The sequence below is a fragment of the Sphaerisporangium album genome, assembly GCF_003323745.1.
Taxonomy (GTDB): domain Bacteria; phylum Actinomycetota; class Actinomycetes; order Streptosporangiales; family Streptosporangiaceae; genus Sphaerisporangium; species Sphaerisporangium album.
Genome location: NZ_QOIL01000003.1, coordinates 510,461 through 567,132 on the forward strand (window position 1 = coordinate 510,461; position 56,672 = coordinate 567,132).

Here is a 56,672-nt window from a genome sequence, read left to right on the forward strand (position 1 = left end):
TCGCGCGACCAGCCATGTCATGAAATATCCCGATCTGAAGGCTTCTGACGTGAGCCGGCCACCATGGCTCGCGCCAGAGGGCCATGCCGCGCGCCCCTGTCGGCGCGGTCGTCCCCCGCGAGCGGCCGTACGCGAACTAGAACAGATTCCAATCTGTGCCCGGGGCCGGTTTCGGGAATGCTTCCAGATCCCGGTCCTCCACCCGAACAACATGGAAGACCGGCATACCCGGGAACCGGGCGGTAACAAAGCCCGCTTGCGTCTTATCCGGTAACGTGTTCTCATGCGATCCCCGCATGCCGCCCCCGCCGTCCCCGCCGCCGACGGCGGCGAGCACCCGGCGCCTCCTCCGGCGTCCTCCGGCGTCCGTACGCGCAGCCAGCACCAGCGGCGCAAGCGCATCGTCCAGGCCGCCGCCGCGCTCGCGTCCCGGGGCGGCGTCGAGGCCATGCAGATGAGGACGGTAGCCGAGCGCGCCGGGGTCGCCCTCGGCACCCTCTACCGCTACTTCCCCTCCAAGATGGACCTGGTGGTCGCGGTCGTCGGCGAAGAGATCGACCTGCTGGAGGCCAGCATCGAGCGCAGGCCGCCGAACGCCGCGACGCCGGCGGGCCGCGCGGTCGACGTGCTCATGCGGGCCACGCGCGGCCTCATGCGCGAGCCCGAGCTGGCCGACGCGCTGATCCGCTCCCTGATCATGGCCGAGGTCGACACCCCGTTCGGCGACCGCATGGCCGGGCTGCTTCTGCGCGTGTCGGCCGACGGCCTCAGCGTGGAGTCCGCCGACGAAGAGCAGTACGCGCTGGCCGGGTCACTGGCCGCCGTGTGGGTGCACGAACTGCTGGAGATGCTGCGCGGCCGGCGCACGTACGAGCAGGTCCAGCGGCGCCTCGAGATCGCGGCGGGCCGTCTGTTCGCCGGCCTCGGCTCCTGATGTGGGCACCGTGCGGGGGCGCCCGGCGGAGGCACCGTCCTGGAACACCGATGACACATGGGCCACACCCGAGGCTGACGGTGCGCGGTACTGTTCACGGATGCGTCATACTGACCGCTTACACTCATAGACATCGGATGTCTCGGCCGCATCAGCGTTGTTGCGCGCGAATATAGGGTGGTGACTTCGTGGCGGTCACTGACGCTGCGATCGACAAGATCAAAGGAATGATCGTCTCCGGCGAGCTCGCCCCCGGCGCGCGGCTGCCCAAGGAGGCCGACCTGGCGGAACGGCTCGGCCTGTCCCGCAACTCGCTGCGCGAGGCCGTCCGCGCGCTCGCCCTGATCAACGTGCTCGACGTGCGCCAGGGCGACGGCACGTACGTCACCAGCCTGGAACCCCGGCTGCTCCTCGACGCGCTGTCCTTCGTGGTCGACTTCCACCGCGACGACACCGTGCTGGAGTTCTTCCAGGTCCGGCGCATCCTGGAGCCGTCGGCCACGGGGATGGCGGCCACCAACATGGACGACGCGGACATCGTCGAGCTGAAGGCCATCCTCGACGCCCTGCCCGAGGACCCGAGCATCGAAGAGCTCGTGGCCAACGACCTGCGGTTCCACCAGTTCATCGCCAAGGGTTCCGGCAACACCGTGCTGTCTTCACTGATCGAGAGCCTGTCCGGCCCCACGACCCGGGCCCGCATCTGGCGCGGCCTCACCCAGGAAGGCGCGACGGCGAAGACCCGCGAACAGCACACCGCGATCTACGAGGCCATCGCCGCCCGCCAGCCTGACATCGCCCGCGCCTGGGCCACCGTCCACGTCGCGGGCGTCGAAGAATGGCTCCGCCGCGCCCTCTGACCCTGTTCGGCCCGCACCGAGCTCCTCCGTGCCCGGCCGCGCGGTCCGGCGGCCGTGGCGTTCGCCGCCGCGCTCACGTCCAGGGCATCCTGGCCAGGGCGAACACGCCGAAAGCCCGGTAAAGAAAAATCTCCCCTGATTTCATCGCACGACCTGTCGATCCGGGGGTGTCTCGCGCGTCGGACTCCATACCGAGCCCGGACAGGGCATCGCGACACACCCGGAAGGGATCGACCATGGCGAAATATCTCATCCTGATCTACGAGGACGAGGCGGCCTGGGCCAACGCGGGCCCCGCCGACTACGAGCGCGCGATGAAGGAGCACAACGAGTTCGCCGCGAACAACGGCGCCGTGCTGCGCGGCGGCGAGGCCCTGCACCCGGGCGCGATGGGCACCAGCATCCGCAAGGACGGCTCCGGCGACTTCGTGGTCACCGACGGCGCCTTCTTCGAGACCAAGGAGGGCCTGGGCGGCTACTACCTCGTCGAGGTGGACGACCTCGACCAGGCCATCGCCGTCGCCAAGCAGGTCCCCGCCCCGTTCGGCGGTGTCGAGGTCCGTCCGGTCATGGTCTTCGACTGAGAAGCGTGACGTGTCCCGGGCGAATCGCTTCGCGCATCGGCTTCACGGGTCCGGCGGGTCCGGATCCCCGGCCATGACGCCCGGGCGCGGGACATGAACCCCGCCGTCGCCGACGCGGTCGCGGACGCGCACCGTCGCGAGTGGGCCTTCGTGCTCGCCGCGACGGTGCGCGTCACCCGCGACCTCGACCTCGCCGAGGAGTGCGTCCAGGACGCGTACGCCAAGGCCCTGGCGACCTGGGACGAACGCGGCATCCCGGCCAGCCCGGGGGCCTGGCTGACCACGGTGGCGAAGAACCGCGCCCTGGACCTGCTGCGCCGGGACGCGACGATGCGCCGCTCGCTGCCCCTCCTGCTCGACGAGCGGACCACCTCCGAGCGGCCCGAACCGGACGGCTCGCCGGTGGAGGACGACCGGCTGCGGCTGATCTTCACCTGCTGCCATCCCGCGCTGTCCGAGCAGGCGCAGGTCGCCCTGACCCTGCGTCTGCTGTGCGGGCTCACCACCGCCGAGGTCGCCCACGCGTTCCTCGTCAGCGAGGCGACCATGGCCGCCCGCATCACCAGGGCCAAGAAGAAGATCGCCACCGCCCGCATCCCGTACCGCGTCCCGCCCGCCGAGGACCTGCCCGCGCGCATCGACGCCGTCCTCACCGTCGTCCACCTGCTGTTCACCACCGGTCACACCGCCCCGGCGGGCGACACGCTCGTCCGCCACGACCTGCTGGACCGCTCGCTCGACCTGGCCCGCATGCTGCGCGGCCTGCTGCCGGGCAACGGCGACGTCACCGGCCTGCTGGCGCTGATCGTGCTGACCCACGCGCGCAGCGCCGCCCGCGTGACCGGCGACGGCCGCATGCTCCTGCTCGCCGACCAGGACCGCACGCTCTGGGACCGCGCCGCCATCGAGGAGGGCGTCGCGCTCGTCCGCGAGTCCCTTCACGCCCGGCCCGTCGGCCGCTACGCGATCATGGCGGCGATCGCCGCCCTGCACGCGGAGGCCCCCTCCTGGGAGGAGACCGACTGGCACGAGGTGGTCTGCCTGTACGACCTGCTGCTGCGCGTCTGGCCGTCCCCGGTCGTCGCCCTCAACCGCGCCGTCGCCGTGGGCTTCGCCGACGGATTCGCCTACGGCCTCAAGGAGCTCGACGACCTCGCCTCCGACCCCCACCTCGCCGGCTACCCCTACCTCCCCGCCGCCCGCGCCGACTTCCTCCACCGCCTCGGCCACACCGCCGAATCCCGCACCGCCTACGAACAGGCCCTGGCCCTCAGCGGCAACACGCTCGAAAAGACCTTCCTCACCACCCGCCTGAACCGACTGTCCGACCAAGAACCCTTCAGACACATTAGGTAGCCGCTTATACTCGAAGCGTGTTTGTCTACATTTGGTCCATGGACGAGAACGCCGAGATGGCTGCCGAGGCTCCTCTGGACTACGAGGCCATCCCCCAGCGCTTCCCCTGGGTCGGGCTCGGCCCCGAGGAAGAACACGACTTCTCGCAGTCCTATCGCGACGCGATGGCCGCCGCATAGAGGAGAGGTTGTCCAGGCCAGCCATCGTCGAAGGCCCGGATCGGGCGTCTCAGTAGAATCGCAAGTCGCCGATATGGGATGTCTCCGCCGGGAGTGAGCGTGGATCTGAACTACTACCGGACGTTGATCGCGGTGGCCGAGGACTGTCCGGTGCGGAGTGCGGTCGTGCCGGAGGGACGGGGCGGGCGGCGGACCGTCGCGGTGGTGCAGTACGAGATGCTGGCCGGGCGGCCGTATGTGTACACGCAGGAGGACGTGTTGTTCGAGTCCTGGGTGCGGCGGCAGGATATGCCGGATATCTCGGAGGAGCGTCGGGCGGCGCTGCGGGACGAGTTCTTCTCCAGGTCGCAGGCCTGTCTGCGGGCTTCGCCGCTGCCGAAGCAGTACGGCTGGGGGCTGGCGTTCGACGCGGAGGGCCGGGTGGCGTTGTGCCCGATGGAGTCCGGGGAGTACGCAGCGCTGCTGGAGGACGAGGGGACGACCGTCCTCAAGGCCATGCGTTCCCGCCGCACGTGAAGGGGCCGGAAGGGGTCTCGGGTGCCGCGGGGGCGGGTGCGGGCGTGGTAGGGATGGGTACATGTCACCGCCGAGTCCCCTCTTGGACGCCGACCCGCGGGAGCTCGGCCGGTATGTCCTCATCGGGCGGATCGGCAGGGGTGGGCAGGGAATCGTCTACCTCGGCGCCTCTCCCGAGGGCGTCGGGGTAGCCGTCAAGCTCATGCACTCGCGCCTCGACGACGAGCGCGCGCGCCGCAGGTTCATCGTCGAGGTAGAGGCGGTACGCCGCGTGGCGCCCTTCTGCACCGCCCAGGTGCTGGACGCGGACCTGGACGGCGACCGTCCGTACATCGTCAGCGAGTACGTCGAGGGCGTGTCGCTCCAGGAGCTCGTCACGACCGAGGGGCCGCGCACCGGGGGCGCGCTCGACCGCATCGCCGTCGCGACGGCGACCGCGATGGCCGCGATCCACGGCGCGGGGGTCGTGCACCGCGATTTCAAGCCGGGCAACGTGCTGATGGGGCTCGACGGGCCGCGCGTCATCGACTTCGGCATCTCGCGCATGATGGACACGACGGCGACCACGGGACGGGTGCCGGTGGGCACGCCCGCGTACCTGTCGCCCGAGCAGCTCAAGGGAGAGCGCGCAGGACCGCCGGCGGACGTGTTCGCCTGGGCCCTCACCGTGGCGTTCACCGCGGGAGGCCGGCACGCGTACGCGGCCGACTCCTTCGAGGCGATCCTCGGCCGCATCCTCTTCGGCCGGCCCGATCTGGACCCGCTCGCCGGGCCGCTGCGGGAGCTCGTCGCCGACTGCCTCGCCGAGGACCCCGCGCGGCGTCCGACCGCCGAAGAGGTGCTGCGCCGGCTCATCGCCCGCGACGCGGTCAGGGTCGCCTCGTCCGGCGAGGCGCTGAAGGCGGGCGCGGGTCTGGCGTCGGAGGGCGCCGGGGAGGGCGAGGGGCCGGCGACGCTGACTCTTCCGCCGCGGTCTTCCCGCGCGCCCGGGGACGATGACCGGCCCACGCTGACCGCCCTGTCTCCGCATCAGGAAGACGAGGACGACGACCAGGCGCACACCCCGGTCGTGCCGCTGACGGCCGTGCCCGCACGTGACGACGCGCGTCATGGCGGCCCCGGAACGCCGGCCTCCCCGCCGCCCGTGGGGCGGCGACGGTTATGGTGGCCCGTCGTCATCATGGCGGGCGCCGCGCTGGTGACCGGGGTGGCGGCGGTCGTGGTGGCGTGGCGGCATTCCGGCGCGACACCGGACGGCGCGCAGGCGTACGCGGGGCGGTGGACGGGGAGCGCCGAGCATCCGACGGCGGGGCGGGTGTTCCCCGTGGAGGTACGGCTGGGCGACGCCGCGCCGCGGTCCTCCGGATCAGCGGGTTCGGCGGGGTCGACGGAAGCGGCGGGGACGAGGGAAGCGGCGGGCCGAATGCGGTGGGGAGCGGACCTGCACTGCGCCGGGCGGCTGGTTCACACCCGTCAGGACGGTGCGACGGCGACCTATCGCCTCGACCAGGTGCGTGGGAACGATTGCTACCCGGGCACAGTGACGCTCAGGCCCTCGGCCGCCGACCGGGCGACCTTCCGGGTCACCCGGGAGGGCGAGACGACGCCGCGCTACTCGGGAACGGTCACCCGCACGCCCTGAGCCGACGTGCGCGCGTCCCCGGCCCCTCGCGGACGCGGGACGGATCGTCCGCGCGCCGCGCCCTTCGTCCGCGGGCGGCCGCTGCGGAGGTCAGAATTCGGCGTTCACGCAGGCGAGCCGAGGGCCCGCCGTGCCGGCGTGGCCCGCGTCGGTGTGGGTGTGCTCGGCGTGGATGACCACGGAGCGCGGGTGGCGGTCGGTGAACTTCCAGTCCAGGGCGGAGCGCGCGGAGGCGTCGCCGCGGGCGTCGGTCGTGAAGTCCAGCCAGACCTCGTTGCGCGCGTTGGCGTACTTCGGGTTGGTGGACGGGGTCACCGGGTCCTGGTTGTGCTGGTAGTGCGGGCCCGCGTCCTCGCCCTTGGCCCCGCACGGCTTCGTGTGCACGTGGGCGCCGTAGGAGTGGTTGGGCAGCAGCCCGCTGACGCGGAGCTGGACGATCGAGTGTCCGTCGCTGCCAGGAACGTACGCGACCGCCGCCGCGGCGCCCGCCGGGACGAGCTTCTGGTCGTAGGCGATGGCCTGCTGCCCGGAGGTGTACGGCCCGAACCGGCCGAGCGCGACGATCGGGTCCTGGCCGTTCGCGGAACGCACCGGGTCGCGGCCGCTCTGTGCGCCGGAGTAGGCGGCCCCCGTGCTGAGCAACGTCACCGGCAAGAGCAATGCCACCATTCCAGCACGGACCGCCCTCATGAGATCTCCCTTTCCTCGCCGAGGCCGACGCCTAGTCGTCGCCCTTTTCCGATATACCCGGACATCGCGGCGGGTTGGGCCAATATCGCGTTAAAAGTCCACAATGCATAACCCTGAGCAGCGCGAACACCGCACCCGTCGCTCCCGGGCAGAGACAGGAAATCACCACTCGGCGGCATGGTCCATCGGTTCGACGGCGCAGGGAATGCCGTCCTCCCGGCCCCCCGCCCACCTAAGGCGCAATTCACGCCAATTCAGCACATTTCCCGGGCCCTGGAGAGAACACCACTACTACATATGGCGTGAACCGGATAAATCCCGAAAAGTCCGCCATTGAGCCGACCCCGAGCTCAGACGTGCAACGCGTACGCCGCCCGCGCCGTCCCCGCGAAGACCAGATCACGCTCCGACGCGCTCAGCCCCGCCGTGAGCCCCGCGGCGAGCTCCACGACCCGCCCGTACGAGGCGGCCAGCTCGCACACCGGCCAGTCCGACCCGAACATCACCCGTTCGGCCCCGAAGCAGGACAGGATGTGGTCCGCGTACGGCGCGAGGGTGGGGGCGTCCCAGGTCCGCCAGTCCGCCTCGGTGACCAGCCCGGATAGCTTGCACATCACGTTCGGCGCCTCGGCCAGGGCCTTGATCTCGCTCGCCCACGGCTCGAAGGCCCCGGACGCGATGGGCGGCTTGGCGGCGTGGTCCAGGACGAATCGGACACCGGACAGCTCGCGCACCAGCTCCCGCGCCGACGCGAGCTGCGGAACGAGGACGAGCAGGTCGTAGGCGAGCCCCGCCTGCCCGACCGCGCGGATGCCCTGGCGGACGTCCGGCCGGTCCAGCCACGCGAGGTCCTCGTCCTGGACCTGGTGACGGATCCCGGCCAGCAGCTCGCCGCCGGGCCCGGACCGCAGGCGCAGCAGCTCGTCCGCGACGGCGGGACCGGTGAGGTCCACCCACCCGACCACCCCGGCCACGAGCCCGTCCGAGGCGGCCGCGGTCGCCAGGAACTCCTCGGTCTCCGCCACCGACCCGACCGCCTGCACCAGCACCGTGTGGTCCACGCCCGCCGCGGCCGTCTCGCGCCGCAGGTCGTCCAGGTCGTACGGCCTGCGGATCGGGGCCAGTACCTCCCCCGCCATCCAGGGGTACTCCCGCCGGCGCGGATCCCACAGGTGGTGATGGGCGTCGATCATGGATGGCTCTCCAACGCTGGAAGGGACGGACGGGGCGGCGCGGGGTCACGCCAGGGTGATCAGCTCCTCGGAGGCCAGAGCCTCCCACAACTCGTCCGGGACGGGGGACGCACCGAGGGCGGCGTTGCGCTCGACCTCCTCGGGCGAGCGGACGCCGATGACCACCGAGCGCACGGCGGGGTGCCGCAGCGGGAAGGCCATCGCCGCCTGCGGCAGCAGCACGCCGTACTGTTCGCAGATGACGGCCATGCGCCGGGCCCGCCGGACGAGCTCCTCCGGGGCGGGCCCGTAGTCGTACGTGCCGGTGGCGTCGTGCGTGGCGAGGAGCCCGCTGTTGAACACCGCGGCCGCGAACACCGCGACCCCCCGCTCCAGGCACAGGGGCAGCAGTTCGGCGCCGCCCGACTGGTCGAGCAGGGTGTAGCGCCCGGCGAGCATGACGACGTCGAGGTCCGTCTCCCGGACGAGATCGGCGAGCATCCGCCACTGGTTCATCCCGGCGCCGATGGCCTTGACGACGCCCTGGTCGCGCAGCTCGGCGAGCGCGGGATAGGCCTCCTCGACCGCTTCCTTCCAGTGGTCGTCGGGGTCGTGCAGGAGGACGATGTCCACCGCGTCGTGCCCGAGGCGTTCCAGGCTCTCCTCCAGCGAGCGCCGCACGCCGTCCCGGGAGAAGTCCCAGACCCGGCGGTGGTCGGCGGGCACGTCGAAGCCCTGGTCGTCGCGCCCGCCGCCCTCGGCGGGGACCAGCAGCCTGCCGACCTTGGTGGACAACGTGTACGACTCGCGGGGGTAGGCGCGCAGCGCGGCGCCGAGGCGGCGCTCGGAGAGGCCGAGGCCGTAGTGCGGGGCGGTGTCGAAGTAGCGGATCCCGGCCGTCCAGGCGGCCTCCACCGTCCGTGCCGCCTGCTCGCCGGTGATGGCCGAGAACAGGTTGCTGATCGGGGCGGCGCCGAACCCGTACGGGGTCACCGTCGCGCCACGGCCCACGGTCCGCTCTAACACAGATCCCTCCTCATGCCGAAGCACCGAATGGTCGAACAACCGAACACCGACGAGCCACGGACGTACCAGTGATCGTCACGCACGCCTCTAAACCAGGCCGTCCGGGGCGTCCATCGTCCAGATCACGCGCAGCCCCGTGTTCCGGGGGTCGAAGTCCCCCTCCAGCAGGCGGTTGATCCGGGCCTGCCACGCCTGGTTGGCGGCGCTGTCCTTGAGCCTCTCCTGCATGGCGGCGTAGTCGTCGACCTCGACGTAGTGGAACAGGTCGCGGCCGTCGCGCCAGATCGTCCACGACCGCACGCCCGCCGACCGCATGTCGGCGTCCAGCTCGGCCGGGATGACCGAGTGCACCTCGTCGTAGATCTCTTCGGCGCCGGCCCTGAGCCGGGTGCGCAGGGCGATCCGCTGCATGGTGCCTCGCAACTCCTTCGCTGGCCGGGAGTGGCTCCCTGGGTTTCCCGCCGTGTCCCCGGCCGGCGGGGCCGGGGACACTCACGGGCTAGTCTTGTGCCTTTCCGCTGGTGACGCGGGCGAGCATGAGCGCGATGAGGATGATCCCCCCGTAGATGGCCTGGATCCACTGCGCCGACACCCCGGCCAGCGTGAGGATGTTGTTGATCAGGCCGAGCACGAGGACGCCGCACAGCGCGCCGAACAGCGTGCCCTTGCCGCCGTCCAGGCTCACCCCGCCGATGACCGCCGCGGCGAACACCGTGAAGATCATGCCGTCGCCCTGGGCCGCCGCGACCGAGCCGAGCCGGCCGGTCATGAGCAGGCCCGCGAGGGCCGCGAGCAGGCCGCCGATGATGAACACTGCCCAGACCACCCGGTCGGTGCGCACGCCGGCGGCGCGGGCGGCGTCGACGTTGCCGCCGATCGCGTAGATCGCCCGGCCGTGCCGGAAGTATCCGAGCACGACGATGCCCACGATGTAGGCGGCGATGCAGATCCAGACGGACGCGGGCAGGCCGATCCAGCGGGCGTTGCCCAGGTAGAGGAACGACTCGGGCAGCGCGAAGAGGTTCTGTCCGCCGGTGAACCCGATCTGCAGGCCGCGCAGCACGATCAGCATGCCGAGCGTCACGATGAACGCCGACAGCTTGAACCGCAGGATCAGCAGGCCGTTGAACGCGCCGACCAGCGCGCCGATCAGCAGGCAGAGCGGGATGCCGAGGGCGGTCGGCCACTCGGTGCCGAGCCCGTTGGCCGCCGCCGGGATGACCAGGCCGACGCCCAGGGCGGGGGCGAGGCCGACGGTCGACTCCAGCGACAGGTCGAACTTCCCGGCGATCAGGATCATCGCCTCGGCGAGCACGAGCAGCGACAGCTCGGTCTGCTGTTGCAGCACGTTGGTGAGGTTGTCCCCGCTGAGGAACGCGGGGTCGATCAGCGCGCCCACGACGATCAGCACCACGATCGCCGGCACCAGGGCCAGGTCGCGGAACCGGGCCAGCCTCGGCACGCCGGCCCGCGCGGGCGACTTCCCGGGCGAGCCGGGAGGAGCCACGGTCGTCTCAGTCATCGGACACCCCTTCCATGACCGCCACGAGGTCGGCGTCCGTCCACCCGCGCGGCACCTCCTTCACGACCCGGCCGTGGAACATGACCAGCACGCGGTCGCATATGCGCAGGTCGTCCAGTTCGTCGGAGACCAGTACGGCCCCGGCCCCGCGATCGGCGGCGTCCTCGACGGCGCCGAGCAGCGCCTGTTTCGCCCGCACGTCGACTCCCGCGGTCGGGTTGATGACCACGAGCGCCTTCGGGTCGTCGGCCAGCGCGCGCGCCATGACGACCTTCTGCGCGTTCCCGCCGGAGAGGTCGCCGACCGGCTGGGACGGTCCCGTGGTCTTGATGGTCAGGGACTCGATCATCCGCTCCGCCTTGGCACGCCGCAAGGCCGGGGACACCGCCCCGAACCGCCCCAGTTTGTGGGCGATGGGCAGCGTGGCGTTCTCGGCGATCGAGAGTAGCGGCACGAACCCTTCCTTGTGCCGGTCCTGCGGCACGAAGCCGAGACCGGCGCGCAGCGCCGCGGTGACGTCCCCGGGCTTGGGGCGGCCGCCGTTGACGGTGACCGTCCCGCTGTCGGCGGCGTACAGGCCGACCAGCGTCTCGGCGAGCCCGACCTTGCCGCTGCTGCCGGAGCCGGCCAGCCCGACGATCTCCCCGGCGTGGACGGTGAGGTCCACGTCGTGGTACCGCTCGCCGAGCGTCAGCTTCTCGGCGCTGAGCACGACCGCCGCGTCCGGGCGTACGGCACGCGACCGCGCCTGGTACCGGGCGGCGGCCTCGCCGGTCATGGCGGCGACCAGCTCGTCGTGCGGAAGGTCGGCCACCGGACGGGTGAGGATGTGCCGGGCGTCACGGAACACCGTGACGGACTGGCAGATCTGGTACACCTCCTCCAGGTGGTGCGAGATGAACATCATCGTGACGCCGCGCGCGCGCAGGTCCCGCATGCGTTCGAAGAGGCGCTCGATGGCCGGGCCGTCGAGCTGCGCGGTGGGCTCGTCCAGGATGATGAACCGCGCGCCGAACGACAGCGCCCGCGCGATCTCCAGGAGCTGGCGCTGCTCGACGTTCAGGTCGCCCGCCAGGCGGCCGGCGTCGACGTCGACGCCGTACTGGTCGAGCAGGTCGCGGGCCCGGGCGCGCATGGACCGCCAGTTGATCGGGCCGCGGCCCGCCTGGCGGTTGAGGTACAGGTTCTCGGCGACCGTGAGGGTCGGGATGATCGTGGACTTCTGGTAGACGCACGCGACGTTGCGCCGCCAGCCGTCCCGGTCCGCGAATGCGGGCGCGGGACGGCCGGCGAACAGGATTTTCCCCTCGTCGGGGCGCTGGAGGCCGGTGAGGATCGACACGAGCGTCGACTTCCCGGCCCCGTTGCGCCCGACCAGGGCGTGCGTCTCCCCCTCCGCGATCGCGATCCCCGCGTCGTCGAGCGCCGTCGTCGGCCCGAAGCGCTTGGTCACGCCGCGGGCCTCGACGGCCGGGATGGTGGAGTCGGGCATCACTTGACCTGGTTGCCCCAGAGCTGCGGGTCGTCCACGTTCTCCTTGGTGACCAGCGGCGCGGGCAGCTGGTCCTCCAGGCGGCCGCCGCCGACGTCGACGATCGTGCTGTCGTGGTCCGTCGGGCCGGGCTGGAACGTCTTGCCCTCCAGCGCGGCCTTGGCGTACGAGACCGCCCACTTGGCGTACAGGTCGGCGGGCTGCGACACGGTCGCGTCGATCTGCCCGTCGCGGATCGCCTGGAACTCCTGCGGGATGCCGTCGTTGGAGATGATGAAGATGTGCTTGGGGTCGGTCGGCGGGACCAGCAGGTTCTTGGACTTCAGCACCTGCAGGGTCGGGGCGAGGAAGACGCCGCCGGCCTGCATGTAGATGCCGTTGATGTCCGGGTGCTGGGTGAGGCGGGTCTGCAGCGCGGCGGCCGCCTTGGTGCCCTCCCACTCGGTCGGCTCGGCGAAGACCGTGATGCCCGGGTAGTTGCTCTTCATGCACTCGGCGAAGGCCTCGGAGCGGTCGCGGCCGTTGACCGACGACAGCGCGCCCTGGAACTCGATGACCTTGCCCTTGCCCTTGAGCTGGTCGCCCAGGAACTTGCACGCCTTCTCGCCGTAGGCCCGGTTGTCGGCGCGGACCACCATGTACGTCTTGCCCTTGTCCGGGCGGGTGTCCACGGTGACGACCGGGATGTTCTTGCTCGCGAGCTGGTCGAGGGTGGTGGCGATCGCGCCGGTGTCCTGCGGCGCCATGATGATCGCCTTGGCGCCCTGGCTCACCATCGCCTGGGTGTTGGCGACCAGCTTGGACACATCGTTCTGCGAGTTGGTCGGCGGCATCAGCTCGACGCCGAGCTCGGTCGCGAGCTGGGGCACGTACTTGTTGTAGGAGTTCCAGAAGTCGGAGTCGGCGCGGGGGAAGTCGACGCCGACCTTGCCGCCGCCGGCCGCGGGCGCGGACGCGCCGCCTCCGGACGACGCCGTGGGCGCCGACGTGGACGTCGAGTCGTCGCCGCACGCGCTCAGGGCCAGCACGCTCACGGCTGTGAGGACCACGCCGATGGCTGAAGAACGTATTTTCATGGTCGCCTCGTTTTAGACGGGATTGCGGGGGGTGTATGGCCGCTCTCACGAGCGTCCGTAAGCGCCGCGCCTGTCCTCTCGTACGAGCCTCCGGCTGTGGCTCGTCCGGGAGACGCAGGGTGTGGCGTCTTCTCGTGTGGTCGGGGTCGGGGGCCCGAGGTTCCGTGGGTCTCGGGCCGGGGAGCGGATATTTCGTCGGGGGTCGCCTCTGGGCCCGTCACGGGTTCGTAGGGCCCGTGACGGGGTGGTTCATGCTGCTTCGGGTCGGGGGCCGTCAGGACTTCGGGCGGGGTCTCAGTCCGTGCATGCCTCCGTCGACGGCGAGGACGGTGCCCGTCGTGCTGCTCGCCGAAGGGCTCGCGAGGTAGGCGATCGCGGTGGCGACCTCCTCCGCGCTGACGAGCCGTCCCATGGGCTGGCGCTGTTCGAGCGCGTGGCGTTCGGCCGCTGGGTCGGGCGCGGCGGCCAGCAGGCGCTGCACCCAGGGGGTGTCGGCGGTTCCGGGCGTCACGCAGTTCACGCGGATGCCGTCCGCGAGGTGGTCGGTGGCCATGGCCAGCGTCAGCGACAGGATCGCGCCCTTGGACGCGCTGTACAGCGCGCGGTTGGGCAGGCCGGCGGTGGCCGCGATCGAGCAGGTGTTGACGATGGCCGCGTGCCCGGACGCCCGCAGGTACGGCAGCGCGGCGCGGGTGACCCGGGCCATGCCGACGACGTTGACGTCCAGGACGCGGAACCACTCCTCGTCCGGGTTCTGCTCCACCGTACCCGCCGCGCCGATGCCGGCGTTGTTGACCAGGATGTCCAGGCCACCCAGGTGCTCGGCGGCGGCGGTGACGGCCGTGCGCACGGCGGCGTCGTCGGTGACGTCGGCCTTGACGCCGAAGAAGGGGTCTCCCGGAGGGCTCACGTCCAGGCACGCCACCCGGGCGCCCCGCTCGGCCAGCAGCGTGGCCGTCGCCAGGCCGATGCCCGAGCCGCCGCCGGTGACCAGCGCGGCCAGCCCGTCGAACTCGCCCATCACCAATCCCCCTCGCCGGCGCGCCCGCGCGTGTCCTCGTGCGATCCCATCACGCCGCTCCTTCCCGGCCCGGCAGTTCCGTCACCGTGGCCACGCTCGCGCCCGCCACCTCGTCCCTCCAGACCGGGCCGTCCGGGTAGAGGTGGTCGGCGATCGACTCCGGGAGCATGGCGGCGCTGAACCCGGGCGCGAGGGGCGCCTGGTAGCGGCCGTTGACGATCACCACGGGGTCGGCGAAGTGCTCGTGCAGGTGGTCGACGTACTCGATCACCCGGTCGCGCATGGTGCCGCTGACGGCCACGTAGTCGAACATCGCCAGGTGCTGCACCAGCTCGCACAGCCCGACGCCGCCCGCGTGCGGGCAGACGGGCACGCCGAACTTGGCCGCGAGCAGCAGGATCGCGATGTTCTCGTTGACGCCGCCCACGCGCGCCGCGTCGAGCTGCACGACCGACATCGACCCGGCCTGCAGCATCTGCTTGAAGATCATGCGGTTCTGGACGTGCTCGCCCGTCGCGACCTTGACCGGCGCGAGCGCCCGCGCGATGGTGGCGTGCCCCAGCACGTCGTCCGGGCTGGTCGGCTCCTCGACCCAGTAGGGGTCAAACTCCCGCAGTTCGTTCACCCAGCGGATCGCCGAGCCGACGTCCCAGCGCTGGTTGGCGTCCACGGCGATGCGGAACCCGGGGCCGCAGACCTCGCGGGCGATGCGCATGCGCCGCCGGTCGTCCTCCAGGTCGGCGCCGACCTTCAGTTTGATCTGGGTGAACCCGGCCTCGATGGCCTCCTTGCACAGACGGCGCAGCTTGTCGTCGTCGTAGCCCAGCCAGCCCGGGGAGGTGGTGTACGCGGGGTAGCCGTCGACCTTGAGGGCCGCGATGCGCGCGGCGCGGCCCGGTTCGGCCTCCTGCAGTATGCGCAGGGCCTCGTCGGGGGTGAGCGCGTCGGTGAGGTAGCGGAAGTCGACCAGCGAGACGATCTCCTCGGGGGACATCTCACCGAGCAGCAGCCACAGGGGCTTGCCCTCGAGCTTGGCCTTGAGGTCCCACAGGGCGTTGACCACGGCGGAGATCGCCATGTGCATGACGCCCTTCTCCGGGCCCAGCCATCGGAGCTGGGAGTCGTTCACCATGTCCTTGTACAGCACGCCCAGGTCGTCTAGCCCCCTGCCGACGACGTAGGGTGCGAGCGCCCTGATGGCGGTCGTCTGCACCTCGTTGCCCCGGCCGATGGTGAAGGCGAACCCGTGCCCGTCCACCGTGCCGGTCGTCCTGAGGACGACGTACGCGGCGGAGTAGTCCGGGTCGGGGTTCATCGCGTCGGACCCGTCGAGCTCCCGCGAGGTCGGGAAGCGGACGTCGTGGGTCTCCAGCGCGGTGATGACGGGTCCGCTCATGCCTGTCCCACGATCTGGCGCTGACGCCCCAGGCCGTCGATCTCCAGCTCCACCACGTCGCCTTTCCTGAGGTACGGGTGATCGGGCATTCCGAGGGCGACGCCGGCGGGGGTCCCGGTGTTGATCACGTCACCGGGCTCCAGGACCATGAACTGACTCACGTAGCGGACGACCTCGGCGACACCGAAGATCATGTTCTTGGTGTCGCCGTCCTGCCGGACCTCTCCGTTGACCCAGAGGCGCAGGCCGAGGCTCTGCGGGTCCGGCACCTCGTCGGCGGTCACGAGCCACGGGCCGAGGGGGTTGAAGGTCTCGCACGACTTGCCCTTGTCCCACTGGCCGCCGCGTTCGAGCTGGAACTCCCGCTCGGAGACGTCGTTGGAGACGGCGTACCCGGCGACGCAGGCGAGGGCCTCCTGGTGGGAGCCCAGGTAGCGGGCGGTCGCGCCGATGACGACGGCGAGCTCGACCTCCCAGTCGGTCTTCACGCTGCCGCGCGGGATCAGCACCTCGTCGCCGGGGCCCACCACGGTGTTGGGGGCCTTCATGAAGATGATCGGCTCCGTGGGGAGGGCCGCGCCCGTCTCTTCGGCGTGGTCACGATAGTTGAGGCCGATACATACGATCTTTCCCGGCCTGGCGATGGGCGGACCGATGCGCGATTCCGGGGTGCCGGTGATTCCGTCCCCGCCGAGGAGCGGCAACTCGTCCGACAGCAGGGCGTTCGCGATCCGTGCGGTCTGCCCCGAAGCGAAGAAGGCCCCGTCGAAGTCTGCTTCGTGGCCGAGCAGTCCTCGCAGGTCACGAGCTCGTCCGGCCTCGTCGAGGACGGCGGGGCGCTCTTCCCCGGGCGGTCCGACTCGCAGTAGCTTCACACGTCTCCCTCGTAATCATCCGATGTCTTGAGAGGAAAGACTACGCGGAGATAGGCCAGCGTCAAGAGTGCAGGTGGGGGCTGGGATCATTCGTCCGATGCCTATTTCATAACGAACGCCGCCCCCGGGATTCGCAAGGTGACGATCCGGATACGGTCCGCCATGCGCCGTGGTCGCGGCACCGGCATCGCGACGGCGGGTTGTACGCCCGTGTCCCCGCCATAGAACACGTTCTAGAATTCTCCGAGCAGCTGCCGATCGAGCCTCTGGGTGGTCATATGGAAATCAACCTCGTCGACCAGGACCATTACGCCCGCGACGGCGCGCCGCACGAGCAGCTCAAGTGGCTGCGCGACAACGACCCGGTCTTCTGGCACGAGGGTGACGAGCAGCGCGGCTGGCCGGGGTTCTGGGCGATCACCAAGCACGAGGACGTCGTCCACGTCTCCCGCAACTCGGACCTCTTCTCCTCCGCCAAGAAGCTGGCGCTGTTCAACGAGGTCCCCGAGGAGCAGCTGGAGCTCCAGCGCCTGATGATGCTCAACCAGGACCCGCCGGAGCACACCCGCAGGCGGTCCCTGGTCAACCGCGGCTTCACGCCCCGGCAGATCAACGCCCTCGAAAGCCACATCCGCGACATCTGCCACGGCCTCATCGACGAGGTCGCCGGGAAGGGCGCCATCGACTTCGTCACCGACGTCGCCGCGCCCCTCCCCCTGTACGTCATCTGCGAGCTGCTCGGCGCGCCCGTCGAGGACCGCGACAAGCTCTTCCAGTGGTCCAACCGCATGATCGGCGCCGAGGACCCGGACTACGCCGGCGCGCCCACCGACGGCGCCGACGCCGCGATGGAGGTCTACGCCTACGCCAACAAGCTCGCCGCCGAGCGCCGCGAGCAGCCGCGCCCCGACATCGTCACCAAGCTGCTCCAGCCCGACGAGAACGGCGAGACGCTCAGCGAGAGCGAGTTCGACCTGTTCGTCCTGCTCCTGGTCGTCGCGGGCAACGAGACGACGCGCAACGCGGCGTCCGGCGGCATGCTCACGCTCTTCGAGCACCCGGACCAGTGGGAGCGCCTCGTCCGCGACCACTCCCTCACCCGCACCGCCGCCGACGAGATCGTCCGCTGGGTCTCCCCCGTGAACCTGTTCCGCCGCACGGCCACCCGGGACACCGTCCTGCGCGGCAAGCACATCAAGGAAGGGGACAAGGTGGTCGTCTTCTACTCGTCGGCCAACCGCGACGAGGACGTCTTCGCGGCCCCCGCGTCCTTCGACATCGCCCGCGACCCCAACCCGCACATCGGCTTCGGCGGCGGCGGCGCCCACTTCTGCCTGGGCAACCACCTCGCCAAGCTCGAACTGCGCGTGCTGTTCGAGGTCGTCACCGAGCGCCTGCCCAACCTGCGCCAGACCGGCGAGGCGAAGCGGCTGCGCTCCAACTTCATCAACGGCATCAAGACGCTTCCCGTGGAGGTGTGACGGCCGTCACCGCCGTCGCCGGGCCCCTTGCGGAAGTCCGGCCGTACCGGGGTCCGGCAGGTTAGGGGCCCCGGCTACGGCCCGCGCGTCTGCCCGCGGGCGGGCGCCGCACCTTACGATGAGCGCGCCCGATCATCCGTACCCACGGAGGCGCAGATGTCCCCCACGCTCACGGCCGGCGGCCCGCGCGGCGCGCGGATCGCCCACGGGCTCGCCGCGTCGTACGAAGAGCTGGCCTCCCTTCTGGAGGACCTCACCGGCGGCCAGTGGCGCGAGCCGACCCGCTGCGCGGGCTGGGAGGTGCGCGACGTCGCCGGGCACGTCACCGGACTCGCGTCCGACGTCGCAAGCGGCGCCGTCGGCAGCCGCACCGGCGACCAGCAGGCCGCCGACCTGCGCGAACTGTCCCCGCCCGCGATGGCGCAGAGCCTCAGGGGCTCGGCCGCCGCGATCGGGCGCTTCCTGGACGGGTTCGGCGAGGACACCTGGCGCGCGCCGAGCGGGATCGGCGCCGACACCTTCGAGCAGAGCTACCGGCGCCTGTGGAACGACCTGTACGTCCACACCGACGACATCCGGACGGCCCTCGGCCTGCCGTCCGGCCGCGGTCCCGCGCTGGCCGCCAGCGTCGCGCACATGGAGGACCGGCTGAAGCGGGCCGGCTTCGGCCCCGCCCGCGTCCTCCTCCGCGCCCCCGACCCGACCACGGACGGCACCGCGGACGGGGCTGCGGACGGGGCTGCGGACGCCGTGCTGGAGCTCGTGTTCGGAGAGGCGGACGACGCGCCGGCGACGCCCCTCACCGACCCGCTGCGCTTCGTCCTCGTCGCCACCGGTCGCGTGGACCCGTCCGAGCTGGGCCTTCCGCCGGAGGTCAACATCTACCGGACGTACTCCGGACGCCCCTGACGCCGCCGACGCGGCGGGGCTACGCGACGAGATGTCCGGCCTTCGCCGAACGCCTCCGCCTCGCGGGCGCCTAGGGCGGTGACCACGAAGGCTCACCGGCTCGCCAGTGCGGTGACCGCACAGGTTCACCGGCTCGTCCGATTCCTTCGCCGGTGTGGGTCTTCGTATCCGGCGCCGGTCGGCGAGAAGGGACGACGGTGATGTCGGCGCCTTCGTGCGGCGAGAACCCGGTGAACGTTCGTGCTCACAGCACCAGCTGTACCGGCGCCGTATCGACCCGTTCAGGGACCCTGTAGCGACCCTGTATCGACCGGGACCGGCCGCGGACTACTCCCGGGGACGTACAGGAGGGGCGGGCCCGCGGTCCCGGTGGCGTAGGCGGTCGGCCTCTGCGAGGGGGACGCCCCGGGACGGCGATTGGGACACCATCCACGGTGACCACCTAATGAAGCCTAGAAAAAGGGGGAACCGTGCGCAGGGTCTACGCCGTCCTCGCCGGCCTGCTGTTGCTCGCCGTGATCGCGCAGTTCTACTTCGCGGCCGTCGGCGCGTTCGACAAGCCGCAGGAGGACGGCTCGTTCAGCCTCCACAGCCTCACCGGGATGATGGTGATCCCCGTGCTGTCACTGCTGGCCACCATCGCCGCCGCCGTCGCGAAGGCCCCCGGCCGCCTGATCGGGATGACCATCCTGCCGCTCGGCCTGGTCATCGTGCAGGTGCTGATCATCGTGCTCGGCGACGCGCTCAACGACAGCGCCGACAACACCACCACAGGAAGCCTGGTCATCCTGGGACTCCACGCCCTCAACGGCCTCGCCATCATGGGCGTGAGCGGCATGGTGTTCCGCCAGGCACGCCTGCTCGCGGCGAGCACGACGCCCGCCCCGGGCACCGCCGCACGCGTCGCATGACGGTCGAGACGCTCCTCGTCCTCGACCTGCTCGCGGGGGTCGTGGCCACGGCGGGCTGGCTGGGCGCGGGCGCGACGGCGGCGGCACACCGCTCGCTCGTCGCCCTCCCCCTCGCCGCCCTGGCCCTGGCCGCGACCCTCGCCCGCTGCGCGCTGACGATCCCCCTCGCCGGTGCCGGCTGGTGGTTCGTCCAGGAGAAACTCAGCCTCACCCTGCCCCTGGCGCTCATCGGTGCCCTGACTGGGGCCGTCCTCGCGGTCCCCCGCCTGCTCGCGGCCACCCGCCGCCGCACGGCAGCATCCGCCGACGCGTCCGGCGGTTCCGGCGCTCCGGGTGGTCCCGGCGACGCCGCCGAAGCACCCGGCCTCACCGACTCACGCGCCCCCGCGCGGGTCGTCGTGCCGCTCTTCGGCGCGGGGTACGCCGCGGCGGCGGGCCCTGTGGTCTCGCTCCTGATCGGTTATCCCATGACGCCGGGCGCGGCCCTGATCACGGTGGCCCTCACGGCGGCGGCGATCCTGGCGACCTGGCGCATGGTGGCCGGACGCCTGCCCTTGGCGCGCGTGACCGTGGCCACGGCCGTCGCCGTGGGCCTGGCCGGCACCGGGCTGGCGTTCGTCCCGGCCGACGCGATCGACACCGGCGGCGGCCCCGCGAGCGCCCACTCCTCAGGCGCCACCATGCCGGAAATGTCGCCCAGCGCGATTTCCGGCGCACCATCTCATGCGATGCCCGGCATGCCCTCCGGCACCGTGACGAGCGCGTCGTCCCACACGGCCCCCGACCAGCCCGTGACCGCGTTCCGTGGCCCCTCCACGCCCGAGCCGGGAGGGACGATTCGCCGGTACGCCCTGACCGCGCGCACGGCGACCGTCCGGCTCGCCTCGGGGCGTCAGGTCGAAGCGTGGACCTTCAACGGCACCGTGCCCGGCCCTCCGATCACCGCCACCCAGGGCGACCTCGTCGAGGTGAAGCTGCACAACGCCGACATCGCCTCGGGCGTGACCCTCCACTGGCACGGCTACGACGTCCCCGCCGGCGAGGACGGCGTGCCCGGCCTCACCCAGGAGGCCGTCATGCCCGGCCAGGAGTTCACGTACCGCTTCCGCGCCCTACAGGCCGGCACGTACTGGTACCACACGCACGAGGTCTCCGACCTGGGCGTCCGCATGGGCCTGTACGGAACGCTGGTGGTGTCTCCGCGCCCCGCGTCCGGCGGCACCCCCGCCGAGACGACCGGCACCGGCACCGGCGAGACGTCCGGTACGCGCGCACGGAACGCCGTGGATCTCACCCTCCCGGCGCACACCTTCGCCGGTACGACCGCGCTCGGCGACCAGGACCGCCCGTTCACCCGGCAGGTCGCGCCCGGCAGCCCCGTACGCCTGCGGCTGGTCAACACCGACAACACGCCGCGCGGGTTCGCCCTCAGCGGCGCGGCGTTCCGGGTCGCGAGCATCGACGGCCGCGACCTGAACCGGCCGGGCGAGCTGAACCGGACGCGCCTGCGCCTCCCCGCCGGGGGACGCTACGACCTCGTCTTCCCCATGCCGCCCGGCCAAGCCGTCCTTCTCGTGGACGACCGCCCGGCCCTCACGCTCACGCCCGGTGGCCCGGCGCCGGCCGCTCCCGCCGAGAAGACCGCCGCCTGGCCGGAGTTCGACCCTCTGTCCTACGGCGGCCCGGCCCCGACGCCGTTCGGCGCGGATGACCGCTTCGACCGCCGGTTCACGATGGTCCTGGACCGGGGCCTCGCCTTCTCGAACGGCAGCCCGATGTACGCGCACACGGTCAACGGCCGCGCGTTCCCGTCCATCCCGACGCAGCTCGTCCGCAAGGGCGACCTCGTCCACATGACCGTGGTCAACAGGGGCCGCGACACGCACCCCTGGCACCTGCACGGCCACACGGTCCTGGTCCTGTCGCGCGACGGGCGCGAACCGTCCGGCTCTCCCCTGTGGATGGACACGTTCGACGTCCAGCCCGGCCAGGTCTGGGAGGTCGCCTTCCGCGCCGACAATCCGGGCATCTGGATGAACCACTGCCACAACCTCAGCCACGCGGACATGGGCATGGCCCTCCACCTCGACTACGACGGCGTGACGACCCCCTTCCACGGCGCACACGGCGGCTGACCAGAGGCCAAGCGCCCGCGGACGGCCCGGGGCGGCCGCCCATCGCCGACCACGTGGCAGGCCGGCGACGGGCGGACGGCCGCGAAACTCATGGCCGGGGCGGCGATTCGCGGGAGCGGTCAGGAGAAGCCGAGGCGGGCCAGGGGTTCGACCAGTTCGCGTTCCTCGTAGGAGAGGTGGGACAGCAGGGCGTCGGTGAGGAGGTCCACGGCGGCCTGGAGGGACTTCAGGCCATCGGGCTCGGTCACCAGCGCGACCAGCGCCCGGTCGACGCCTTCGAGGACGTCGTGGATCACGTGGTGTTCCCGCTCAAGCCGGTCGACCACCGGCGCGAGCTCGGGCATGGCATGGCGAAGGTGGGGGAAGACGCCGACGTCCTCCATGGTGTGGTGGGTGGTGACCACCCGGCAGTACTGCTGGCAGTAGACGCCGAGCGTCCAGTTGTTCTGCCGCATGGTCATCTCGTTGATCTGGGAGCGGGCCGTCCCGGGGTCCATCGTTCCGGCCGCCACCTGCTCGACGAGCCCGCGCAGCGTGCGCAGCTCCTCTCGGAGGTGGTCGTGCACGTCGATGAGGTGGCGGCCCGCGGCCTGCTCGTGCGCGGTGTAGCGGCGGTTCGGGTCGGGCGCGGGGCCGGTCGGGCGGGTCGTCTCGTCCCAGACCCGCACGTCGCTGAGCCGGGTGCCGTCGTCCGGGGTCGGCACGACCGCGAGCGCCGAGGTGGGGACGGCGGGCCGGACGCGGATGGCCGAGCTGGAGGAGGTGGACGAGGCGGTGGCCGGTGAGGCAGTGGCCGCCGAGGTCGCCTTCGGTGACGACGCGTCCGGCGAGGTCGCGGATACCACGGCCTGCTCCCGGTCATCGGCCGCGCTGCCCGGCCGTGGGTCGTCCGACGGCGGCGGGTCGGTCCGCCCGGCCCGCTCGGTCGCGACCAGCTCCTGGACGGCGGGGGCTACCTCGGCCGCGAAGCGGCGGATCACGTCCGGGTCGTCGCCTATCAGGATGTAGCCGCTCATGCCCTGCGTGAGGGTGAGTTCGGCGAGCTGCTCGGCCCACACGTGCGCGGGCCCGTCGAGGAAGCCGGTCCCGCGGCCGTCGAACGTGCCGCTGACGTTGTACAGCCGCCGCACGTCGGAGGGCTGGCGCCCGGCCTCCAGCGCGGCCTCGTCGATCATCGCGTTCATCGCGGGCAGCTCGCCAGGCCCCGCGTACGGGCTGCTGGGCAGCCATCCGTCGGCGAGCCGTCCGGTCAGCGCGAGCATGCGCTTCTTGTACGAGCCCACCCAGATGCCCACGTCGTGGGCCGGTGCGGGGCCGGGGTGGGCGCCCCATACGCGGTAGTGCGCGCCGTCCACGCGGACCGTCCCGCCGTCGGGCGACCATATCGCCCGGATGATCTCGATGGCCTCTTCCAAGGCATCGACGGCCTGGGCCGAGGTGAGCCGCCGTCCGCCCATCGCGGCCACGCCATCCCAGAACGCCCCGGCGCCGAGGCCGAGCTCCACCCGCCCTCCGCTGAGGATGTCGAGGGTGGCGACGCTGCGGGCGAGCACGGCCGGGGGCCGCAGGGGCAGGTTGGCCACGTTCGGGGAGACGCGCACGGTCGACGTAGCGGCGGCGATGACCGACAGCAGCGTCCAGGTGTCCAGGAACCGCGCCTGGTAGGGATGGTCCTGGACGGTCACCAGATCCAGGCCCACCTGCTCGGTCAGCCGAGCGAGCGCGACGACGCGATCGGCCTGGCCCGCGTCTGGGGTGATGAACGTTCCGAACAGCAGCTCGTGCCCGTAGTCGGCCATGTCGCTTCCCGTCGTCTCCGTCAAAGTAGTCGATGCACCGCAGATGTTATGCCAAACAGAAGAGTTGTCAAACAGAAGGTTTACCATCTCACCAATCCCCCGACCGAACCCCGCGCAAGGCGAAGGTCCATAGTGGCCGGGGCTTCGCGTCGATACGCTTGGAGCCCGCGGTCGACGTGCATGGAGGAGCTCATGGCGCCTGGCCCCCTGCAGCCGGGGGATCCCCCCGCGCTGGGCGCGTTCCGGCTCGTCGGGCGCCTCGGTGAGGGCGGGCAGGGGATCGTCTACGAGGGGCTGACCCCGGGCGGCGAGCGCGTGGCCGTCAAGGTCCTCAAGGGCGGCGCGGATCCGGACACCCGCCGCAGGCTGGCCAGGGAGTTGCAGTCGGCGCGCAGGGTGGCGCCCTTCTGCACGGCCCGCGTGCTGGCGGCCGACCTCGACCGGGCCGATCCGTACGTGGTCAGCGAGTTCGTCTCGGGCCCGTCCTTACAGGAGCGGGTGCGGGACGGCGGTCCGCTGCGGGACGGCGACCTCGACCGGCTGGCGATCGGCACGGCCTCCGCCCTCGCCGCCATCCACGGCGCCGGGGTCGTCCACCGCGACTTCAAGCCGGCCAACGTGCTGCTCGGCCCGGACGGCCCGCGTGTGGTCGACTTCGGCATCGCCCAGCCGCTGGACGCGAGCACGGCCCCTTCGGCGCTGTCGGGCACCCCGCCGTACATGGCGCCCGAGCAGCTCAAGGGCGTGCACGGGTCCCCTGCGGCCGATGTGTTCGCCTGGGCCGCCACCATAGTCTTCGCCGCGACCGGCCGCGCGCCGTTCGGCAGCGACACGATCGCCGCCGTCTTCAACCGCATCCTCACCCAGGACCCCGACCTGGGCGGCGTCCCCGAGAGCCTGCGCGCGACGCTGGCCACCTGCCTCGCCAAGGATCCGCAGGCACGCCCGTCGGCGCGGTCGCTCCTGGTCCGCCTGGTCGACCCGGGAGCCGCCACCGTCACCGTGCCCGAGGTCGGCCCGGTCCCGACCGCATACGTCCCCGCGGGCTGGGACGGCGCCGTTCCGGCCGGGCAGGTGACGGGTCCGCACGGCACCGGCCAGGCCGCGCATCACGTCCCGGGTCCGCCCGGTCCCGGCGTGGCCGGTCCGCACGGGCCCGGCGCGACCAGGGTGCTCCCGGCCGACCCCGGAGGCGCGACCACCGTCCGTGGCACCACAGTTCCCCAAGGAGCTGTCGGGACATATCCGGCGACGCCGTACCGCGAGCAGAGCACGCGAAGGGCCGGACGCGCCGTACCGCTGACCGTCGCCGCCGTGGCCCTCGCGGCGGTCGCCACGGCGGGTGTGCTGTATGCGAACGGGACGATCGGCGGCTCGCCCGGAGGAAGCCAGGGGACCGATCAGGCGGCATCCGGCGGGGCCACAGGCCAGGAAACGACGACGGCGTCGTCCTCGGCACCGGGCGCGACAGGGGAAGGGCAGGCGCCCGCTCAGGCGTCCGATCCGGCCAGCGCCTCGGAACCGGCGTCCGGGCCGACGTCGGCCGCGCCTCCCGTCCAGGGCGACGGCATTCCGGCGGCCTTCGCGGGGACCTGGGCGGGATGGATCGAGTCCCAGGACAACCGTAAGAACAAGATCAACCTGACCGTCACCCTGCAGGACGGACAGCGCACCGCCCAGTGGACGCACGACGCCTGCCGGCAGCAGGCCACGCTGACCCACACCACGAGCGCCACGGTGCTTCTGTTCACGGTGGAGCAGCAGGACCAGTGCTTCGGAGGGGACGTGACCCTCACACTCAAGGATCCCGGGACCTTGGACTATGTGGGTCAGGAGGGCTTAGGAGGGGTGGAGTACCACGGAAGCCTCCGCCGCCCCTGACCTTCAGCCGGTCCGCACCGCCCTGGGCGTTCCAGACCCGTCCGCGCCGCCCCGAGTGTTGGAGACCGGTCCGCGCGGTCAGGACCGGTCCCGCGTTCGGAACCGGTCCGTCATTTTCGCCGTTCAAGCCCCCGTCCGTGCCGTCCCTGATCGTTCAAGCGGCACGGAGTCGGCTTCTCAACCTGCGCGTACGATCTGGAACGAGTACGTCCCGGCCTTGGCCGCCGGTGACCTGACGACCAGCGCGTAGCGACCCGTGCCGCTCGCCAGGGGGATTTCGAACTCGTTGCCGCACAGCGGGTAAGGCTGACGGGCCTCGGCGACGCTCTTCTGGGCCGCGTCGAAGAGTTCCATCGCGATGTCGCCGCACTGTCCGCCGATGATCTTGATGGCGGTGGCGCCGTCCGCATCGAACTCGAAGCGGTCGATCCGCCCGGGCGGGTCCAGCCGTCCCGCTCCGGCCGGGCTGCCCTCACCGATCTTCAGGCCGATCGCCGCGGGGAACGTGCGCACCTTCACGGTCGCGATCCGGAAGCTGTACGGCCCGACGACGTTCGTGCCGCCCCAGACCTCCAGCCGGTGCCCGCCCACCTTGGTCAGCTTGAACAGCGAGGTGCCGTAGCTGAGGCTGGCGGGCGCCGGCCCCAGCGGCTCGCCGTCCACCTCCGAGAACACCTGGAACTGGATGTCGGCGCCCTCCATATCGGTGACCCAGAACTCCCGGGCGTCGCCCAGGTCCAGGGTGAACTTGTCCTTCTGCCCGGCACGGGTGAGCTCGGACGAGACCGTGCTGCCGTCGACCAGGGTGCCGCCGGGCGCGACAGGGGCCGCGGCCTTGTCGGCGGTTCCACTTTCGACGGGTGTGCTCTCGGGCTGGACCGGCGTGCTTTCCGTCTGCGCGGGGGTGCTCTCGACAGGCGTGCTCTCGCTCGGGACGGGAGTGCTCTCGACGGGGGCGGTCGTGGCGCCTCCGTTCACCTGCGCGGAAGGGGTGGCGTCACCACCCGAGCCTCCGACACCGGCGAGGCCGCACCCGGCGAGGGCGGCGAGCGCGAGGACGACGGCACCGTGCCGGACCGGTGCGAGAAGGCGCGATGCGGAGAAGTTCGTCATGCCCGTCATTCTTCGAGAACCCGCTTACAACGCGGTTGCCGCGCACTTTCCATTTCCGGCACAAATCCGCATCTTCCGGCGCAACTACGCAATATCGAGCTCCGGGTCACCTCGTCGGCATCCGTCCTCACGCGGACGGCGACGGTTCAGGCCCGCGAGCCGAGGAACACGCCGTCGCCGAACGGAACTCTGGGTTCTGACGATCCCCTGACCAGGACTCTCCGGGAGAACCTGGCCCACGCCCGGGAAGAGGGTTCCGCGGGTAGATAGTGGATGTCCCGCGGCTACTTGCCATGATTTTCCGGGGTATATGAGTATTTGCCCGTGACCGAGCGCATGCCACCGGGCGCCGCCGAGGTCGTCACCGGCCAGGCGGCGACGGACGGGAGCCGGGCCGAGACCATCGCGCCGCAGAACGGGTCCGGCGACCTGGACCGCACGCCCGGCGTTCCGGACGGCACTCCCGACGAAACTCCGCACGACGCGGACGTACGCCGCCGGGTGCCGAGGTTCGTCACCGATTTCGGCGACCGGCGGGCGCTGCTCATCTGGTTCGTGTCGCACGTCGGGTTCCTGATCTACACCTACCTGGCGGGGCCGGGGCGGACGACGGATCCGTTCCTCGACCGGCTGACACGATGGGACGCCGGGAACTTCATCGCCATCGCCGACTACGGCTACGACGGGCCGCCGGGCATGCAGGACAGCGGCAAGCTGCCCGCGTTCTTCCCCGGCATGGCGCTGCTGATCAGGATCCTACGGCCGGTCGTCCACGACGGGCGGCTGGCCACCGTCCTGATCTCCCTGGTGGCGAGCGCGGTCCTGGCGGTGGCGCTGTCGCGGCTGGCGGAGTCGTACCGGGAGGGCAGCGGCGGGTACGCCGTGGCCGCGCTGTTCCTCAGCCCGTTCGCCGCCTTCCTCTACACGGGGTACTCGGAGGCATTGTTCCTGGCGCTTGCGATCCCGGCGTGGGCGCTGGCCCGCAGGGGGCGGTGGGAGGACGCCGCGCTCTGCGCCGCCCTGGCCGCCGGCGTCCGCATCTCCGGGCTGTTCCTGGCCTTCGGCATCCTGGTCATGTTCCTGGTGGCCGAGAACGGCGGCAGGGCGCCCGGCGCCCTGCGCAAGCTGCCCTGGCTGGCCCTCCCCGGCGTGCCGGTGCTGGCCTACGCGTTCTACCAGTGGACCCGCACCGGCGACTGGCTGGCGTACAACTCGGTGCAGGACCAGTACTGGGGACGGCACACCGTCTGGCCGTGGGAGGCGTTCCTCAACACCCTCGACATGTCCGACGACGTTCCCTCGCTGACCACGTCCTACTACGAGGAGATCATCGCCGCCGCCGTGCTGCTGGTCGTCACCATCTGCGTGGCGGTCCGCCGCCGCTGGCCCGAGCTGGCGTACATGACGCCGCAGGCGCTGTCGTTCCTGACCATGTCCAGCTTCTACATGTCGGTGGGACGCGCGTCGCTCACCTGGTTCCCGCTGTGGATCGCGCTCGGCGTCGCGGGCGTGCGGAGGCCATGGGTCTGGTACGTCAGCATGGCCGTGATGCTCCCGGTCATGGCGATCAACGTCGGAAATTTCACCACAGGCGCCTGGATAGGCTGAGCGAAGCCGCCGCCGGGAACTACCAGGAGGAGTCCTGCTCCGGGTCGCTGCCCTCCGACAGGAGGCGGACGTCGGACTCGACCATCATCGCGACGAGCTGCTCGAAGGACACCGACGGTTCCCAGCCGAGCTGGACGCGGGCCTTCTTCGGGTCGGCGCACAGCAGGTCCACCTCGGCGGGCCGGTGGAGGGCCTGGTCGACGACGACGTACCGCTCCCAGTCGAGGCCGGCCGCCTCGAAGGCGGCGACGACGAGCTCGCGGACCGACCGCGTCTCGCCGGTGCCGATCACGTAGTCCTCGGGCGCGGCGGCCTGGAGCATCAGGCGCATGGCCTGGACGTAGTCGCCGGCGTAGCCCCAGTCGCGGCGGGCCTCCAGGTTGCCGAGGCGCAGGTCGGAGGCGAGGCCGAGCTTGATGCGGGCGGCCCCGAGCGTGACCTTGCGGGTGACGAACTCGGCGCCGCGCCGGGGCGACTCGTGGTTGAAGAGGATGCCGGAGACGGCGAACATGCCGTACGACTCGCGGTAGTTCTGGGTGAGGAAGTGCCCGTACGCCTTGGCCACACCGTACGGCGAGCGCGGGTGGAAGGGCGTGCGCTCGTTCTGCGGGGTCTCGCGGACCTGGCCGAACATCTCGGAGGACGACGCCTGGTAGAAGCGGATCTGCCCCGACCCGGGGCTGCGCGAGGAGGTGATGCCGGAGCAGACCCGGATGGCCTCCAGCATGCGCAGCACGCCCATGCCGGTGACCTCGGCGGTCAGCTCGGCCTGTTCCCAGGACATGGGGACGAAGGAGATGGCGCCCAGGTTGTAGACCTCGTCGGGCTGGACGCGTTCGACCGCGGAGATGAGCGAGCCCTGGTCGAGCAGGTCGCCGCGGACGAGCTCGACCTTCTGGAGCAGCCTGCGGACGCGGGCGACGCGCGGGTTGGCCTGGCCGCGGACGAGCCCCCAGACGTCGTACCCCCGGTCGAGCAGGTGCTCGGCGAGGTAGGAGCCGTCCTGCCCGGTGATGCCGGTGATCAGCGCACGCCTGGCCAACGGGTCCTCCTTGGTCTCCGGGCTAGGCGGCTTGGGTGGCTTCGCCCGAACTATGAGCTGTAAGACGCGAATGTACCTCCCTGGCTCCCGGCAAGCGCCATGGGCCGTTCACGATCACGCGGCCGACCACCCTAGAACCGGTTCTACCGAGCGGCGCTCGGTCGGGGTGACCGCCCAGTTCGCAGTACATAGGGGCGGTTTGAGGCACAATTCCATGTTAAGGGTGCGTCAGTTACCAGATGGTAGGGTCGCGACTAAGATCGGCCTTCGCGGTACACGTTCCACACGGGTACCGAGCACCGCTCTCGAAAGGGGTGTCCGTGCAGGTTCCAGACGACGGGCGAGAGCACGAGGCGTCCGGTGAGGGCAGGCTGCGCGTCGCCCTGCTGTCGTACCGGAGCAAGCCCACCTGCGGCGGGCAGGGCGTCTACCTGCGCCACCTCAGCCGTGAGCTCGTCGCGCTCGGGCACCACGTCGAGGTCATCTCCGGCCCGCCCTACCCGGAGCTGGACGAGGGCGTCGTGCTGAACAAGCTGGAGAGCCTCGACCTCTACCGCGACGAGGACCCCTTCCGCACCCCCGCACTCGCCGAGTACCGCGACTGGATCGACGTCCTGGAAGTCGCCACGATGTGGACGGCCGGGTTCCCCGAGCCGCTGACGTTCAGCCTGCGCGCGCTGCGCGAGCTGAAGAAGCGCCAGGGCGACTTCGACGTGGTCCAGGACAACCAGACGCTGGGCTACGGCCTGCTCGGCATCCAGAAACTGCTCCCCGTCGTCGGGACGATCCACCACCCGATCAGCGTGGACCGCCGCATCGAGCTGAAGGCCGCGCCGTGGCGCAAGCAACTCTCGCTGCGCCGCTGGTACGGGTTCGTCCGCATGCAGAGCATCGTCGCGCCGCGGCTGAAGCCGATCCTCACGGTCAGCGAGTCCAGCCTCGCCGACATCCACCGCGACTTCAACGTGCCGCAGAGCAGCATGCGGCTGATCCCGCTCGGCGTCGACACGCGGTACTTCCACCCGCGCCCGCACCTGCCCAAGCGCCCGGGGTCGATCGTGGCCGTCGCCAGCGCCGACTCGCCGATGAAGGGCGTCGCCACCCTGCTGCGCGCCGTGGCCAAGCTCGCCACCGAGCGCGACGTGAACCTGACCGTCGTCAGCAAGCCAACGGCCGGCGGCCCCACCGAGAAGCTGGTCCAGGAGCTCGCGCTCGGGGACCGCGTCCGGTTCGTCCACGGCATCTCGGACGACGAGCTGGGCGAGCTGATCGCCACCTCGGAGATCTCGGTCGTGCCGTCGCTGTACGAGGGCTTCTCGCTGCCCGCCGTCGAGCACATGGCGTGCGGGACGCCGCTGGTCGCCAGCCGTACGGGCGCGTTGCCCGAGGTCGTCGGGGACGCGGCCGTCCAGGTGCCGCCGGGCGACCCCGAGGAACTGGCCGCGGCGCTGCTGCGGCTGCTCGACTCGCCCGCGGAGCGCGAGCGGGTGGGCAGGGCCGGCTACGACCGGGTGATGGAGCGCTACACCTGGCACGTCGTGGCCAAGCGCACCGTCGAGGCCTACCGCGAGGCGATCGCGGCCCGCGAGATCGCGAAGGCGACGCGGTGAACCCCCGCGCGGCGAACGTGCGGGGCGAAACGGTGACGAGACGGTGAAAGGGGAGCGGTAGGTGCTGACCGTCGACTTCCGGCGGCTCCCGGTGGGGCCGGGCGTCCGCGTACTGGATCTCGGGTGCGGCGGTGGCCGTCACGCCTTCGAGGTCCTGCGGCGCGGCGCGGACGTGGTCGCCTTCGACCAGGACGCGGACGAGCTGAAGAGCGTGGCGAGCATGTTCGCGGCCATGGAGACGGCCGGGGAGGCGCCGCCGGAGGCCACCGCCGAGACCGTGACCGGTGACGCGCTGGCCATGCCCTTCCCCGACGCGTCGTTCGACCGGGTGATCGCGGCCGAGGTGCTGGAGCACATCCCGGACGACATGGCGGCGATGCGCGAGATCCACCGGGTGCTGAAGCCGGGAGGGCTCGCGGCCGTCACCGTGCCGAGCTTCCTGCCCGAACGCATCTGCTGGGCGCTGTCGGAGGCATACCACACCGCTCCCGGTGGGCATGTGCGCATCTACACGCTCGCCGAGCTGACCGCCAAGCTGAAGGCGACGGGCCTGGTGGTCGGCCCGCACCACCACGCGCACGGGCTGCACTCCCCTTATTGGTGGATCAAGTGCGCGGTGGGCGTGAACGACGACGACCACCCGCTGGCCAAGGCGTACCACGAGCTGCTCGTCTGGGACATCATGAAACGTCCCGCCCTGACCCGGATCGCGGAGTCCGTGCTCAACCCTCTGATCGGGAAGAGCGTGGTCCTCTACGTCCGGAAGCCCGCTTGACCGCGGGCCGGGACCGGGGCGCGGTGCCGGCCGTCCCCGGAGTCTTCACGGCGGAGCAGGTCGTCGCCACCGCGCGCAGCATCGCGGCCGTCCAGGAGCCCGACGGCGGCGTCCCGTGGCCGGAGGGGCACGTCGACGCGTGGAACCACGTCGAGTGCCTGATGGCGATGACGGTGGCGGGCCTCAACGCCGAGGCCAGGAAGGGGTACGACTGGCTGGCGCGCACCCAGCGGCCCGACGGCTCGTGGCCGGCGAAGATGGTGCGCGGCGAGGCCGCCGAGGCGAACGGCGAGAGCAACCACGCCGCGTACGTCGCGGTGGGCGTGTGGCACGACCTGCTGGTCACGGGGGACGAGGACTTCACCCGCGCCATGTGGCCGGTGGTCAGGAGGGCGCTGGACTTCGTCGTCGACCTGCAGACCGCGCGCGGCGAGATCATCTGGGAACGCTCGCCCTCGGGCTTGCCGGCGGCGTACGCGCTGCTGACGGGGTGCTCGTCCATCTACCAGGGGCTGCGGTGCGGCGTGCTGCTCGGCGAGCACCTGGGCGACCCGCACCCGGACTGGGAGCTGGCCGCCGACCGGCTCGGGCACGTGCTGGCCGCGCACCCGGAGGCGTTCGCCGACAAGAGCCGGTTCTCGATGGACTGGTACTACCCGATCCTGGGCGGCGCGGTGCGCGGCGCGGCGGCGCGGGAGCGGCTCGACCGGCAGTGGGAGACGTTCGTCGAGCCGGGCCTCGGCGTGCGCTGTGTGTCGGACCAGCCGTGGGTGACGGGCGCGGAGTCCTGCGAGCTTGCCATGGCGCTGGACGCCACCGGCGACCGGGAGCGCGCGCTGACCGTCTTCGCCGACATGCAGCACATGCGCCACGAGAACGGGTCGTACTGGACCGGCTGGCAGTTCGTGAACAAGGCGTGGTTCCCCAACGAGCAGTCGGCGTACACGGCGGCGGCCGTGATCCTGGCCGCCGACGCGCTGTCGGACACGACGCCGGGCTCGGACCTGTTCCGCCAGGCGGGGCGGTACGCGATCCCCGTCGTGGACCCCGGCTCCTGCGGCTGTTCGCGGGCGTCGAGCCGCACCTGAGCGCCACGGCTTGGGAATATACGTTTTGACTTATATAAGCGGGAAGCTGTAGAAAACAAGGGTGCATGCGTTCGATGTGCTCGGCGACCCGGTGCGGCGCAGGATTCTCGAAGTGCTCGCCGACGGCGAGAAGACCTCCGGCGCCGTCTGCGCGGTCATCCAGGAGGAGTTCAGGATCTCGCAGCCGGCCGTCTCGCAGCATCTCAAGGTGCTGCGGGACAACGGCTTCGCGACCGTACGCCCGGACGGGGTCCGCCGCCTCTACGCGGTGAACTCCGAGCCGCTGCGCGACATCGACGCCTGGCTTGACCGTTTCCGGCGCTTCTGGGCCCCGAAGCTCGACGCGCTGGGAACGGAACTGGCCCGCGGCAAGCGCGAACGCCGGCTGCGCGGTCACGGCGAAGACCCCGAACCAGAGGAATGAACGATGGAAGTCAGCGAGCAGATCAACGCCGTCCAGCGCCACGTCGGCACCCGCACGCTCGAAGCGGGTGAGGCGCGCGTCATGACCGTCAGCCAGGTCTACGCCACCACGGTGGAAGACCTGTGGGACGCCTGCACGAGCGCCGAGCGCATCCCGCGCTGGTTCCTGCCCGTCTCCGGCGACCTGCGCCTCGGCGGGCGCTACCAGCTCGAGGGCAACGCGGGCGGCACCATCGAGCGGTGCGACCCGCCGAAGAGCTTCGCCGCCACCTGGGAGTACGGCGGCGGGATGAGCTGGATCGAGGTGACCGTCTCCCCCGAGGGCGACGGCACGCGGTTCGAGCTCCAGCACATCGTGCCCGCGGCCGACGTGGACGAGCACTGGGACACGTTCGGGCCGGGCGCGGTCGGCATCGGCTGGGACATGGGGCTCCTGGGCCTGGCCTCCCACCTCGGCTCCGGCGAGGGCGTCACGCCCGAGGGCGCCGCCGCGTGGATGGCCTCCGACGAGGGCAGACTGTTCGTGACGCTGAGCAGCGCAGGCTGGCGCGACGCCGACATCGCCGGCGGCCAGGACGAGGCGACGGCCACCGCCGCCGCCGAGCGCGTCGCGGCCGCGTACACCGCTCCCCCTGAGGCGGCGCCCGAAGCCTGAGGGCTCCCGCTTCCCCGGCGCACGCGGCGCGGATCAGCGCCTGGGCGGGCCCGGCGGTCGATCAGGTGACGTCGGCGTCGTGCACGAGCAGCGCGATCTGAACCCGGTTGTTCAGCGCGAGCTTGGTCAGCACCCGCGAGACATGCGCCATGACGGTCGGCACGGTCATGCGCAGCTCGGCCCCGATCTCGGCGTTCGAGCACCCCCGGCCGAGGGCCATCGCCACCTCCCGCTCCCGGCCGGTGAGCAGGCCCAGCCGAGACCGCGCATGGTCGCGCCGGGAGGCGGCCGCGGGATCGGCGACGTGCTGGATCAACTGCCGGGTGACCGACGGCGAGAGCATGGCCTCGCCGGCCGCCACCGTGCGTATCGCCCGCATGATGTCGCGCGGCGGAGTGTCCTTGAGGAGGAAGCCGCTGGCCCCGGCCCGCAGGGCGCGCAGCACATGGTCGTCGGCGTCGAACGTCGTCAGGACGATCACATGCGGCGGCCTCGCCCGGGACCGCAACCGCTCGGTCGCGACCAGCCCGTCCACCCGCGGCATCCGGATGTCCATGAGGACGACGTCCGGCCAGTGGGCGTCGGCCAGCGCGTCCGCCTCGGCGCCGTCCCCGGCCTCGGCGACCACCTCGATGTCGGGCGCGGCGGCCAGCAGCATCACCAGGCCCGCCCGGACCAGCGGGTCGTCGTCCACGATGGCCAGCCGGATCGGCGCCGGGCCTTCACCCTCGCCGGTCAGCACGGCGGCTCCGTCCGCCTGATCGGCATGGCCGTACGGAAACAAGACCGGGGCCGGCGGGCGCGGACACGGGAGCGACGCTGGGCGCGGCTCAGGCGGGCCACGGCATCCACGCCTCGAGCCGGAAGCCGCGGCCGTCAGGTTCGGCCCCGTGGTGCAGGCGGCCGCCCGCGAGCGTAACGCGCTCGCGCAGGCCGACGAGCCCCATGCCCGCGCCGGGCACCCCCTCCGGCGGGGGCGTGATCGGGAGCGGGTTGGTGACGCGCACGCGCAGCCCCTCGCCGCGGGCGCCGTCCACGAGCACGTCGACCGCCGCGCCGGGCGCGTGCTTGCGCGCGTTCGTGAGCCCCTCCTGCACGAGCCGGTACGCCGTACGGCCGACGGCGGACGGCAGCCCGTCCGCAGCGCCGGCCGGGCACGCGTACGCGACCCGGGTGCCGGCCGCGCGGGCGCTTTCCACCAGTTCCGGCACGTCGGGCAGGCCGGGTTGCGGGCGCTCGGGCGGCCCGGAGACGCCCACGCGCAGAACCCCGATCACCGCGCGCAGTTCCTGCAGCGCGTCGTGCGCGTTGGCGCGGATCACCCCCGCCGCGGTCGCCACCTCCTCCCGCCGCGCGTCCATGCGCACCTCCAGTGCCCCCGCGTGCAGACTGACCAGGGACAGGCGGTGGGCGAGGACATCGTGCATCTCCCGCGCGATGCGCGTCCGCTCCGTCAGCCGCGCCTGCTCGACACGCAGGTGCTGCTCGGCCTCCAGGCGGGCCGCGCGCTCGCGCAGGGAGGCGACCAGCTGACGCTGCGCCCGGGCGAACATCCCCCACCCCACCGCGGCCGCCAAGATCCCCCCACGCACCGCGAAGTCCACCCAGACCGGGAACTTCGGGTCATCCTGGAGCATGAAGTAGACGGTGACCATGGCGACGTTCGTGACGGCGAGCACCAGCGCGACCAGGGCGCGGCGGTGCACGGCGACCGTGAACACCGCGACGGCGAGCGCCGCCGTCGTCATCGCCGAGACCGCACCGACGAGCGTGAGCGCCACGGCCAGCCCCAGCGGCCACCGGTGGCGCCACCACAGGCTCAGGCAGCACAGCGTGCCCATCGCGGCGTCGACCTGCCATGTCGGGGTCGGCGAGGGATCCGCGGACGCGTCCCCGACCCGCAGCAACAGCGTCCCGAAGGCAAAGGACAGCACGACGCATGTCACGTCGCCCGCTCGCGCCGCGCATCCGTCCCGGCCGAGCGTCGGCACAGACTCGGGGGGCGGATCGATCCGGGCGTCCGGTAGGGCGGGACCGGCCTGGCTGGACATGATCTCAGGGTACGTGCCGCGCCCTGTGACGGGCAGCGCCCGAAGTCACGCCCGGTGCCGACCAAAGTCGGGGGTGGCCGGGCGCCCGGCCTCTCCCTTCGGCCCGGAACCGGCTGACCGGGGAACGATGCCCCGGGGACGGTCCAGCGCGCAGCCTGGTCGCATGATCGAGGTCAACCATCTGTCCAAGCGGTACGGCGACCAGATCGCCGTGGACGCCGTGTCGTTCCGATGCGAGCCGGGGACGATCACCGGATTCCTCGGGCCCAACGGCGCCGGCAAATCCACTACTTTGCGCATGATCTGCGGGCTGACCCCGCCGACGTCCGGCGAGGCCCTCGTCTGCGGTGTGCCCTACCGGTCCCTGCCCGTACCCGGCCGCCGGGTCGGTGTCCTGCTCGACGCCTCCGCCCAGCACGCCGGGCGGACCGGCCGCGAGGTGCTCGCCCTGTCGGCCCAGGTGCTGGGCGTCGCCGGCGCCCGTGTCGAGGAGCTGCTCGACCTCGTCGGGCTGGCCGGCCCGGCCGCGCGCAAGCGGGTCCGCGGGTTCTCGCTCGGTATGCGCCAGCGTCTCGGCATCGCGCACGCGCTGCTCGGCGAGCCCGAGGTGCTGATCCTCGACGAGCCGGCCAACGGCCTGGACCCGGAGGGCATCCGGTGGATGCGCCACCTGCTGCGCGAGCACGCCGCCCGAGGCGGGACCGTCCTGCTGTCCTCCCACCTGCTGCACGAGATCGAGCGGACCGCGGACCGGCTCGTCGTGATCGCCGGCGGGCGTGTCGTGGGCCGGGGCGGCCGGGACGAGATCCTGGCGGGCGGCGGCGACCTGGAGGAGGAGTTCCTGCGCCTCACCGGGCGGCGGCACGTCATCGAGGAGGTCGAGCAGTGAGCGGCACCGCGTCAATTGGAGCCGATCGCCCCGCGCGCCGGCCCGCCACCGGGCCTTCGCCGATGCGCCTGACCCTCGTCGAACTCCGCAAGGCGGCCGACACGCGGGCCGGATTCCGGCTGATCGTCGCGGTCGCCGTCCTCACGCTCGCCGTCGTCGCGGCGCGGCTCGCCTTCGGAGAGGCCAGGACGCTGGGGTCGCTGGCCGGGGACGCGCAGTTGCCGGCCTCGGTGCTGCTGCCCGTGCTCGGCGTGCTGTCGGTGACGAGCGAGTGGTCGCAGCGAACGGCGCTGAGCACGTTCATCCTCGTCCCCGCCCGAGGCCGGGTCGTCGCGGCGAAGATCCTCGCCGCGTGCCTGCTCGCCACGGGCGCGACGGCGGTCGGCCTGGCGACGGGGGTCGCGGGGTTCGCGGTCGGCGGGATCCTGGACCGGACGACCGGCGGATGGGACCTGTCCGGCGCCGTCGTCGCCCAACTCTTGCTGGTCGACTGCGTGACCATGCTGTGCGGCACGGCGTTCGGCCTGCTGCTCCTGAACTCGGCCCCGGCGATCGTGACCTTCTACGCGCTTCCCATCGCGTGGACCCTCGCCGCTGGGCTCCTGCCCGGGCTTGACACGGCGGCCCAGTGGCTCGATATCGGACGGGCACGCGTCCCTCTGGCCGAGCCGGGCGTCACCGGGCAGGAGTGGGCGAGGTTCGTCACCTCGTGCCTGCTCTGGGTGGCCCTGCCGGCCGCCCTGGGGTTGCTGCGCATACACCGTACGGAGATCAGCTGAGCATCGAGGACTCGTCGGGTCGGTGGTCGGGTCAGGGGGTGGCGATGCGTTCGAGGACTCTCAGGGAGCCTTCGGTTCTCGTCTCCTTGTACTGGCCGGTGGCGAGGGCGCGCTGGAAGACGCGGTACGGGGCCTGGCCGCCGGTCTTGGGATCGGGGTAGACGTCGTGGAAGACGAGGGCGCCGCCCGGGATGACGTGGTGGGCCCAGCCCTCGTAGTCCTTGGTGACGGGGTCCTCGGAGTGGCCGCCGTCGATGAACAGCATCGCGAGCGGCGTGTGCCAGTAGCGGGCGACGGTCTCCGAGCTGCCGACGATGGCGATCACCTGGTCTTCCAGCCCGGCCGACGCGATGGCGGTGCGGAAGAACGGCAAGGAGTCCATCTTGCCGAAGCGCGGGTCCATGAGAGAGGGGTCGTGGTGGGCCCAGCCGGGCTGGATCTCCTCCGAGCCACGGTGGTGGTCGACGGTGAAGAGGACCGTGCCGGTCTCGCGGGCGGCGGCCCCGAGGTAGATCGCGGACTTCCCGCAGTAGGTGCCGATCTCGCAGATCGGACCGAGCGGGCCGTACACGCACGCGGTCTGGAAGAGCGCCAGCCCTTCGTTCCCGGGCATGAAGCCCTTGGCACGCTCGGCCGCGTGACGCAGGTCCGCCGGGAAGGACATGTCAGTCATGATTTTTCCCTTGTGTACGGCAACGCTGCTGCACCCTATCTACAACGCGCGAACGCCCCGATGCGTGCCCCCACCCTTGATCCAAAGGGTCTGGAACAATATTCCAAACCTTCTTGCCGCCCCTGGTGGAACATGTTCTACTTTGCTGCGTGAACCAGCGCGCGCGCATCGCGATGTCGGAGGACGAGGTGACGGCCTTCCTCGCCGAGTCTCGCAAGCTCCAGCTGGGCACGATCAACCCCGACGGAACCCCCCACCTGGTGACGATGTTCTACGGCCTCCTCGACGGCCGCATCGCCTTCTGGACGTACGCCAAGGCCCAGAAACGGCTCAACATCGAACGCGACCCCCGCGTGAGCTGCCTGGTCGAGGTCGGCGACGACTACTTCGGCCTGCGCGGCGTGCTGGTGTACGGCACCGCGCGGCTGATGGACGAGCGTGAGGCCGTCCTGTCGGTGGGGATGACCGTCACCCGGCGCATGACCGGCCTGGCCGAGGACGAGGTCACGGAGGACATCCGCGCGTACGTCGAGCACACGGGCCGCAAGCGCGTCGCCTACGTCGTCGAGCCCGGGCGCGTGGTCTCCTGGGATCATCGTAAGCTCGCCACCGGCGCGACGGCCTAGACCCGCGCCGACAGCGCAGAACCACCGCGAGGAGGGCTCCGATGAAGATCAAGGTGAACTACGACGTCTGCGAGGCCAACGCCGTCTGCATGGGCCTGGCCCCGGACGTCTTCGAGGTGGACGACGAGGACAACCTGCACGTCCTGCTCCCCGAGCCGCCGCCCGAGGCGCTCGACCGCGTCCGCCACGCCATCCGTTCCTGCCCCAAGGCCGCGCTCTCCCTGCAAGGAGAGTGAGCCGCTTTCAATAGCCCCGAGGACCGCACCAAAGGACCGCACCCAAGGACAAGGAGGTCTGCCCGATGCGAGCCGCCCTGCTGCACGCCGTCGGCGACGACAAGCTCGACATCCGCGACGACGTCACCCTCACCCCCGTGGGCCCGTCGGACGTCCGCGTGAAGATCAAGGCGACCGGCGTCTGCCACTCCGACCTGTCGGTGATGTCGGGCGTGCTGCCCATGCCGTTGCCGGTGGTGCCGGGGCACGAGGGCGCGGGCGAGGTGGTGGAGGTCGGCGACCACGTCACCACGGTGAAGCCGGGCGACCACGTGATCGTGAACTGGACGCCCGCGTGCGACGCGTGCCCGAGCTGCTCCGCCGGCCAGCCGTACCTGTGCACGACCTACCTGGTGCAGAGCTTCTCGCTGGCCCGGTTCCGGTTCGGCGGCGACACCCCGGCGTTCGGCATGACCGGCTGCGGCACCTGGGCCGAGGAGATCGTGGTGCCCTGGCAGGGGGCGATCAAGGTCGACTCCGACGTGCCGTTCGAGGTCGCGGCGCTGATCGGCTGCGGCATCACGACCGGCGTCGGGGCGGTGATCAACACGGCGAAGGTCAGGCCCGGCACCACCGTGGCGGTGATCGGCTGCGGCGGGGTGGGGCTGTCGGTGATCCAGGGCGCGCGGGTGTCGGGGGCCACGAAGATCCTCGCGGTCGACCCGCTGACGTCCAAGCAGGAGCTGGCCAGGAAGGTCGGCGCCACCGACGCCTGCGCTCCGGACCAGCTCACGGAGGCGATCGGCGCGCTGACGGGCGGCCGGGGGTTCGACTACGGGTTCGAGGTCGTCGGCAGGTCCGCGACCATCATGTCCGCCTGGCAGGCGACCCGGCGCGGCGGCGACGTGATCGTGGTGGGCGCCGGGGCGATGGACGACATGGTGCCGCTGTCGGCGTTCAACCTGCTCTTCGAGGGCAAGAACCTGCTCAGCTCGCTGTACGGCGGCAGCGACGTCCGGCGTGACTTCCCGTTCCTGGCGAACCTGTGGAAGGCGGGGAAGCTCGACCTGGAGAGCATGATCAGCTCGCGCATCCGGCTCGCCGACCTCAACGACGCCGTCGCGGCCCTGCGGGGCGGCGAGGTGCTGCGGCAGGTCGTCCTCTTCGACTGAGCCTTCCATGAGCCCGCACAGGCGTGCGGCTCCCCGGGCCGGTGGTGCGGCCCGGGGAGCCCGCGGTCACGCTGGGGAGGACCCCCGGGGAGTCACTCCGAGGAGAACGCGGCGTCGAACGCGGCGGTCGGCGGCGTGATCTTGTTGAGGCCCCTGACGAAGCTCAGGGCCTCGGGCGCGCCGTCGAGCCGGTCCATGCCGGCGTCCTCCCACTCGATCGAGATGGGGCCCTCGTAGCCGATGGAGTTGAGGGCACGGAAGCAGTCCTCCCAGGGCACGTCGCCCCGGCCGGTGGAGACGAAGTCCCAGCCGCGGCGCAGGTCGGCCCAGGCCAGGTGCGACGACAGCCGGCCCTTGCGGCCGTCGCCGGTGCGGACCTTGGCGTCCTTGCAGTCCACGTGGTAGATGCGGTCGGCGAAGTCGAGGATGAACCCGACCGGGTCGAGCTCCTGCCACACCATGTGGGACGGGTCCCAGTTCAGGCCGAACGCGGGACGGTGGCCGATGGCCTCCAGCGTGCGCACCGTGGTGTGGTAGTCGTAGGCGATCTCGCTCGGGTGCACCTCGTGGGCGAAGCGCACGCCGACCTCGTCGTACACGTCGAGGATCGGGTTCCACCGGTCGGCGAAGTCCTGGTAGCCGGCGTCGATCATCGCCGGGGAGACCGGCGGGAACATCGCGACGGTCTTCCAGATGGACGACCCGGTGAAGCCGACCACCGTGTCGACGCCGAGCTTGGCGGCCGCGCGGGCGGTGTCCTTCATCTCCTCGGCGGCGGCCCGGCGGACCTCCTCGGGGTCGCCCGAGCCCCAGATGCGGGCCGGCAGGATGCCCTTGTGCCGCTCGTCGATGGGGCTGTCGCAGACCGCCTGCCCGACGAGGTGGTTGGAGATCGTCCAGACCTTCAGCCCGTGCTTCTCCAGGACCTCCAGCTTGCGCGGGATGTAGGAGTCGTCCGCCAGGGCCTTGTCGACCTCGAAGTGGTCACCCCAGCAGGCGATCTCCAGGCCGTCGTAGCCCCACTCGCCGGCCAGGCGGCACACCTCTTCGAACGGCAGGTCGGCCCACTGGCCGGTGAACAGCGTGATCGGTCGCGTCATGACCCCTCTCCTTCTCTGCTCTCTACTTCTCTGCGTGTCGTCTGCATGGCCACATCCGCGTGGCCAAGTCTGCGTGGCCGGGCTCACATGGGAGATCCGGGCGGGCGGCCCGCGCCGTGGGCCGCCCGCCCGGATCGGTCGGTGCGGGTCACTGGGGGACGGGCGTCCAGCGGCTCTCGTTCGCCGCGCTCTGCTCGACCGCGCTGAGGACCTGCTGCACGCGCAGCCCGTCGGCGAACGACGGCTCGGGGTCGGTGCCGTTGCCGATCGCCTCCAGGAAGTCCTTCACCTCGTGGCTGAAGGTGTGCTCGTACCCGAGCCCGTGCCCCGGCGGCCACCACGCCCCCGCGTACGGGTGCCCCGACTCGGTGACGTAGATGCGCCGGAACCCGGCCTCCTCGGCGGGCAGGGTGTGGTCGTGGAACCACAGCTCGTTCATGGCCTCGAAGTCGAACGACAGGCTGCCGAGCGAGCCGTTGACCTCGATGCGCATGGCGTTCTTGCGGCCGGTGGCGAAGCGGGTCGCCTCGAAGGACGCGAGGCCGCCGCCGGAGAGCCGGCCGATGAACACCGCCGCGTCGTCCACGGTGACGGTGCCCGTGTCGCCCGCCTCGCCGGCGCCGGCGGCCAGCCCCGCGGACTCCTCGGCCAGGGGCCGCTCGCCGATGAACGTCGCGGTGAGGGCGGACACGCCGGTCAGCTTCTGGCCGGTGACGAACTGGGCGGTGTCGACGATGTGCGAGCCGATGTCGCCGAGCGCGCCGGAGCCGGCCTTGTCGCGCTGGAGCCGCCAGACCAGGGGGAACTCGGGGTCGACGATCCAGTCCTGCAGGTACTGCGCGCGCACGTGCCGGATCTCGCCCAGGCGGCCCTCGGCCACGAACCGCCGCGCGAGCGCGACCGCGGGGACGCGCCGGTAGTTGAACGCGACCATGCTGCGCACGCCGCGCTCGGCGGCGCGCTCGGCCGCCGCCGCCATGGCCTCGGCCTCGGCGACGGTGTTGGCCAGCGGCTTCTCGCACAGGACGTGCTTGCCCGCCTCCAGGGCGGCGATGGCGATCTCGGCGTGAGAGTCACCGGGCGTGCACACGTCGACGATGTCGACGTCGTCCCGCTTGATCAGTTCCTTCCAGTCGTTCTCGACCGCGGCCCAGCCGAGCTGGGCCGCGGCGGCGGCGGTGCGGTCCTCGGACCTGCCGGACAGCACCGCCATGACCGGCGCGACCGGCAGGTCGAAGAACGCGCCGACGCTGCGCCACGCCTGGGAGTGCACGCGCCCCATGAACGCGTACCCGACCATGCCGACCCCGAGCGCCGGCCTGTTGTCACTCACGTAAAACCCCCGAGACTAGGATTCGAAGCCGAGCGGCAGGTACTTGGCCGCGTTCTCCTTGGTGATGGTCTCCGACGCCAGCGTGATCGACTGCGGCACCTGCTGCTCGACCAGGTCGCTGAGACCCTTGCCCTGGGCGATGAGCCGGGCGAGCTTGATCGCCGAGCCGGCCATCGTCGGGCTGTAGGTCACGGTGGCCTTCAGCACGCCGCTGTCGGCCTGGATGTCGCGCATCGCGTTCGCCGAGCCGGCGCCGCCGACCATGAAGAACTCGCTGCGGTTGGCCTCCTTGATGGCCGCGAGCACGCCGATGCCCTGGTCGTCGTCGTGGTTCCAGATGGCGTCGATCTTCTTGTGCGCCTGGAGCAGGTTGCTCGCCACCTGGGTGCCGGACTCGACGGTGAACTTCGCGTCCTGCTGCGCGGTGACGCTGAAGCCGTAGGTCTTCAGCGCGTCGGCGAAGCCCTTGCTGCGGTCCTGGGTGAGCGGCAGGGTCGCGATGCCCTGGATCTCCAGGATCACCGGGTTGGAGACGCCCTTGTCCTTCAGCGTCTTGCCGATGTAGTTGCCCGCGGCCACGCCCATACCGTAGTTGTCGCCGCCGACCCACGTCCGGTAGGACAGCTTGTCGGGGAAGACGCGGTCGAGGTTGATCACCGGGATGCCGGCGTCCATCGCCTTGCGGGCGACCTGGTTGAGCTGCTCACCGTCGTTGGGCAGGATCACCAGGGCGTTGACCTTGGCCGCGATCAGCGACTCCACGGCCGTGATCTGCTGGTTGATGTCGTTGGTCGGCTCGACCGGCTTGAACTCGACATCGCTGTACTGCTTGGCCTGGTCGGCGGCGTTCTTGGCGATGGCGGCGATCCAGCCGTGGTCGGCGGCCGGGGCGGAGAAGCCGATGACGACCTTGGTGCCCGGCTCGTCGTTACCCGTGCCGGCGGAGGCCGCCTGCGGGGCGGCCGTGGTGGGGGCTGCGGCGGGCTCGTTGCTCGTGCAGGCGCTCACGAGGGCCCCTGCGCCGACGACGGCTCCGCTGACGAGGAATCCTCGCCTGCCGACGCGCTTTTCCATTGAAATATCTCCTTCTGTGGGGTTACCGGGCCTCGCCACGGGTGGATCCGGTTTATTCAGGTGATCAGGGCTTGCGGACGTGGGCGGATCCGCGTGTTCCGCGGGTTTCCGTGAGGGTTCGCCGTTCTTGCGGGCACGGCGAACCGGCCGCGGGTCCCCGGGTGGTCGGCCCCGGGACGCGGATCCCGCCCGCGCGCCCTAGGTTCGCGATTCCAGGCTTCTGCGCTGCAGGAGGACGGCGATCACGATGATCAGCCCCTTGGCGATGAGCTGGTCACTGGTGTTGAGGCCGTTGAGGATGAACAGGTCGGTGATGACCGTGAAGATCAGAAGCCCGAGGATCGAGCCGATGATGGTTCCCCGGCCACCGGTGAGGAGGGTGCCCCCGATGATCACGGCGGCGATCGCGTCCAGTTCGTACAGATCGCCGTGGGTGCTGGAGCCCGTGGTGGTGCGGGCCATGATGAGGACGGCGGCGATGCCGCAGCAGAGGCCGGACAGCGCGTACAGCAGCAGGGTGTGGCGCCGTACGTTGATGCCGGCGAGCCGGGCGGCCTCAGGGTTGCCGCCGACCGCGTAGGTGCGACGTCCGAAGGTCGTGCGGTTGAGCACGATCCATCCGACGATCACCACGAGCGCGAAGATGTAGACCAGCAGCGGCAGGCCGAAGACCCGCGTGGTCGACAGTTCCACGATCGCGTTGTTGTCCGGCCGGACCAGCTGGGTCCTGCGGTCGGACATGCGCTGGGCGAGGCCCCGGGCTGCGACGAGCATCGCCAGGGTGGCGATGAACGGCACCATGCGCCCGTAGGAGATGAGGAAGCCGTTGACGAGCCCGGCGCCCGTGCCGACCACGATGGCGCAGATGACCATCACGACCGGCCCGTAGGACTGGGTGGCCAGCGTGGTCGCCCACACCGAGGCCAGGGCCATGATGGCGCCCACCGACAGGTCGATGCCGCCGCCGATGATGACGAAGGTGGCGCCGACCGTGATGACGCCGATCGTCGCGGCCAGGGCCAGGATGTTGACGAGGTTGGACGAGGTGGCGAAGGTGTCGGGCACGGTGACCAGGCCGACGATGGCCAGCAGCACCAGCGCCACGACGAGGCCGAGGTGGCGGGCCTGGCCCACCCTGCTCATCACGCCCGGCCCGCGGGCGGCACCCGCCTGGCCTTCGGTGCGTGCGTGCTGGTCGGCCGGTGGGGGCGTGCTCGAGGTGCCGCCGCCCGAGGCGCGTGCGTTCGTCACAGCGCGCTCCCTTCCATGATCATGTCTAGTACGCGTGGTTCGTCGAGTTCGCGGGCGTCGGACTCGTGGATGACCTTGCCCTCGCGGAGCACCAGCACCCGGTCGGCCAGCCCGAGCACCTCGGGGACCTCACTGGACACCAGCAGCACGCCCACGCCCTCGTCCGCCAGACGCCGGATCACGGCGTACAGCTCGGCCCGGGCGCCGACGTCGACGCCCCGGGTCGGCTCGTCCAGGAGGAGCAGTTTGCGCCCCTCTACGAGCCATCGGGCGAAAACGGCCTTCTGCTGGTTGCCGCCCGAGAGGGTTCTGACCGGTTTGTGCGGGTCGCCCGGCCGGATGTCGAGCGCCTGGACCAGCCGTGCGGCCTCGGCGCTCTCGTCCTTGCGGTCGACCCAGCCCAACTTGGCGTACTTGGTGAGACCGGCGATCGTGATGTTGCGCGCGACGGTCTCGTTCATCAGCAGGGCCTGGGACTTGCGCTCCTCGGGAGCCAGGCCCATGCCCATCTGGACGGCTTTGGACGTGCTGCCCGCGGGCACGCGGTCCCCTTCGAGCACGACCGTGCCCGTGGACGCGCGGCGCGCGCCGTAGATGGTCTCGACGATCTCCGACCGTCCCGAGCCGACCAGGCCGGCCAGGCCGACGATCTCGCCCTGCCTGATGGTGAGCGAGACGTCGGCGAAGCGGCCGGGCAGCGTGAGGTTCTCGACCTTCAGCACCTCGGGCTTGCCGTCGTGGGACCCGGGCTCCGGGCGCGGCGGGAAGACGTACTCGACGTCCCTGCCGGTCATCAGCGAGACGATGGAGGAGGTCGAGGTGTCGCGGGCGGGCAGGCCGACGGCGGCCGTCCTGCCGTCCTTGAGCACGGTGACGCGGTCGCCGATCTCGCGGATCTCCTCCAGCCGGTGGGAGATGTACACGACGGCGACGCCCTGCGCGGTCAGCTCTCTGATCACGCGGAACAGGTTCGCGACCTCGTCGTGCGCGAGGGCGGCCGACGGCTCGTCCATGACGATCAGCTTCGCCTCGTGGGACAGCGCGCGGGCCATACTAACGATTTGCTTCCCGGCGGCGGACAGGCGCCCGACCTCCGTGCCGGGACGCATCTCGCCGTGCCCGAGCCGGCCGAGCAGCTCGGCGGCGGCCTTGTTCATCTCGCCCCGGCGGGTGAAGCCGAACGCGGCCTGCTCGTGCCCGAGGAAGACGTTCTCGGCCACCGACAGCCCGTCCACCAGGTCGAGCTCCTGGTAGATGGTCGAGATGCCGGACTTGATGGCCGCGATCGGCCCGGCGAAGCGGACCGGCTCGCCGCCGAACGTCACGGTGCCCTCGTCGGGCTGGTGGGCGCCCGCGAGGATTTTGATCAACGTGGACTTGCCCGCGCCGTTCTGACCGAGCAGGCAGTGCACCTCGCCGGCGCGGACGTCGAGGTCCACGCCGTCGAGGGCGCGTACGCCGGGAAACTGTTTGACGATCCCGCGCATGACCAGCAGGTCGCTCACAGGGCCTCCGGAAGGGGGTCGCATGGGGATGGGGCTGAGGAGATCGGGTGGTTCGGAAGATCCGTGGACGGTCGGCTGAGGAGTCCGCCGTGCGAGCGGATCTTCGTTCCGGGGACGGTCAGGGTTTCCGGAGCCGCGGGCGGGGGCTACGAGGCGGAGAAGACGTGGTCGGTGATGAGCCGGGCGCCGCCGATCACACCGGCGGTGTCCCCCAGCTCGGAAAGGACGATGGGCAGGTTGCCGGTGGCCAGGGGCAGCGACCGGCGGTAGACGACACTCCTGATCTCCGCGAGGAGCACGTGGCCCAGGCGGGCCACCCCTCCCGCGATGATCATGAGACCGGGGTTGAAGAAGCTGACCAGGCCCGCGAGGACCTGCCCCGCCTGGCGCCCGCCGTCGCGGATCAGCCGGATCGCGGCCGGGTCCCCGAGCGCGGCGGCCTCGGCGACGTCCTCGGCGCTGAGGTGCCCGACCTGGGCGAGCCGCTCGGACAGGTACGGCGAGCGGGGGGCGATCCTGACGGCCTCCCGGGCGAGGGCGGCGCCACCGAAGTAGGCCTCCAGACAGCCGGAGTTGCCGCAGGTGCAGGTCGGCCCCTGGTCGTCGACCCGCATGTGGCCGATGTCGCCCGCGCTTCCCGACACGCCCCGGTAGATCTTGCCGTCCACCACGATGCCGCAGCCGATGCCGGTGCCGATCTTGATGAGCAGGAAGTCGTCCACCTGGCGCGCCAGGCCGGCGTGGAGCTCTCCCATGGCCATGAGGTTGACGTCGTTGTCCACCACGGCGGGACAGCCGAGCTCCTGGCTGATCGCCTCCTTCACCGGATACCGGTCCCAGCCGGGCATGATCGGCGGGGCCACGGGAACGCCCTCGCGGAAGCTGACCGGGCCGGGCACGCCGATCCCCGCTCCGTGAAGCTGGGAGAACAGGCCCTGCTCGCGCAGCTTTCCGACCAGATCCACCGCACGGTCGAGCACCACGACCGGTCCCTCGCGCACGTCGCACGGCTCACTGAGGTGGCCGAGGATCTCCAGTTCGCCGTTGGTGACGGCGACGTCCACCGAGGTGGCGCCGATGTCGATGCCGACGAACCGCATGTGCGGCGACAGCCGGACCATCCCGGACCGCCTGCCTCCACGGGAGGCGGCCAGCCCGGCCTGCTCGACCAGCCCCATCTCGATGAGACGGTCGAGCTCGAGGTTCAGCTTGGAACGCGACAGCTCGATGTCGTCACCGAGCTCCGCGCGGGAACGGCCACCGTCGCGCAGGAGACGCAGCAGCGCCGCCTGGTGGACGTTCTCTGGCCGTACGGGGATGCGTTTCACATGGCCTCCGGTATCGGAGTGATGTGAGGCAGAAGTTAGTTCACTTCCGCTACCCGCGTGAAGCCCTTTTTGGTGACGATTCAGAACTTTTGTTGTTATCGGCGAAAGCTGGGGGGCTTTCGCCGTCAGAGCATCGCCTTCAGCGACGCGCCCGCCTGCTCCCCCAGCGTGGTCGGCCGGAGGTACGGCTGCTCGGCCAGGATGGCCTCCCAATTGTCGCGGATGGCCTCGGCGGTGAGGTCGTCGGCCCGCCAGCCCGGCCCCTCGGCCACGAACACGCGGGCGACGCGCCCGGCGCCCACGCTGAACACCTCGCCGCTGGTCTCGCAGCTCTCGTGCGCCAGGAAGACGACCAGCGGGCTGACCTTCTCGGGGCCGAACCTCTGCTCGAACTCGGCGGGCAGCAGCGTCTCGGTCATCCGCGTCCAGGCGATCGGCGCGATGGCGTTGGCCTTGATGCCCGCGCGGGCGCCCTCGATGCCGAGCGTCTTGGTCAGGCCGACCAGGCCCATCTTGGCGGTGGAGTAGTTGGCCTGGCCGAAGTTGCCGAACAGGCCCGCGGGCGAGGAGGTGTTCACGATGCGCCCGTAGCCCTGCTCCTTCATGTGCGGGAACGCGGCGCGGCTGACCAGGAACGAGCCCCGGACGTGCACAGCGAGCACGGCGTCGAACTCCTCGACCGTCATCTTGCCGAACGACCGGTCGCGCAGGATGCCGGCGTTGTTGACCACGATGTCCACCCGGCCGAAGGCGTCCAGGGCGGCCCTGACGACGGCCTCGGCCCCCTCCGGCGTCGCGATGTCGTCGGCGCCGGCGACCGCCTCGCCGCCGTCCTTGGCGATCAGCTCGGCCACCTCGGCGGCGGGACCTGCCGAGGCGCCGCTGCCGTCCAGCGCCCCGCCGAGGTCGTTCACGACGACCTTGGCGCCGCGCGCGGCGAGCATGAGCGCGTGCGAGCGGCCGAGACCGTGCCCGGCGCCGGTGACGATCGCGACCTTCCCGTCGAACCTCAGTTCGGACATGCCGCCCACCCTTCGAGGAGTGCTCCGGAGCACTCCGCCGAGCACCCCAGGAGAACAAGCTTCTGGCCAGCACACGATAACCCGCGCCCACCCGCCCCACCCAGCGCCCTCGCCCCGCCTTCCACCAGGAGTGGCCTCGCGTCACGTAGCGGATAGTGATCGGGCAGGTCGAATTCTGCTATAGTTTCTGCCCCCGCAGGTGCCTTGGGTCAATGTGGCCCCTCTTCCCATGGCCCCGTCCGCAACCCCCCTGGCTGGAGGCCTCATGCCCGTACAGCCGCCCCTGCGCGTGATCCAGTGGGCCACCGGCGCCGTCGGCAGTTACGCGCTGCAGAGCGTGATCGCGCGGCCGGAGTTCCGGCTCGCCGGCGTGCTCGTCTACGACCCGGACAAGGTCGGCCTGGACGCCGGGCCGCTCGTGGGCATGCCCGACACCGGCGTCCTGTGCAGCGACGACTTCGACGAGGTGCTCACCACCGAGGCCGACTGCGTGCTGCACATGCCGCTGCCCGCCGCGTACTTCGGCGGCGACTACGCGGCCGACCTGGAGACGGTCTGCGCCATCCTCGCCTCGGGCAAGAACGTCATCACCACCACGGGCTTCATCTACCCGCAGGTGTACGGCCCCGGCGTCGTCGAGCGGCTGGAGACCGCCTGCGAGGCGGGCGGCACCTCGGTGTACGGCACCGGCATCAACCCCGGCTTCATGAGCGACCTGTTACCGCTCGCGCTGAGCGGCCTGTCCACCCGCCTCGACCACATCTACGTCCGCGAGTGCTCCGACTTCGTCGGCCACCCGTCCCGGCAGATCGTGATGGACCTGATCGGCTTCGGCCGCGCGCCGAAGGACTACGCGGTGGCCGTGCGGCCGTTCCGCAACGTGCAGCGGGCGCTGTTCTCCGAGAGCGTCCAGCTCGTCGCGGGCGCGCTCGGCGTCCGGCTGGACGAGGTCGAGGAGACCGACGAGTACGAGCTGGCGGCCGAGGAGTTCGAGATCACCGCCGGCCTGGTGCTGCCCGGCACGGTGTGCGCGTCGCGGTGGATCTTCTCCGGGCTCGTGCGGGGGCGCCCGTTCATGACCGTCGAGTGCGTGTACAAGGCCGACGCCGCCAAGGTGCGCCGCTGGCCCGACCCGGGCTTCGCCATCCACATCGAGGGCCGCCCCGCCATGATGATCAAGATCGACGAGGTCACGCACGGGCTCGCCGGGGCGGCCGCGCACGCCGTCAACTCCATCGCGGCGGTCTGCGCGGCGCCGCCGGGCATCCGCACGCTGCTCGACCTGCCGCTCATCACGGGACGGGGCACCACCAGGCTGGCCTGATCCGCGCCGGCGTCTCGGCGAAGGCCTCCCGGACGAGCGCGGACGCGGTGGTCACCGCAGGTGCGCGACGATGCGCGCCACCCGCGCCCTCTCGGCGGCGGCGATCGTCCGCGCCAGGGCCACGGTGGCGCGGTCCTTCCCCTCGTCCCGGGCCTTCTCGGCCAGGCGCGCGCCGTAGTCGGTGTGCCGGGCCAGGGCCGTCAGCCAGAGCCGGTCGAACTCGGCGCCCGCCTTCCCCGTGAGCAGCAGGATCTGCGCGGGAGACGGCATGCCCGGCATCTGGTGGTCCGGCGGGTTCCGCGCGTCGGGCACGGTGAACCGCCACGCCCGCAGGGAGGCCGCCATCGCGTCGATGCGGGGCGTCTCGTCCGCGGTGATCCGCGCGGCCATGTCCTTCACGAACGGGTCCCGCGCCCGCCCGCCGACGATTCCGGCCAGGGTGAGCGACTGCCGGTAGTGGAGGATCATCTCCCGGCAGAAGAGCACGTCGGTCAGGTTCCACGGGACGTCCGGCGCGTCGTAGGTGGCGGCGACGATGACCGCGCCGCCGGAGGCCGGGGCGCACCCGGCGAGGACGGGCACCGCCAGCGCCAGTCCGCCCACGAGAACACCGGCGACACGGAGCCCGCGCATGTGCTGCCACCTTCTTCCCTGCTCGCCGGCTTCCCGGCTTCCCCGCGACCGCGCCGCGCGCCGCGTACGGCACGGAGGCTTCCGCGCCCACCGTGAGGTACGCGACACCGGCGCGCGGCGTTCAGCCGGGAAGGGCGGCGTTCGGCCGGGATGGCAGGAGAAGGGGTGAACGGTCAGGAATGCGGCGTGAAGCGGCCGAACCGGCCCTGGTGGTAGATGAGGGGACGGCCGGGCGAGCCGATCCGCGTGCCGGTCACCAGACCCACGACCAGGATGTGGTCGCCGATCTCGGCCGTGCTGTGGGGCTCGCAGACCAGGTGCGCGGACACGCCGTCGAGCAGCGGCACCCCGCGCGGCCCCGGCGTCCAGGTGGTCGGCGCGGCGAACCGGTCGACGTTCCTGCGGGCGAAGCGGGACGCGAGGTCGGCCTGGTCGCTGGCGAGGACGTTCACGGCGAAGCCGTCGGCCTGCCGCAGCCAGGGCCAGGTGGTCGAGGACTGGTCGACGTAGAAGGAGACGAGCGGCGGGTTGAGGCTGACGGAGGAGAAGGAGGTCGCGGTCAGGCCGACCGGCACGCCGTCGGTCCACGCGGTCACCACGACGACCCCGGCCGCGTGCACGGCCAGCGCCTCACGGAACCGCTGGTTGTCGACGGCCGCCTCGGCCAGCGTGTCGGTCATACGGTCACGCCTTCCGTCAGCGCGATCTGAGGCGCCACCCGGTCCGCCCACCGGCCCAGCACCTCCTCGGGAGCGGCGATGTCCGATTCGAGCAGGGCCAGCCCGGGGGTCGGCACGGCCGCGCCGAGCTCGACCAGCAGCGGCCGCAGGTGCGTCTCGACAGCCAGGGAGTGCTTGGGGTCGCCCATGACCAGGATCGGCAGCGCCGTCACCCCCGCCAGCGCCTCGGGCTTCAGCCGGTCGAGGAAGACCTTCAGCAGCCCGGTGTAGGTCGCCTTGTAGGTGGGGCTCGCCACCAGCAGCACCTTCGCGGCGACGACGCGCTCCAGCGCCTCGCGCACCTCGGCCGGGGGTTGCGGGTCGAGCAGTCTCGGGGCCAGTCCGGCCAGGTCGATCACGTCACGCTCGCCCACGTATCCGAGCCGCCCGGCGACCAGCTCGGCCGCGTGCTCCGCGACCGTCCGCGTCCGCGACCCCTCCCGGGGATTGCCCACCAACGTCACGAAACTCATCTGTCGCTCACCACTCATCTTCTCCCGGTTCCCGCGACGGCACCGGCCACTCCGGGACGGTGCGGTGTGCTCAGAGCCCTTGTTCAGCGCGCGCGGCGACACTGGGCGCCGGCGACGTGGCCGAGATCCACGTGGAGACGCCGGGTCAGGGGCTGCTGGCTCATGTTCGAGAACCTACGTAGACCAAACCGTAATGTCAATATTCCCTACTTGTATTCCATGAAATATCATGCGGCCGGAAACCACAGGTCCGGCTCGCCCGGCACCCGGCGCAGACGACCCCGCCCCTCCAGGTAGACCAGGTGCGCGAGGGTCTCGTTCGTCGCCGCCCTGCGCATGAACGGCGGGATCGTCTCCCATGGCCGCGACCAGGTCAGGCCGGTGGTCACGTCCCAGCAGGCGATGCCGCCCGCCGCGCCCAGCACGGCCGCCTCGATCTCCGCCAGCCGCCTGCCGTGGTGCGCCATCACGTCCTCGACCCGCTCGGCCAGCTCCAGGAAGCGGTACTCGTGCGCGGGCAGCACCTCGTCCACCTCGAAGTACCGGACGGCGGCCAGCGCGTCCAGGTAGTCGGCCAGCGGATCCGGGGCGGACTGCGGGTGCACCGCCACGATCGGGGTGATCCGCGCCAGCACGTGGTCGCCCGAGAACAGCACCCGCCGCGAGGGCGACAGGAAGCACAGGTGGCCCGGCGAGTGGCCCGGCGTCCACACGGCCCGCAGGTCCCAGCCGGGCAGGTCCAGGTCGGCGCCGTCCTCGATCAGCCGGTCGGGCGGGGCCATCGACACGTAGTGCCGGATCATCATGGAGGCCCCGCTCAGCTCCTCCACGGTGAGCGGCGGCACGCCCGAGCGGGCCAGCATCACGCGCTCGCGGGAGACCAGCTCGTCGACCCGCGCGTCGTCGTACCGGCCGCTCAGCAGGCGCGCGTCGGCGGGGTGCAGGCCGATCCAGGCTCCCGAGTCCTCCCGGACGCGGCCCGCGAGCCCGTAGTGGTCGGGGTGGATGTGCGTCACCAGCACCGCGCGCACGTCGCCCATCTCGTACCCGGCGACCTTCAGCCCGGCGGCGAGCGCGTCGTACGCCTCGTCGGTGTTCCAGCCGGCGTCGATGATCGCGACGCCGTCCGGCAGCTCCAGCGCGTAGACCAGGACGTACCTGAGCGGGTTGATCGGGATCGGCACCGGGATCGACCACAGGCCGGGGCGCACCCGCTCGACGGCGGGGGTGGCGCCGCTCTGCCAGGCGTCCCGCTGCTCCTCGCTGGCCGGCGTCACCCTTCTCTTCTGCGCCTGCGGGGGCCTTCGGCCGCCCGGATCCGCGTCACCGGCCACCTGATCGCGCATCCCCGGCTCCTTCTTCCCTTGACGGCCTCCGTCGTAGTCGATTGTGCACCGGTCACCGAATGTTGTTCTACTCGGGGTGTGCTCCGGACGACGGCACCCGCACGTAGAGGAGGGCCGAGGCCAGCACGAGGACGGCGACGACCGCCCACCCCGCGCCGACGCCCGCCCGCGAGGCCAGGAAGCCGATGCCGAGCATGGCGGTCGTCCCCCCGAACTGGAGCTGGAGCGAGTCCACCGACATCAGCGTCGCGCGGTGGGCAGAGGCCACGCGCCGGTGCATCATCTCGTTCCGCACCAGCTCGGGCACCGCTCCGGCCGCGAACAGCAGCACGTACGCGGCCATCGTGGCCGCGACGCCCGCCGCCCCGGTCAGCGTGGCCGAGGCCGCCAGGCCGCCGAGCGCGCAGGCCCCCGCCGCCGTCCCGGCGATCGCCGCCGGGACCGGACCCCGCAGCAGGCGCACCACCCCGGGCGCGATCCAGGACCCGACGGCGCTGGCGCCGAAGCCCGCCGCCGCCACCAGCCCGTAGAGGAAGCTCGCCGGCTCCAGGTCCCCGGTCAGCTCGGCCAGCCGGCCGGGCGTGAGCACCTCGACGGAGCTGAGCGCGATCCCCAGCGTGAAGGCCACGAACAGCAACCGGCGCAGCCCGCGGTCGGCGACGCCGAGCCGCAGCCCGGCCGCCATGGTCACGGGAACGTCCCGCAGCACCGAGCGCAGCGAGGGACGGCGGTGCGGCGGCTCGGGCATCGCGACCAGCACGACCACGAAGAGCACGACCGCCGACGCCGACGCCGCGACCATCGGCGCCACCAGCCCCCAGGGGACGACCAAGGGCAGCACCCCGCCGACCAGCGTGCCGGCGCACAGGGACGCGCCGCTCATGGCGCTTCCCCTGGCCAGGCCGGGCTTCAGATCGGCATCCGGCCCCTCGGCGGCGTGCAGGGTGTCCACGTACCACGCCTGGGGCGGCCCGCTGGACAGGGCGCGGGCGATCCCCTTGAGCACGGAGGCCGCCACGAACGGCCAGAACGACCCCGCGACGGCCAGCAGCCCCATGCCCGCCATCATGAACAGCGCCGCGGCGGCGAGCACCACGCGGCGTCCCAGGACGTCCGCCAGCCCGCCCGTGGGCAGCTCCAGCACGATGACGGTCACCGAGTAGCAGGACATCACCACGCCGATCTCGGCGAGGCCGAGGCCGCGCGAGGACATCAGCAGGACCATCGCCGAGATCATCAGCCCCGGCGGGAGCCAGGTCAGGGCGCTGATCAGCCCGTACCGCCGTAACGCGGCCCCGGGTGAGAGCGGGTGGTACGGACGGGCGAGGTCGTCCGGACCGGTGACGCGGAGCGGGCCGGTCATGCGATGTACCCCCTCGTGGGGAAGGCCGCCAGGTGGATGGACACGCGCTCGGCGTCCGGATCGCCCTCGTCCTCGGCCTCCATCTCACGGACCAGCGCCGTGACCCGCTCGTACAGGCGGGTGAGGGAGGCGGGGGTGAGGCGCGCGATGTCGTCCGACATGCCGGCCGCCTCCATCCACGCGGGCCCCCACGACTCGCGGTCGCGCTCGAACCGCCCGCGGTCGCGGGCGAGCACCTCGAACTGCCGGTCGCGCATGAATCCCGTGGCCTCGCGGCCCTCGGGGGTGTCGCCCAGCTCCAGCTCGCTCCACGCCGTGTAGCGGTGGACGGACCGCCAGCGGCGCTCGCGCGCGTCGCGCTGCTCGGGGTCCTGCTCGACGAAGCCGTACTTGGCGAGCTGGCGCAGGTGGTAGCTGGTCGAGCCCGAGCTCTCCCCGAACCGGACGGCCAGCTCGGTGGCGGTCGCCGGGCCTTCGAGGCGCAGCGCGCCGAGCAGCCGTACGCGCAGCGGGTGGGCCACCGCCTTCAGCGTCCGCGGATCGCCGACCCGGTACACGCCCGTTGGTTCGCTCATGTCGCCAAAGGTAACTTTGCAAAGCAACCTTTGCAAACATCTCTTTGGGACCGTCCCGGTGAAAGTTTCAGGGCGCCCGGCCGTTCCCGGAGCGCGTGGACGCGGAACCCACCCGCACGGACCGGCCCGGTCGGCGGCGAGCGCCGCACGCGGCGGCGCGCGCGTGATTGACGCCTGGGACCGGCGTTGGAAACCATGCGGGAACCGCGCTCTGGGAACGCTCCCACCAACCCGGCCCCCGTGCGCGGCGCCCGCGTCCCCGGCTCCTCCACGGCGCCCCTTGTCCACCCGCCCCATGACCTTCAGGGAAACCGCGTGACCAGACCATCCCGGCGGTGGGCGAGATCCCTCGCCGTCACCGCGGCGGCCGCCCTGGCCGCATCCGCAATCTCCCTCACCGCCCACGCGGCCGACGAGGGCCCCGAGCAGATCGTCAACGGCACGTTCGACACCGGCAGCGACCCCTGGTGGCACACCCAGGGCATCGCCTTCGACACCACCGGCGGGCGGCTGTGCGCCGACATCCCCGGCGGCACGGTCAACCCGTGGGACGTGATCATCGGCCAGAACGACATCCCGCTGGTCAAGGACGAGACGTACGCCTTCCGGTTCTTCTCCTCCTCCGACCCGGCGAAGGTCGGCAGGGCGCTCGTCCAGCTCCCCGTCGACCCGTACACGGCCTACGTGACGGCCAACCCCGAGCTCGTCCCCGGCGGCGCCACCTACTCGTACACGTTCACCTCGCCGGTCGACCTGCCCAACGCCCAGGTGGTGTTCCAGCTCGGCGGCAGCGCGACCCCGTGGCGGTTCTGCATGGACGACGTCTCGCTCAAGGGCGGGGCCGAACGCGACACCTACAAGCCCGACACCGGCCCACGGGTGCGCGTGAACCAGGTCGCCTACCTGCCGAAGGGCCCGAAGAACGCGACCGTCGTCACCGACGCCACCACGCCCCTGCCGTGGCAGCTCAAGAACGGGGGCGGCCAGGTGGTGGCCTCGGGGAGCACCACCCCCCGCGGCGTGGACGCCAGCTCCGGGCAGAACGTCCACTCGATCGACTTCGGGACGTACGCGGTGGCCGGGACCGGTTACACGCTCACGGCGGACGGCGAGACCAGCAGGCCGTTCGACATCGGCGCCGCCGCCTACGAGCGCCTGCGCGCGGACGCGCTGAAGTTCTACTACACCCAGCGCAGCGGCATCGCCATCCGCGACGACCTGCGCCCCGGCTACGCGAGGCCCGCCGGCCACGCCGGGGTCGCGCCCAACCGGGGCGACACGAGCGTCCCCTGCCAGCCGGGGGTCTGCGACTACACCCTCGACGTCTCCGGCGGCTGGTACGACGCCGGCGACCACGGCAAGTACGTCGTCAACGGCGGCATCTCGGTCGCCCAGCTCATGAGCGAGTTCGAGCGCACCAAGAACGCCGCGACCACCGTGCCGCTCGGCG

The 56,672-nt window shown here is 71.6% G+C and carries 54 protein-coding genes (1 of these 54 cut by a window edge); 25 read left to right on the forward strand and 29 right to left on the reverse strand.

Annotated features, from left to right (window positions below):
• Window positions 1-283: 283 nt before the first annotated feature.
• The 7 genes from DQ384_RS07425 to DQ384_RS07450 all read left to right on the forward strand — a co-directional run bounded on the left by DQ384_RS07425 (window position 284) and on the right by DQ384_RS07450 (window position 6,071).
• Window positions 284-934: a TetR family transcriptional regulator gene (locus DQ384_RS07425; protein ID WP_245966293.1), complete on the forward strand. Its 651-nt coding sequence runs from the start codon at window positions 284-286 to the stop codon at window positions 932-934.
• Between the two features lie 188 nt (window positions 935-1,122).
• Window positions 1,123-1,794, forward strand: a complete 672-nt coding sequence (locus DQ384_RS07430; RefSeq protein ID WP_114027934.1) for a FadR/GntR family transcriptional regulator — start codon at window positions 1,123-1,125, stop codon at window positions 1,792-1,794.
• 236 nt (window positions 1,795-2,030) lie between these two features.
• Window positions 2,031-2,378, forward strand: a complete 348-nt coding sequence (locus tag DQ384_RS07435; RefSeq protein ID WP_114027935.1) for a YciI family protein — start codon at window positions 2,031-2,033, stop codon at window positions 2,376-2,378.
• 93 nt (window positions 2,379-2,471) lie between these two features.
• A complete protein-coding gene (locus DQ384_RS07440; protein WP_114027936.1) occupies window positions 2,472-3,734 on the forward strand; it encodes an RNA polymerase sigma factor in 1,263 nt (420 codons plus the stop codon).
• Between the two features lie 17 nt (window positions 3,735-3,751).
• Window positions 3,752-3,913 carry a hypothetical protein gene (locus DQ384_RS41095; protein ID WP_181871078.1) on the forward strand — a complete coding sequence of 54 codons (162 nt, stop codon included), beginning with the start codon at window positions 3,752-3,754 and terminating at the stop codon, window positions 3,911-3,913.
• Window positions 3,914-4,012: 99 nt separating this feature from the next.
• Window positions 4,013-4,429, forward strand: a complete 417-nt coding sequence (locus tag DQ384_RS07445; RefSeq protein WP_220182810.1) for a DUF6157 family protein — start codon at window positions 4,013-4,015, stop codon at window positions 4,427-4,429.
• 61 nt (window positions 4,430-4,490) lie between these two features.
• On the forward strand, window positions 4,491-6,071 hold the full coding sequence (locus DQ384_RS07450; protein WP_114027938.1) for a serine/threonine-protein kinase: 1,581 nt from the start codon (window positions 4,491-4,493) through the stop codon (window positions 6,069-6,071).
• Between the two features lie 90 nt (window positions 6,072-6,161).
• On the opposite strand, the gene DQ384_RS07455 is transcribed toward DQ384_RS07450, so the two are convergent.
• From DQ384_RS07455 to DQ384_RS07500, 10 genes are all read right to left on the reverse strand, one after another.
• A complete protein-coding gene (locus DQ384_RS07455; RefSeq protein WP_220182811.1) occupies window positions 6,162-6,761 on the reverse strand; it encodes a superoxide dismutase family protein in 600 nt (199 codons plus the stop codon).
• Window positions 6,762-7,111: 350 nt separating this feature from the next.
• Window positions 7,112-7,954: an amidohydrolase family protein gene (locus DQ384_RS07460; RefSeq protein ID WP_114027940.1), complete on the reverse strand. Its 843-nt coding sequence runs from the start codon at window positions 7,952-7,954 to the stop codon at window positions 7,112-7,114.
• A gap of 45 nt (window positions 7,955-7,999) precedes the next feature.
• Window positions 8,000-8,959: an aldo/keto reductase gene (locus DQ384_RS07465; protein ID WP_114027941.1), complete on the reverse strand. Its 960-nt coding sequence runs from the start codon at window positions 8,957-8,959 to the stop codon at window positions 8,000-8,002.
• An 87-nt stretch (window positions 8,960-9,046) separates the two neighbouring features.
• The gene (locus DQ384_RS07470) at window positions 9,047-9,370 is read right to left on the reverse strand and encodes an L-rhamnose mutarotase (RefSeq protein WP_114027942.1); all 324 of its coding nucleotides are present in this window, start codon (window positions 9,368-9,370) and stop codon (window positions 9,047-9,049) included.
• 88 nt (window positions 9,371-9,458) lie between these two features.
• Complete coding sequence (locus DQ384_RS07475) at window positions 9,459-10,481, reverse strand: ABC transporter permease (RefSeq protein WP_114027943.1); 1,023 nt, start codon at window positions 10,479-10,481, stop codon at window positions 9,459-9,461.
• Window positions 10,474-11,973, reverse strand: a complete 1,500-nt coding sequence (locus DQ384_RS07480; protein ID WP_114027944.1) for a sugar ABC transporter ATP-binding protein — start codon at window positions 11,971-11,973, stop codon at window positions 10,474-10,476. The genes DQ384_RS07475 and DQ384_RS07480 overlap by 8 nt, the downstream gene beginning before the upstream one ends.
• Window positions 11,973-13,049, reverse strand: coding sequence for a sugar ABC transporter substrate-binding protein (locus tag DQ384_RS07485; RefSeq protein ID WP_114027945.1), 1,077 nt, complete (start codon window positions 13,047-13,049; stop codon window positions 11,973-11,975). Before DQ384_RS07485 ends, DQ384_RS07480 begins: the two co-directional genes overlap by 1 nt.
• A 274-nt stretch (window positions 13,050-13,323) precedes the next feature.
• Window positions 13,324-14,070, reverse strand: a complete 747-nt coding sequence (locus tag DQ384_RS07490; RefSeq protein ID WP_114027946.1) for an SDR family NAD(P)-dependent oxidoreductase — start codon at window positions 14,068-14,070, stop codon at window positions 13,324-13,326.
• Between the two features lie 49 nt (window positions 14,071-14,119).
• A complete protein-coding gene (locus tag DQ384_RS07495; RefSeq protein WP_114027947.1) occupies window positions 14,120-15,466 on the reverse strand; it encodes an L-fuconate dehydratase in 1,347 nt (448 codons plus the stop codon).
• Window positions 15,463-16,341, reverse strand: a complete 879-nt coding sequence (locus tag DQ384_RS07500; RefSeq protein ID WP_114027948.1) for a fumarylacetoacetate hydrolase family protein — start codon at window positions 16,339-16,341, stop codon at window positions 15,463-15,465. The genes DQ384_RS07495 and DQ384_RS07500 overlap by 4 nt, the downstream gene beginning before the upstream one ends.
• A gap of 278 nt (window positions 16,342-16,619) precedes the next feature.
• Here DQ384_RS07500 and DQ384_RS07505 point away from each other — a divergent pair, with 278 nt between their 5' ends.
• The 4 genes from DQ384_RS07505 (at window position 16,620) to DQ384_RS07520 (ending at window position 21,777) form a co-directional block, all read left to right on the forward strand.
• On the forward strand, window positions 16,620-17,822 hold the full coding sequence (locus tag DQ384_RS07505) for a cytochrome P450 (protein ID WP_114027949.1): 1,203 nt from the start codon (window positions 16,620-16,622) through the stop codon (window positions 17,820-17,822).
• Between the two features lie 156 nt (window positions 17,823-17,978).
• Window positions 17,979-18,731 (forward strand): maleylpyruvate isomerase family mycothiol-dependent enzyme, encoded by a 753-nt coding sequence (locus DQ384_RS07510; RefSeq protein WP_114027950.1) that lies wholly within the window; start codon window positions 17,979-17,981, stop codon window positions 18,729-18,731.
• Between the two features lie 470 nt (window positions 18,732-19,201).
• On the forward strand, window positions 19,202-19,642 hold the full coding sequence (locus DQ384_RS07515) for a DUF6220 domain-containing protein (protein WP_114027951.1): 441 nt from the start codon (window positions 19,202-19,204) through the stop codon (window positions 19,640-19,642).
• Entirely contained in the window at window positions 19,639-21,777 is a 2,139-nt protein-coding gene (locus DQ384_RS07520; RefSeq protein WP_220182812.1) for a multicopper oxidase family protein, read from the forward strand. The genes DQ384_RS07515 and DQ384_RS07520 overlap by 4 nt, the downstream gene beginning before the upstream one ends.
• A gap of 119 nt (window positions 21,778-21,896) precedes the next feature.
• On the opposite strand, the gene DQ384_RS07525 is transcribed toward DQ384_RS07520, so the two are convergent.
• Entirely contained in the window at window positions 21,897-23,576 is a 1,680-nt protein-coding gene (locus DQ384_RS07525) for an LLM class flavin-dependent oxidoreductase (RefSeq protein WP_114027952.1), read from the reverse strand.
• Window positions 23,577-23,768: 192 nt separating this feature from the next.
• On the opposite strand from DQ384_RS07525, the gene DQ384_RS07530 reads away from it, so the two are divergent.
• Complete coding sequence (locus DQ384_RS07530) at window positions 23,769-25,457, forward strand: serine/threonine-protein kinase (protein ID WP_181871079.1); 1,689 nt, start codon at window positions 23,769-23,771, stop codon at window positions 25,455-25,457.
• Between the two features lie 177 nt (window positions 25,458-25,634).
• Here the strand turns inward: DQ384_RS07530 and DQ384_RS07535 are convergent, their stop codons facing one another.
• Window positions 25,635-26,570 carry a hypothetical protein gene (locus tag DQ384_RS07535; RefSeq protein WP_114027954.1) on the reverse strand — a complete coding sequence of 312 codons (936 nt, stop codon included), beginning with the start codon at window positions 26,568-26,570 and terminating at the stop codon, window positions 25,635-25,637.
• 324 nt (window positions 26,571-26,894) lie between these two features.
• Between DQ384_RS07535 and DQ384_RS07540 the strand changes: the two genes are divergently transcribed.
• Complete coding sequence (locus tag DQ384_RS07540; RefSeq protein WP_114027955.1) at window positions 26,895-28,178, forward strand: mannosyltransferase family protein; 1,284 nt, start codon at window positions 26,895-26,897, stop codon at window positions 28,176-28,178.
• 19 nt (window positions 28,179-28,197) lie between these two features.
• On the opposite strand, the gene DQ384_RS07545 is transcribed toward DQ384_RS07540, so the two are convergent.
• Window positions 28,198-29,220: a GDP-mannose 4,6-dehydratase gene (locus DQ384_RS07545; RefSeq protein WP_114027956.1), complete on the reverse strand. Its 1,023-nt coding sequence runs from the start codon at window positions 29,218-29,220 to the stop codon at window positions 28,198-28,200.
• Between the two features lie 320 nt (window positions 29,221-29,540).
• Here DQ384_RS07545 and DQ384_RS07550 point away from each other — a divergent pair, with 320 nt between their 5' ends.
• The 5 genes from DQ384_RS07550 (at window position 29,541) to DQ384_RS07570 (ending at window position 33,771) form a co-directional block, all read left to right on the forward strand.
• Window positions 29,541-30,830 carry a glycosyltransferase family 4 protein gene (locus DQ384_RS07550; RefSeq protein ID WP_245966294.1) on the forward strand — a complete coding sequence of 430 codons (1,290 nt, stop codon included), beginning with the start codon at window positions 29,541-29,543 and terminating at the stop codon, window positions 30,828-30,830.
• 61 nt (window positions 30,831-30,891) lie between these two features.
• Entirely contained in the window at window positions 30,892-31,605 is a 714-nt protein-coding gene (locus tag DQ384_RS07555; protein ID WP_114027958.1) for a class I SAM-dependent methyltransferase, read from the forward strand.
• Entirely contained in the window at window positions 31,602-32,693 is a 1,092-nt protein-coding gene (locus DQ384_RS07560) for a prenyltransferase (RefSeq protein ID WP_245966295.1), read from the forward strand. The genes DQ384_RS07555 and DQ384_RS07560 overlap by 4 nt, the downstream gene beginning before the upstream one ends.
• 61 nt (window positions 32,694-32,754) lie before the next feature.
• Window positions 32,755-33,117 (forward strand): ArsR/SmtB family transcription factor, encoded by a 363-nt coding sequence (locus DQ384_RS07565; RefSeq protein WP_114027959.1) that lies wholly within the window; start codon window positions 32,755-32,757, stop codon window positions 33,115-33,117.
• A gap of 3 nt (window positions 33,118-33,120) precedes the next feature.
• Window positions 33,121-33,771, forward strand: coding sequence for an SRPBCC family protein (locus tag DQ384_RS07570; RefSeq protein WP_114027960.1), 651 nt, complete (start codon window positions 33,121-33,123; stop codon window positions 33,769-33,771).
• Window positions 33,772-33,832: 61 nt separating this feature from the next.
• Here the strand turns inward: DQ384_RS07570 and DQ384_RS07575 are convergent, their stop codons facing one another.
• Together DQ384_RS07575 and DQ384_RS07580 are read right to left on the reverse strand one after the other, a co-directional pair.
• Window positions 33,833-34,513, reverse strand: a complete 681-nt coding sequence (locus DQ384_RS07575; RefSeq protein ID WP_281274016.1) for a response regulator — start codon at window positions 34,511-34,513, stop codon at window positions 33,833-33,835.
• Between the two features lie 88 nt (window positions 34,514-34,601).
• The gene (locus tag DQ384_RS07580) at window positions 34,602-35,822 is read right to left on the reverse strand and encodes a sensor histidine kinase (protein ID WP_114027962.1); all 1,221 of its coding nucleotides are present in this window, start codon (window positions 35,820-35,822) and stop codon (window positions 34,602-34,604) included.
• A gap of 163 nt (window positions 35,823-35,985) precedes the next feature.
• Between DQ384_RS07580 and DQ384_RS07585 the strand changes: the two genes are divergently transcribed.
• Both DQ384_RS07585 and DQ384_RS07590 read left to right on the forward strand, forming a co-directional pair.
• Window positions 35,986-36,711 carry an ABC transporter ATP-binding protein gene (locus tag DQ384_RS07585; RefSeq protein ID WP_114027963.1) on the forward strand — a complete coding sequence of 242 codons (726 nt, stop codon included), beginning with the start codon at window positions 35,986-35,988 and terminating at the stop codon, window positions 36,709-36,711.
• 62 nt (window positions 36,712-36,773) lie between these two features.
• On the forward strand, window positions 36,774-37,490 hold the full coding sequence (locus tag DQ384_RS07590; RefSeq protein WP_147268685.1) for an ABC transporter permease: 717 nt from the start codon (window positions 36,774-36,776) through the stop codon (window positions 37,488-37,490).
• Window positions 37,491-37,521: 31 nt separating this feature from the next.
• Here the strand turns inward: DQ384_RS07590 and DQ384_RS07595 are convergent, their stop codons facing one another.
• Window positions 37,522-38,154, reverse strand: a complete 633-nt coding sequence (locus tag DQ384_RS07595) for a class I SAM-dependent methyltransferase (protein ID WP_425451421.1) — start codon at window positions 38,152-38,154, stop codon at window positions 37,522-37,524.
• Window positions 38,155-38,312: 158 nt separating this feature from the next.
• Between DQ384_RS07595 and DQ384_RS07600 the strand changes: the two genes are divergently transcribed.
• The 3 genes from DQ384_RS07600 to DQ384_RS07610 all read left to right on the forward strand — a co-directional run bounded on the left by DQ384_RS07600 (window position 38,313) and on the right by DQ384_RS07610 (window position 40,176).
• The gene (locus DQ384_RS07600; RefSeq protein ID WP_114027966.1) at window positions 38,313-38,789 is read left to right on the forward strand and encodes a pyridoxamine 5'-phosphate oxidase family protein; all 477 of its coding nucleotides are present in this window, start codon (window positions 38,313-38,315) and stop codon (window positions 38,787-38,789) included.
• Window positions 38,790-38,830: 41 nt separating this feature from the next.
• The gene (locus DQ384_RS07605) at window positions 38,831-39,025 is read left to right on the forward strand and encodes a ferredoxin (protein ID WP_114027967.1); all 195 of its coding nucleotides are present in this window, start codon (window positions 38,831-38,833) and stop codon (window positions 39,023-39,025) included.
• 65 nt (window positions 39,026-39,090) lie between these two features.
• Window positions 39,091-40,176 carry a Zn-dependent alcohol dehydrogenase gene (locus DQ384_RS07610; RefSeq protein WP_114027968.1) on the forward strand — a complete coding sequence of 362 codons (1,086 nt, stop codon included), beginning with the start codon at window positions 39,091-39,093 and terminating at the stop codon, window positions 40,174-40,176.
• A gap of 92 nt (window positions 40,177-40,268) precedes the next feature.
• Here DQ384_RS07610 and DQ384_RS07615 read toward each other — a convergent pair whose 3' ends face one another.
• From DQ384_RS07615 to DQ384_RS07645, 7 genes are all read right to left on the reverse strand, one after another.
• Window positions 40,269-41,276, reverse strand: a complete 1,008-nt coding sequence (locus DQ384_RS07615) for a sugar phosphate isomerase/epimerase family protein (RefSeq protein WP_114027969.1) — start codon at window positions 41,274-41,276, stop codon at window positions 40,269-40,271.
• Between the two features lie 148 nt (window positions 41,277-41,424).
• Window positions 41,425-42,609 carry a Gfo/Idh/MocA family protein gene (locus DQ384_RS07620; protein WP_245966296.1) on the reverse strand — a complete coding sequence of 395 codons (1,185 nt, stop codon included), beginning with the start codon at window positions 42,607-42,609 and terminating at the stop codon, window positions 41,425-41,427.
• A 15-nt stretch (window positions 42,610-42,624) separates the two neighbouring features.
• Entirely contained in the window at window positions 42,625-43,683 is a 1,059-nt protein-coding gene (locus DQ384_RS07625; RefSeq protein WP_114027970.1) for an ABC transporter substrate-binding protein, read from the reverse strand.
• Between the two features lie 198 nt (window positions 43,684-43,881).
• Complete coding sequence (locus DQ384_RS07630) at window positions 43,882-44,934, reverse strand: ABC transporter permease (RefSeq protein ID WP_245966297.1); 1,053 nt, start codon at window positions 44,932-44,934, stop codon at window positions 43,882-43,884.
• Window positions 44,931-46,439, reverse strand: a complete 1,509-nt coding sequence (locus tag DQ384_RS07635; protein WP_245966298.1) for a sugar ABC transporter ATP-binding protein — start codon at window positions 46,437-46,439, stop codon at window positions 44,931-44,933. The genes DQ384_RS07630 and DQ384_RS07635 overlap by 4 nt, the downstream gene beginning before the upstream one ends.
• Window positions 46,440-46,585: 146 nt before the next feature.
• Window positions 46,586-47,767 carry an ROK family transcriptional regulator gene (locus DQ384_RS07640; RefSeq protein WP_220182813.1) on the reverse strand — a complete coding sequence of 394 codons (1,182 nt, stop codon included), beginning with the start codon at window positions 47,765-47,767 and terminating at the stop codon, window positions 46,586-46,588.
• A 125-nt stretch (window positions 47,768-47,892) separates the two neighbouring features.
• Window positions 47,893-48,789, reverse strand: coding sequence for an SDR family oxidoreductase (locus DQ384_RS07645; protein ID WP_114028046.1), 897 nt, complete (start codon window positions 48,787-48,789; stop codon window positions 47,893-47,895).
• 265 nt (window positions 48,790-49,054) lie between these two features.
• Between DQ384_RS07645 and DQ384_RS07650 the strand changes: the two genes are divergently transcribed.
• The gene (locus tag DQ384_RS07650; RefSeq protein WP_114027972.1) at window positions 49,055-50,113 is read left to right on the forward strand and encodes an NAD(P)H-dependent amine dehydrogenase family protein; all 1,059 of its coding nucleotides are present in this window, start codon (window positions 49,055-49,057) and stop codon (window positions 50,111-50,113) included.
• A gap of 51 nt (window positions 50,114-50,164) precedes the next feature.
• On the opposite strand, the gene DQ384_RS07655 is transcribed toward DQ384_RS07650, so the two are convergent.
• From DQ384_RS07655 to DQ384_RS07680, 6 genes are all read right to left on the reverse strand, one after another.
• On the reverse strand, window positions 50,165-50,746 hold the full coding sequence (locus DQ384_RS07655) for a DUF305 domain-containing protein (RefSeq protein ID WP_114027973.1): 582 nt from the start codon (window positions 50,744-50,746) through the stop codon (window positions 50,165-50,167).
• A gap of 173 nt (window positions 50,747-50,919) precedes the next feature.
• On the reverse strand, window positions 50,920-51,426 hold the full coding sequence (locus tag DQ384_RS07660; protein WP_114027974.1) for a flavin reductase family protein: 507 nt from the start codon (window positions 51,424-51,426) through the stop codon (window positions 50,920-50,922).
• Window positions 51,423-51,938, reverse strand: a complete 516-nt coding sequence (locus DQ384_RS07665) for an NADPH-dependent FMN reductase (protein ID WP_114027975.1) — start codon at window positions 51,936-51,938, stop codon at window positions 51,423-51,425. The genes DQ384_RS07660 and DQ384_RS07665 overlap by 4 nt, the downstream gene beginning before the upstream one ends.
• Window positions 51,939-52,165: 227 nt before the next feature.
• A complete protein-coding gene (locus DQ384_RS07670) occupies window positions 52,166-53,284 on the reverse strand; it encodes an MBL fold metallo-hydrolase (protein ID WP_114027976.1) in 1,119 nt (372 codons plus the stop codon).
• Between the two features lie 67 nt (window positions 53,285-53,351).
• Window positions 53,352-54,647 (reverse strand): MFS transporter, encoded by a 1,296-nt coding sequence (locus DQ384_RS07675; protein ID WP_114027977.1) that lies wholly within the window; start codon window positions 54,645-54,647, stop codon window positions 53,352-53,354.
• Complete coding sequence (locus DQ384_RS07680; RefSeq protein ID WP_220182814.1) at window positions 54,644-55,222, reverse strand: winged helix-turn-helix domain-containing protein; 579 nt, start codon at window positions 55,220-55,222, stop codon at window positions 54,644-54,646. Before DQ384_RS07680 ends, DQ384_RS07675 begins: the two co-directional genes overlap by 4 nt.
• A gap of 315 nt (window positions 55,223-55,537) precedes the next feature.
• Here DQ384_RS07680 and DQ384_RS07685 point away from each other — a divergent pair, with 315 nt between their 5' ends.
• Window positions 55,538-56,672: the beginning of a glycoside hydrolase family 9 protein gene (locus DQ384_RS07685; RefSeq protein WP_245966299.1), read on the forward strand. The gene runs 1,442 nt beyond the window's last position; only the first 1,135 of its 2,577 coding nucleotides appear in the window; the start codon lies at window positions 55,538-55,540; its stop codon lies off the right edge, out of view.

Coding starts and splice junctions, on each gene's coding strand:
- DQ384_RS07680 (WP_220182814.1), bottom strand. CDS start 55,222: ATGAGCGAACCAACGGGCGTGTACCGGGTCGGCGATCCGCGGACGCTG.
- DQ384_RS07490 (WP_114027946.1), bottom strand. CDS start 14,070: ATGGGCGAGTTCGACGGGCTGGCCGCGCTGGTCACCGGCGGCGGCTCG.
- DQ384_RS07580 (WP_114027962.1), bottom strand. CDS start 35,822: ATGTCCAGCCAGGCCGGTCCCGCCCTACCGGACGCCCGGATCGATCCG.
- DQ384_RS07480 (WP_114027944.1), bottom strand. CDS start 11,973: ATGCCCGACTCCACCATCCCGGCCGTCGAGGCCCGCGGCGTGACCAAG.
- DQ384_RS07470 (WP_114027942.1), bottom strand. CDS start 9,370: ATGCAGCGGATCGCCCTGCGCACCCGGCTCAGGGCCGGCGCCGAAGAG.
- DQ384_RS07615 (WP_114027969.1), bottom strand. CDS start 41,276: ATGACGCGACCGATCACGCTGTTCACCGGCCAGTGGGCCGACCTGCCG.
- DQ384_RS07670 (WP_114027976.1), bottom strand. CDS start 53,284: ATGCGCGATCAGGTGGCCGGTGACGCGGATCCGGGCGGCCGAAGGCCC.
- DQ384_RS07530 (WP_181871079.1), top strand. CDS start 23,769: ATGGCGCCTGGCCCCCTGCAGCCGGGGGATCCCCCCGCGCTGGGCGCG.
- DQ384_RS07475 (WP_114027943.1), bottom strand. CDS start 10,481: ATGACTGAGACGACCGTGGCTCCTCCCGGCTCGCCCGGGAAGTCGCCC.
- DQ384_RS07435 (WP_114027935.1), top strand. CDS start 2,031: ATGGCGAAATATCTCATCCTGATCTACGAGGACGAGGCGGCCTGGGCC.
- DQ384_RS07590 (WP_147268685.1), top strand. CDS start 36,774: ATGCGCCTGACCCTCGTCGAACTCCGCAAGGCGGCCGACACGCGGGCC.
- DQ384_RS07460 (WP_114027940.1), bottom strand. CDS start 7,954: ATGATCGACGCCCATCACCACCTGTGGGATCCGCGCCGGCGGGAGTAC.
- DQ384_RS07450 (WP_114027938.1), top strand. CDS start 4,491: ATGTCACCGCCGAGTCCCCTCTTGGACGCCGACCCGCGGGAGCTCGGC.
- DQ384_RS07520 (WP_220182812.1), top strand. CDS start 19,639: ATGACGGTCGAGACGCTCCTCGTCCTCGACCTGCTCGCGGGGGTCGTG.
- DQ384_RS07485 (WP_114027945.1), bottom strand. CDS start 13,049: ATGAAAATACGTTCTTCAGCCATCGGCGTGGTCCTCACAGCCGTGAGC.
- DQ384_RS07570 (WP_114027960.1), top strand. CDS start 33,121: ATGGAAGTCAGCGAGCAGATCAACGCCGTCCAGCGCCACGTCGGCACC.
- DQ384_RS07645 (WP_114028046.1), bottom strand. CDS start 48,789: ATGTCCGAACTGAGGTTCGACGGGAAGGTCGCGATCGTCACCGGCGCC.
- DQ384_RS07650 (WP_114027972.1), top strand. CDS start 49,055: ATGCCCGTACAGCCGCCCCTGCGCGTGATCCAGTGGGCCACCGGCGCC.
- DQ384_RS07425 (WP_245966293.1), top strand. CDS start 284: ATGCGATCCCCGCATGCCGCCCCCGCCGTCCCCGCCGCCGACGGCGGC.
- DQ384_RS07440 (WP_114027936.1), top strand. CDS start 2,472: ATGAACCCCGCCGTCGCCGACGCGGTCGCGGACGCGCACCGTCGCGAG.
- DQ384_RS07535 (WP_114027954.1), bottom strand. CDS start 26,570: ATGACGAACTTCTCCGCATCGCGCCTTCTCGCACCGGTCCGGCACGGT.
- DQ384_RS07510 (WP_114027950.1), top strand. CDS start 17,979: ATGTCCCCCACGCTCACGGCCGGCGGCCCGCGCGGCGCGCGGATCGCC.
- DQ384_RS07495 (WP_114027947.1), bottom strand. CDS start 15,466: ATGAGCGGACCCGTCATCACCGCGCTGGAGACCCACGACGTCCGCTTC.
- DQ384_RS07675 (WP_114027977.1), bottom strand. CDS start 54,647: ATGACCGGCCCGCTCCGCGTCACCGGTCCGGACGACCTCGCCCGTCCG.
- DQ384_RS07660 (WP_114027974.1), bottom strand. CDS start 51,426: ATGACCGACACGCTGGCCGAGGCGGCCGTCGACAACCAGCGGTTCCGT.
- DQ384_RS07605 (WP_114027967.1), top strand. CDS start 38,831: ATGAAGATCAAGGTGAACTACGACGTCTGCGAGGCCAACGCCGTCTGC.
- DQ384_RS07665 (WP_114027975.1), bottom strand. CDS start 51,938: ATGAGTTTCGTGACGTTGGTGGGCAATCCCCGGGAGGGGTCGCGGACG.
- DQ384_RS07455 (WP_220182811.1), bottom strand. CDS start 6,761: ATGAGGGCGGTCCGTGCTGGAATGGTGGCATTGCTCTTGCCGGTGACG.
- DQ384_RS07505 (WP_114027949.1), top strand. CDS start 16,620: ATGGAAATCAACCTCGTCGACCAGGACCATTACGCCCGCGACGGCGCG.
- DQ384_RS07610 (WP_114027968.1), top strand. CDS start 39,091: ATGCGAGCCGCCCTGCTGCACGCCGTCGGCGACGACAAGCTCGACATC.
- DQ384_RS07595 (WP_425451421.1), bottom strand. CDS start 38,154: ATGTCCTTCCCGGCGGACCTGCGTCACGCGGCCGAGCGTGCCAAGGGC.
- DQ384_RS07655 (WP_114027973.1), bottom strand. CDS start 50,746: ATGCGCGGGCTCCGTGTCGCCGGTGTTCTCGTGGGCGGACTGGCGCTG.
- DQ384_RS07625 (WP_114027970.1), bottom strand. CDS start 43,683: ATGGAAAAGCGCGTCGGCAGGCGAGGATTCCTCGTCAGCGGAGCCGTC.
- DQ384_RS07525 (WP_114027952.1), bottom strand. CDS start 23,576: ATGGCCGACTACGGGCACGAGCTGCTGTTCGGAACGTTCATCACCCCA.
- DQ384_RS07585 (WP_114027963.1), top strand. CDS start 35,986: ATGATCGAGGTCAACCATCTGTCCAAGCGGTACGGCGACCAGATCGCC.